This window comes from Porphyromonas sp. oral taxon 279 str. F0450 (genome assembly GCF_000292995.1).
In the GTDB taxonomy this organism is placed as follows: Bacteria; Bacteroidota; Bacteroidia; order Bacteroidales; family Porphyromonadaceae; genus Porphyromonas; species Porphyromonas pasteri.
In genome coordinates this window covers 115,343-173,013 of the sequence record NZ_ALKJ01000019.1, presented here as the reverse complement: position 1 = coordinate 173,013, position 57,671 = coordinate 115,343, and the positions used below count along the sequence as shown (strand labels likewise).

Annotated in this window: 46 protein-coding genes, 1 tRNA gene and 1 pseudogene (2 of these 48 running past the window's edge); 17 read left to right on the top strand and 31 right to left on the bottom strand. The window is 53.3% G+C overall.

The genetic code is table 11. The features are described from left to right. Positions 1 to 141 carry the end of a GNAT family N-acetyltransferase gene (locus tag HMPREF1323_RS04660; RefSeq protein WP_009433092.1) on the top strand. It extends 153 nt beyond the left edge of the window, so 141 of the gene's 294 nt are visible here — the last part of the coding sequence; its start codon lies beyond the left edge, outside the window; it ends in the stop codon at positions 139 to 141. 336 nt (positions 142 to 477) lie between these two features. Here the strand turns inward: HMPREF1323_RS04660 and HMPREF1323_RS04655 are convergent, their stop codons facing one another. The 12 genes from HMPREF1323_RS04655 to HMPREF1323_RS04600 form a co-directional block, all read right to left on the bottom strand. Further along, positions 478 to 1,149 carry a YceI family protein gene (locus HMPREF1323_RS04655; protein WP_232203986.1) on the bottom strand — a complete coding sequence of 224 codons (672 nt, stop codon included), beginning with the start codon at positions 1,147 to 1,149 and terminating at the stop codon, positions 478 to 480. A gap of 207 nt (positions 1,150 to 1,356) precedes the next feature. After that, a complete protein-coding gene (locus tag HMPREF1323_RS04650) occupies positions 1,357 to 2,511 on the bottom strand; it encodes a sodium ion-translocating decarboxylase subunit beta (RefSeq protein WP_009433027.1) in 1,155 nt (384 codons plus the stop codon). Between the two features lie 4 nt (positions 2,512 to 2,515). Next, positions 2,516 to 3,001, bottom strand: coding sequence for a biotin/lipoyl-containing protein (locus HMPREF1323_RS04645; RefSeq protein ID WP_009433045.1), 486 nt, complete (start codon positions 2,999 to 3,001; stop codon positions 2,516 to 2,518). Between the two features lie 30 nt (positions 3,002 to 3,031). Next, positions 3,032 to 3,214, bottom strand: a complete 183-nt coding sequence (locus HMPREF1323_RS04640; protein WP_009433217.1) for a hypothetical protein — start codon at positions 3,212 to 3,214, stop codon at positions 3,032 to 3,034. A 22-nt stretch (positions 3,215 to 3,236) separates the two neighbouring features. Continuing rightward, positions 3,237 to 3,734 carry an OadG family protein gene (locus HMPREF1323_RS04635; protein ID WP_156429971.1) on the bottom strand — a complete coding sequence of 166 codons (498 nt, stop codon included), beginning with the start codon at positions 3,732 to 3,734 and terminating at the stop codon, positions 3,237 to 3,239. A gap of 43 nt (positions 3,735 to 3,777) precedes the next feature. Continuing rightward, entirely contained in the window at positions 3,778 to 5,331 is a 1,554-nt protein-coding gene (locus tag HMPREF1323_RS04630) for an acyl-CoA carboxylase subunit beta (protein WP_009433026.1), read from the bottom strand. Positions 5,332 to 5,456: 125 nt separating this feature from the next. Further along, a complete protein-coding gene (gene mce / locus HMPREF1323_RS04625) occupies positions 5,457 to 5,870 on the bottom strand; it encodes a methylmalonyl-CoA epimerase (RefSeq protein WP_009433153.1) in 414 nt (137 codons plus the stop codon). A 1,080-nt stretch (positions 5,871 to 6,950) separates the two neighbouring features. Continuing rightward, positions 6,951 to 9,050 (bottom strand): S9 family peptidase, encoded by a 2,100-nt coding sequence (locus HMPREF1323_RS04620; protein WP_156795200.1) that lies wholly within the window; start codon positions 9,048 to 9,050, stop codon positions 6,951 to 6,953. A 45-nt stretch (positions 9,051 to 9,095) separates the two neighbouring features. After that, positions 9,096 to 9,758 carry a WbqC family protein gene (locus tag HMPREF1323_RS04615; protein WP_009432974.1) on the bottom strand — a complete coding sequence of 221 codons (663 nt, stop codon included), beginning with the start codon at positions 9,756 to 9,758 and terminating at the stop codon, positions 9,096 to 9,098. Beyond that, a complete protein-coding gene (gene lepB / locus HMPREF1323_RS04610) occupies positions 9,755 to 10,423 on the bottom strand; it encodes a signal peptidase I (RefSeq protein WP_009433064.1) in 669 nt (222 codons plus the stop codon). The genes HMPREF1323_RS04615 and lepB overlap by 4 nt, the downstream gene beginning before the upstream one ends. Then, positions 10,413 to 11,873, bottom strand: coding sequence for a S26 family signal peptidase (locus HMPREF1323_RS04605; RefSeq protein WP_009432909.1), 1,461 nt, complete (start codon positions 11,871 to 11,873; stop codon positions 10,413 to 10,415). The genes lepB and HMPREF1323_RS04605 overlap by 11 nt, the downstream gene beginning before the upstream one ends. A gap of 53 nt (positions 11,874 to 11,926) precedes the next feature. Beyond that, complete coding sequence (locus tag HMPREF1323_RS04600) at positions 11,927 to 12,646, bottom strand: 4-hydroxy-tetrahydrodipicolinate reductase (RefSeq protein ID WP_044114753.1); 720 nt, start codon at positions 12,644 to 12,646, stop codon at positions 11,927 to 11,929. Positions 12,647 to 12,824: 178 nt separating this feature from the next. Here HMPREF1323_RS04600 and HMPREF1323_RS09095 point away from each other — a divergent pair. Beyond that, positions 12,825 to 13,712: pseudogene (locus tag HMPREF1323_RS09095) on the top strand (ISAs1 family transposase). A 359-nt stretch (positions 13,713 to 14,071) separates the two neighbouring features. Here HMPREF1323_RS09095 and HMPREF1323_RS04590 read toward each other — a convergent pair. The 5 genes from HMPREF1323_RS04590 to HMPREF1323_RS04570 form a co-directional block, all read right to left on the bottom strand. Continuing rightward, positions 14,072 to 14,800: a tRNA1(Val) (adenine(37)-N6)-methyltransferase gene (locus HMPREF1323_RS04590; protein ID WP_009433050.1), complete on the bottom strand. Its 729-nt coding sequence runs from the start codon at positions 14,798 to 14,800 to the stop codon at positions 14,072 to 14,074. Positions 14,801 to 14,815: 15 nt separating this feature from the next. Further along, a complete protein-coding gene (locus tag HMPREF1323_RS04585) occupies positions 14,816 to 16,231 on the bottom strand; it encodes a methyltransferase RsmF C-terminal domain-like protein (RefSeq protein WP_009433073.1) in 1,416 nt (471 codons plus the stop codon). Between the two features lie 11 nt (positions 16,232 to 16,242). Beyond that, entirely contained in the window at positions 16,243 to 16,959 is a 717-nt protein-coding gene (locus tag HMPREF1323_RS04580) for an SAM-dependent methyltransferase (protein WP_009433171.1), read from the bottom strand. Positions 16,960 to 16,966: 7 nt separating this feature from the next. After that, positions 16,967 to 18,115: a hypothetical protein gene (locus HMPREF1323_RS04575; RefSeq protein WP_009432946.1), complete on the bottom strand. Its 1,149-nt coding sequence runs from the start codon at positions 18,113 to 18,115 to the stop codon at positions 16,967 to 16,969. A 143-nt stretch (positions 18,116 to 18,258) separates the two neighbouring features. Further along, positions 18,259 to 18,741 (bottom strand): HU family DNA-binding protein, encoded by a 483-nt coding sequence (locus HMPREF1323_RS04570; RefSeq protein ID WP_009433055.1) that lies wholly within the window; start codon positions 18,739 to 18,741, stop codon positions 18,259 to 18,261. A 420-nt stretch (positions 18,742 to 19,161) separates the two neighbouring features. Between HMPREF1323_RS04570 and HMPREF1323_RS04565 the strand changes: the two genes are divergently transcribed. Then, on the top strand, positions 19,162 to 19,791 hold the full coding sequence (locus HMPREF1323_RS04565; RefSeq protein WP_009432915.1) for a DUF417 family protein: 630 nt from the start codon (positions 19,162 to 19,164) through the stop codon (positions 19,789 to 19,791). A 107-nt stretch (positions 19,792 to 19,898) separates the two neighbouring features. Here HMPREF1323_RS04565 and scpA read toward each other — a convergent pair whose 3' ends face one another. Further along, positions 19,899 to 22,052, bottom strand: a complete 2,154-nt coding sequence (scpA, locus tag HMPREF1323_RS04560; protein ID WP_009433015.1) for a methylmalonyl-CoA mutase — start codon at positions 22,050 to 22,052, stop codon at positions 19,899 to 19,901. A 20-nt stretch (positions 22,053 to 22,072) separates the two neighbouring features. Then, positions 22,073 to 23,932 carry a methylmalonyl-CoA mutase small subunit gene (mutA, locus tag HMPREF1323_RS04555; protein ID WP_044124038.1) on the bottom strand — a complete coding sequence of 620 codons (1,860 nt, stop codon included), beginning with the start codon at positions 23,930 to 23,932 and terminating at the stop codon, positions 22,073 to 22,075. A gap of 949 nt (positions 23,933 to 24,881) precedes the next feature. On the opposite strand from mutA, the gene msrB reads away from it, so the two are divergent. Continuing rightward, on the top strand, positions 24,882 to 25,892 hold the full coding sequence (gene msrB, locus HMPREF1323_RS04550) for a peptide-methionine (R)-S-oxide reductase MsrB (RefSeq protein ID WP_232203985.1): 1,011 nt from the start codon (positions 24,882 to 24,884) through the stop codon (positions 25,890 to 25,892). A 259-nt stretch (positions 25,893 to 26,151) separates the two neighbouring features. Here msrB and HMPREF1323_RS04545 read toward each other — a convergent pair whose 3' ends face one another. From HMPREF1323_RS04545 to HMPREF1323_RS04495, 9 genes are all read right to left on the bottom strand, one after another. Continuing rightward, positions 26,152 to 26,592: an HU family DNA-binding protein gene (locus HMPREF1323_RS04545; protein WP_009751904.1), complete on the bottom strand. Its 441-nt coding sequence runs from the start codon at positions 26,590 to 26,592 to the stop codon at positions 26,152 to 26,154. A 1,187-nt stretch (positions 26,593 to 27,779) separates the two neighbouring features. After that, on the bottom strand, positions 27,780 to 29,216 hold the full coding sequence (mnmE, locus tag HMPREF1323_RS04535) for a tRNA uridine-5-carboxymethylaminomethyl(34) synthesis GTPase MnmE (RefSeq protein WP_009432986.1): 1,437 nt from the start codon (positions 29,214 to 29,216) through the stop codon (positions 27,780 to 27,782). Positions 29,217 to 29,255: 39 nt separating this feature from the next. Further along, on the bottom strand, positions 29,256 to 29,906 hold the full coding sequence (udk, locus tag HMPREF1323_RS04530; protein ID WP_009432959.1) for a uridine kinase: 651 nt from the start codon (positions 29,904 to 29,906) through the stop codon (positions 29,256 to 29,258). Between the two features lie 29 nt (positions 29,907 to 29,935). Beyond that, a complete protein-coding gene (locus HMPREF1323_RS04525) occupies positions 29,936 to 31,339 on the bottom strand; it encodes a serine hydrolase domain-containing protein (RefSeq protein ID WP_009432920.1) in 1,404 nt (467 codons plus the stop codon). 11 nt (positions 31,340 to 31,350) lie between these two features. After that, on the bottom strand, positions 31,351 to 32,682 hold the full coding sequence (locus HMPREF1323_RS04520) for a glycoside hydrolase family 3 protein (RefSeq protein ID WP_009433122.1): 1,332 nt from the start codon (positions 32,680 to 32,682) through the stop codon (positions 31,351 to 31,353). A 21-nt stretch (positions 32,683 to 32,703) separates the two neighbouring features. Beyond that, the gene (locus tag HMPREF1323_RS04515) at positions 32,704 to 33,123 is read right to left on the bottom strand and encodes a GtrA family protein (protein ID WP_009433072.1); all 420 of its coding nucleotides are present in this window, start codon (positions 33,121 to 33,123) and stop codon (positions 32,704 to 32,706) included. A gap of 14 nt (positions 33,124 to 33,137) precedes the next feature. Beyond that, on the bottom strand, positions 33,138 to 33,818 hold the full coding sequence (locus HMPREF1323_RS04510) for a CDP-alcohol phosphatidyltransferase family protein (protein ID WP_009433147.1): 681 nt from the start codon (positions 33,816 to 33,818) through the stop codon (positions 33,138 to 33,140). Positions 33,819 to 34,211: 393 nt separating this feature from the next. Further along, a tRNA-Val gene (locus HMPREF1323_RS04500) sits at positions 34,212 to 34,286 on the bottom strand. A gap of 285 nt (positions 34,287 to 34,571) precedes the next feature. After that, positions 34,572 to 35,291 (bottom strand): IS5/IS1182 family transposase, encoded by a 720-nt coding sequence (locus tag HMPREF1323_RS04495; RefSeq protein WP_009433202.1) that lies wholly within the window; start codon positions 35,289 to 35,291, stop codon positions 34,572 to 34,574. An 889-nt stretch (positions 35,292 to 36,180) separates the two neighbouring features. On the opposite strand from HMPREF1323_RS04495, the gene HMPREF1323_RS04490 reads away from it, so the two are divergent. From HMPREF1323_RS04490 to tpx, 4 genes are all read left to right on the top strand, one after another. Continuing rightward, positions 36,181 to 37,347, top strand: coding sequence for a hypothetical protein (locus HMPREF1323_RS04490; RefSeq protein ID WP_009432892.1), 1,167 nt, complete (start codon positions 36,181 to 36,183; stop codon positions 37,345 to 37,347). Positions 37,348 to 37,505: 158 nt separating this feature from the next. After that, complete coding sequence (locus tag HMPREF1323_RS04485) at positions 37,506 to 39,257, top strand: phospho-sugar mutase (protein WP_009432903.1); 1,752 nt, start codon at positions 37,506 to 37,508, stop codon at positions 39,255 to 39,257. A gap of 80 nt (positions 39,258 to 39,337) precedes the next feature. Continuing rightward, positions 39,338 to 40,051, top strand: a complete 714-nt coding sequence (locus HMPREF1323_RS04480) for a 2-phosphosulfolactate phosphatase (protein ID WP_009433022.1) — start codon at positions 39,338 to 39,340, stop codon at positions 40,049 to 40,051. 105 nt (positions 40,052 to 40,156) lie between these two features. Next, positions 40,157 to 40,660 (top strand): thiol peroxidase, encoded by a 504-nt coding sequence (gene tpx, locus HMPREF1323_RS04475; RefSeq protein WP_044124033.1) that lies wholly within the window; start codon positions 40,157 to 40,159, stop codon positions 40,658 to 40,660. Positions 40,661 to 40,767: 107 nt separating this feature from the next. On the opposite strand, the gene HMPREF1323_RS04470 is transcribed toward tpx, so the two are convergent. The 3 genes from HMPREF1323_RS04470 to HMPREF1323_RS04460 are packed head-to-tail and all read right to left on the bottom strand — an operon-like array spanning position 40,768 to position 44,980. Beyond that, positions 40,768 to 43,050, bottom strand: coding sequence for a translocation and assembly module lipoprotein TamL (locus HMPREF1323_RS04470; RefSeq protein ID WP_083845356.1), 2,283 nt, complete (start codon positions 43,048 to 43,050; stop codon positions 40,768 to 40,770). Then, positions 43,037 to 43,795: a shikimate dehydrogenase family protein gene (locus HMPREF1323_RS04465; RefSeq protein ID WP_009432988.1), complete on the bottom strand. Its 759-nt coding sequence runs from the start codon at positions 43,793 to 43,795 to the stop codon at positions 43,037 to 43,039. The genes HMPREF1323_RS04470 and HMPREF1323_RS04465 overlap by 14 nt, the downstream gene beginning before the upstream one ends. A 15-nt stretch (positions 43,796 to 43,810) precedes the next feature. Continuing rightward, positions 43,811 to 44,980 carry a bifunctional cobalt-precorrin-7 (C(5))-methyltransferase/cobalt-precorrin-6B (C(15))-methyltransferase gene (locus HMPREF1323_RS04460; RefSeq protein WP_044124100.1) on the bottom strand — a complete coding sequence of 390 codons (1,170 nt, stop codon included), beginning with the start codon at positions 44,978 to 44,980 and terminating at the stop codon, positions 43,811 to 43,813. A gap of 567 nt (positions 44,981 to 45,547) precedes the next feature. Here HMPREF1323_RS04460 and HMPREF1323_RS04455 point away from each other — a divergent pair. The 9 genes from HMPREF1323_RS04455 to guaA form a co-directional block, all read left to right on the top strand. Further along, positions 45,548 to 48,613, top strand: a complete 3,066-nt coding sequence (locus HMPREF1323_RS04455) for a SusC/RagA family TonB-linked outer membrane protein (RefSeq protein WP_009432964.1) — start codon at positions 45,548 to 45,550, stop codon at positions 48,611 to 48,613. Between the two features lie 15 nt (positions 48,614 to 48,628). After that, complete coding sequence (locus HMPREF1323_RS04450) at positions 48,629 to 50,344, top strand: RagB/SusD family nutrient uptake outer membrane protein (protein ID WP_044124032.1); 1,716 nt, start codon at positions 48,629 to 48,631, stop codon at positions 50,342 to 50,344. An 834-nt stretch (positions 50,345 to 51,178) separates the two neighbouring features. Next, entirely contained in the window at positions 51,179 to 52,201 is a 1,023-nt protein-coding gene (gene pheS, locus HMPREF1323_RS04445) for a phenylalanine--tRNA ligase subunit alpha (RefSeq protein ID WP_009433117.1), read from the top strand. A gap of 30 nt (positions 52,202 to 52,231) precedes the next feature. Beyond that, on the top strand, positions 52,232 to 52,894 hold the full coding sequence (gene nth, locus HMPREF1323_RS04440; protein WP_009432911.1) for an endonuclease III: 663 nt from the start codon (positions 52,232 to 52,234) through the stop codon (positions 52,892 to 52,894). Positions 52,895 to 52,896: 2 nt separating this feature from the next. Next, positions 52,897 to 53,853, top strand: a complete 957-nt coding sequence (locus HMPREF1323_RS04435; protein ID WP_009432888.1) for an ABC transporter substrate-binding protein — start codon at positions 52,897 to 52,899, stop codon at positions 53,851 to 53,853. Between the two features lie 29 nt (positions 53,854 to 53,882). Next, positions 53,883 to 54,596, top strand: a complete 714-nt coding sequence (locus HMPREF1323_RS04430) for an ABC transporter ATP-binding protein (protein ID WP_009433131.1) — start codon at positions 53,883 to 53,885, stop codon at positions 54,594 to 54,596. After that, positions 54,583 to 55,356 (top strand): ABC transporter permease, encoded by a 774-nt coding sequence (locus HMPREF1323_RS04425; RefSeq protein WP_009751911.1) that lies wholly within the window; start codon positions 54,583 to 54,585, stop codon positions 55,354 to 55,356. Before HMPREF1323_RS04430 ends, HMPREF1323_RS04425 begins: the two co-directional genes overlap by 14 nt. Before the next feature lie 70 nt (positions 55,357 to 55,426). Beyond that, on the top strand, positions 55,427 to 56,314 hold the full coding sequence (locus HMPREF1323_RS08975; RefSeq protein ID WP_009432970.1) for a DUF3828 domain-containing protein: 888 nt from the start codon (positions 55,427 to 55,429) through the stop codon (positions 56,312 to 56,314). 761 nt (positions 56,315 to 57,075) lie between these two features. Beyond that, positions 57,076 to 57,671, top strand: partial view of a glutamine-hydrolyzing GMP synthase gene (guaA, locus tag HMPREF1323_RS04415; protein WP_009433080.1) — the 5' end (the start) only. 925 nt of this gene lie beyond the right edge of the window; the window shows 596 of its 1,521 coding nt (coding positions 1-596); its start codon is at positions 57,076 to 57,078; the stop codon falls past the right edge of the window.

Genomic DNA, 57,671 nt, shown 5'->3' with positions numbered 1-57,671 from the left:
ATCGCCGCAAAATTAGCTGCAAGCTTCTTCGAGCACTGCCAAAGCGAAGGCCTTCTTGTTCGTCCCGTCTGCTCCTATATAGTGGCTTATATGGAGCGTCACCCTGAGCTTGAGGTACTTCGTGCTCCAGAGGAAGCGTAGCCTCCAAGTGTCTGCGATAAGAAGTATCCCTACTTCTCAGCAGAAGTTATATTACTTCTAACTGAATGTTATATTACTTCTGACCGAATGTTATATTACTTTCAGCCGAATGTTATATTACTTTTCATCAGAAGTAATATAACATCTGAACAAAGGGTATATACCCTACGATCGAAAGGTATATACCTTCTTACAGCAAGCTATTGAGCTTCGTCCGTGCGCTACAGAAGGTCGCCTTCAACAGTAGCCGATGCGTCGCCCTAAAAACAGTCCCGGCCCTACGGTAGCATTTACCGCAGGGCCGGGACTTATTCCGTCGAAGAGACGGGAGAATGCTTACTTCGTGCGAAGGAGGAAGCTCAGCTCGATATCATCGTTGATGAAGTTGTCGCCGAGACCCGTGAAGAAGCTCTTCGAGCCGTACTTGACATTCCAGTCAGCACGATTGATGTTGAAGGGCTTGCTCGCGATGACGTAGGTGCCGTGCTCCTGATCATAGACGACGGAGGCGACGGGGATGGTAATGTTCTTAGTGACATCCTTCAGCGTGAGATTCCCCTTGAGCTCCGTGAGTTCCGTGATGCGGACACCTTCGGCGGGGATATTCGTCAGCTCAAACTTTACTTCGGGGTACTTAGCAGCATCGAAGAAGTCTTCGCTCAGAAGGTGAGCCTTGAGCTTATCACCGCCTTCCTCGGGCTTGAGATCCTCTACAGTGAGGCTGTCAAGGCGAAGAGCGACGTAGCCACCACGAAGGATACCTTCGCGAAGATCAAGCTGCCCCGAGCTAACAGGAAGCTTGCCGTAGTGCGAACCCGTTGGCTTGAAGCCCTTCCACTGAACTTCAGAGGCGGCGAAATCAATCTGTACACGCTGTGTGCTATCAATAGCAGAGGCAGCCACAGAGTCAGAAGCCACTACACTGCTCTGCCCATTCGAGCCCGAGCAGGAGGCAATAAAGGAGCCCGCAGCGAGAAGTCCCGCCAGAGCCCAAGTCATTTTCTTCATATATAATCGGATCAATAATTAGGGATTATTATCAAGTAAACTAAGAAGTAATAAAAATTGTTCATGCTACCTATTTGGAAAGCTCTGCGAAGTCCAAGCAGCTCCCAAGCGAAGAGCCTTCACATAAAAGAGCTTCGCGCCCCACATCCCCCGAAGGAGATCTAGAGCGCGAAGGCCTATAGCAGTGTGTAGTATGTCGGTGATCCCTTAGCCAAGGAAGCTCAGGAGGATACCAGCTGCGACAGCTGACCCGATAACCCCGGCAACGTTAGGCCCCATGGCGTGCATGAGGAGGTAGTTCGTGGGGTCGTATTCCAGACCAAGCGTCTGAGAGATACGTGCAGAGTCAGGCACAGCAGAGACACCAGCATTCCCGATGAGAGGATTGATCTTGTTCTCCTTCTTGAGGAAGAGGTTGAAGAACTTGACGAAGAGGACACCGCTCACCGTAGCTACGACGAAGGAGAATGCCCCGAGTCCAAAGATCAATACCGAGCTACCCGTGAGGAATTCTGTGGCCTGGGTCGAAGCACCTACCGTGACACCGAGGAGGATCGTGATCGTATCGATCAGCGGTCCCTTAGCTGTGTCAGCAAGACGCTTCGTGACTCCACTCTCGCGAAGGAGATTACCAAAGAAGAGCATCCCTAAGAGGGGCAGTGCGGGCGGTACGAGCATCGTCGTCAAGAGAAGCCCAGCGATAGGGAAGATGATCTTCTCCGTCTGAGAGACCTGACGAGGACGCTTCATGCGCATTACACGCTCCTTCTTCGTCGTCAGAAGACGCATGAAGGGAGGCTGGATCACGGGTACCAGAGCCATGTAGGAGTAAGCCGACACAGCGATAGCACCGAGGAGATGAGGAGCTAAGCGGTTCGAGAGGAAGATAGCCGTCGGGCCATCTGCTCCACCGATGATACCAATAGCCCCTGCTTCAGTTGGCGTAAAGCCCAGCTGCAGAGCCGTCATGTAAGCTGCAAAGATACCGAACTGTGCAGCCGCTCCGACGAGCATGAGCTTGGGGTTAGAGATAAGAGCCGTGAAGTCTGTCATCGCACCGATACCAAGGAAGATCAAGGGCGGATACCACCCCTGTAGCACCCCTTGGTGAAGGATGTTCAGTACAGAGCCTTTCTCGTAGATACCGACCTGCAGCCCGTTGAGCATAGGTATGTTCCCGATGAGCATACCGAAGCCAATAGGGATGAGCAGCATTGGCTCAAACTCATATCTGATAGCTAAGAAGATGAAGAGCAGACCGACCAGGATCATGATCAGGTGCCCAGGAGTGGCATTAGCTACCCCCGTGAAGGAGTAGAAGGTCTCCAGATTCTCAGCTAAGAAGCCCCAGAAGGAGGACATAAGACTATCCGATGATTACGATATCAGAGCCTTCGAGGATGTTATCCCCCTTAGAGACCTTGATGGCAGTGATGACACCATCGCACTCAGCGTTGATGTTGTTCTCCATCTTCATAGCCTCGAGGATAGCCACCGTCTGACCAGCCTTTACCTGATCGCCTACAGCGACCTTGATGTCGAGGATGACACCGGGCAGAGGAGACTGGACAGCCGTACCTTTACCTGCGGGAGCTGCGGGTTCGGCAGCAGGAGCAGCGGGTGCGATAGGCTGAGGAGCGGGTGCAGGAGCGGCGGGTGCTGCGGCAGGAGCAGGTGCGGGAGCCGCAGCAGGCTTAGCTGCTGGACGTGGAGCAGGTGCGGTGTAGCCTTCGGTAAGGATATCTACCTGGTAGGAGACACCATTTACTTCTACGGCAGCCTTGTCGCCTTCGAGATCGATGATAGCGACACTGTACTCGTTGCCATTGATCTTATACTTGTACTCTTTCATTGTGGATAGGGAGTTGAATGTGATTGCTTATTATAGTTGCGTGAGGATAGGAAGCTGGCGCATCGTCAGAGCCTTGGAGGCCCAGGGAGATGGAGCCGTACGCTTGTAGGTGAGCACCAGAGACTCTTGGTCGTGGAGGTGCTTACCCAGCTCTTCGTGCAGCGCATAGGAGATGGCGACGAAGACTTCCTTGAGATTGGGTTCCTGCGACATATTTCTTGTGAGGATAGCTTGTTTATCGTTTGAGGGCCGGAGTCTGTTGGACATGCGCGTTCCACATCGTGGGACGGTGGCGTATCGTCAGGACGTAGCTTTCGTGATCGTGCTGCGTCTCGAGCTCAGAGCGAAGAGCCATCGCGATAACGGCGGCGACTTCATCAGGCTTCCCCGCGGCACTCTGGAGAGCCAGTGAGATGGCTACCAGAGCTTCAGCGGAGGGCTTACCTGTAGAGCTCGCTGCGGGCGCCTTCTGAGTAGCGGGCTTCTCTACTTTCGGAGCATTTCTCCTCTGGAAGAATATCCCGATCCATCGGAAGATAAGCACCAGCATCAGCAGCGCGAGGAAGACGACGAGCACAGCCGTGAAGGTCATGATACCTCCAGCAGGGTCGCGCTCGGCAAGTCTTTGGACTTTCTCGGAGAGCTGAGGATGGTCTTGAGCCCATGCCACCATCGGTACTGCCGCAAGCGACAGCCCGAGGGTTAGCTGGTATAGTTTGCGAGCGAGATTCATAGCGTGTAGCTTGATGGACTATGAATGGCCAAGACAAGCCTGCTTAGAGAGGCAGGTTGTCGTGCTTCTTCGCAGGATTGATCTGCTTCTTGGTGCGGAGCTGCTCAAGAGCGCGGATGATACGGAAGCGCGTGTTGCGAGGCTCGATGACGTCATCCATATAGCCGTAAGAAGCTGCATTGTATGGGTTGGCGAAGGCCTTGCGGTATTCTTCTTCCTTCTCAGCAGCAGCCTGTGCAGGATCTTCTGCAGCAGCTACCTCCTTAGCGAAGATTACTTCGACAGCACCCGTGGGACCCATAACAGCGATTTCTGCTGAAGGCCATGCGAGGTTGATGTCGGAGCGCAGGTGCTTAGAGCTCATCACGATGTAAGCACCACCATAAGCCTTACGCAGCGTGACGGTGATCTTGGGCACCGTAGCTTCACCATAAGCGTAGAGGAGCTTAGCACCATGGACGATAACCCCGTTGTATTCCTGACCCGTACCTGGGAGGAAGCCTGGGACGTCTACGAGGGTGACGAGAGGGATGTTGAAGGCGTCACAGAAGCGGACGAAGCGAGCAGCCTTACGAGAAGCGTTGCTGTCAAGGGCACCTGCCATGACCATAGGCTGGTTAGCGACGATACCGACGCTCTGACCATTGAAGCGAGCGAAGCCGATGATGATGTTCTTAGCCCAGTCACGGTGTACTTCGAGGAACTCACCGTTGTCGACGATCGTACCGATGACATCGTACATGTTGTAGCCCTTGTTAGGCTGGTCGGGGATGATCGTGTTGAGGACATCGTCGACGCGGTCTACTACGTCCGTAGGCTCTACGCAAGGAGCATCCTCCATGTTGTTCTGGGGGATGAAGGAGAGGAGGTGACGGATCAGGCGGATACCTTCCTCTTCATTATCTACAGCGAAGTGAGCGACACCACTCTTGGAGGCATGTACGCTGGCACCACCGAGCTGCTCCTGGGTAACGTCTTCACCAGTGACAGTCTTAACGACCTTGGGACCAGTGAGGAACATGTAGCTCGTACCCTTGCTCATGATGTTGAAGTCAGTAAGAGCAGGCGAATAAACGGCACCACCGGCGCAAGGACCGAAGATAGCAGAGATCTGGGGGATCACACCCGAAGCCAGGATGTTGTTCTGGAAGATGTCACCATAGCCACTGAGAGCGTTGATACCTTCCTGAATACGGGCACCACCCGAGTCGTTAAGGCCGATGACAGGAGCACCCATCTTCATAGCGAGCTCCATGACCTTACAGATCTTCGAAGCCAGCATTTCGGAGAGTGCACCACCAAAGACGGTGAAGTCCTGTGCGAAGACATAGACCAGACGACCGTCGATCGTACCGGAACCAGTGACGACACCGTCACCGAGGAACTTCGTCTTGTCGATACCGAAGTTCGTCGAGCGGTGTAGGACGAAGGTGTCGATTTCGTCGAAGCTACCTTCGTCGAGAAGGAGGGCAATACGCTCGCGAGCGGTGAACTTACCCTTCTGGTGCTGGCTGTCGATACGCTTCTGACCGCCACCGATGTGGGCCTTAGCGCGGAGCTCAATAAGCTCCTTGATTTTCTCTAATTGGACACTCATATTGATTGCTGTTAGTAGATACTGTCGTTATTATAGGAGAGAGATTAATTAGAATGGGATAATAGAGGAGATCACGTAAGCGGACTTCCGCTCTGGACTCTTCTATTATCCCATTCTTCGGTCAATTACTTGACGTCTCTGTGGTCACACAGCTCGGTGAGGACACCGATCGTGCTCTTGGGGTGGAGGAAGCCGATGTTCAGACCTTCAGCCCCCTTACGAGACTGCTTGTCGATCAGCTGGACGCCCTTATCAGCGAGCTCCTGCAGCGCTTCGTCAGCGTTAGGCACAGCGAAAGCGATGTGGTGGATACCTTCCCCACGCTTCTCGATGAACTTTGCGATGGTGCTTTCGGGAGAGGTAGCTTCGAGCAGTTCGATCTTCGTCTGACCGACCTTGAAGAAGGCCGTCTTAACCTTCTGGTCTGCTACTTCTTCGATGTTGTAGCACTTCAGACCGAGGATGCCTTCATAATAAGGCAGAGATGCTTCGATACTCTTTACGGCGATGCCAAGATGCTCGATGTGTGAGAGGTTCATAGCTTTTCTATCTTGCTTTGAGTTGATATGATTAGGGCAGGAGGACGGTCCTCTACCCCGTAACTTCTGTACTGCAAATGTAACAATAATCGCCTTCATACCCTAACTCTACGGCAACCTCTTAAATATTCGCAGATTAGCCCTATTAAATAAGGCAGATCATCCCCCTACAAGGCCCTCCTTTAGTTCCATACCTGCTCACCCAATTTCCATCCAAACCACCGAGCACCAAGCTACTCTTGCGACGCACTATCAATCAACTGATTAGTCACCCCATCAACGAAGTAGTACTGGTCGATATTACCCCCTCAAGACCATTGCACAAGTCCATCTCTTCACAGCTTATACTTTCCTCCTTCGAACTTCTCAGCCTAAAGCCTCCGATTTCCGAGGGAAGAAGGTACGAGTAATGAAGAGGTGGGCTTGCGCAATGGTCTCAATAGGGATATGGATGCGTGGGGTAGAGCTATATAGGATGGCGAAGAATGCTATATAGCTTTGGGCTGATTCCTATATAGCTTTCGGTGCGAAGCTATATAGCTTTGTGAAGTGACCTCCATTAGGTTATTGCTCTGCGTAGGGATAAAAGTTGCGGACGAGTGGCAGATAAGTTTAGACTACGTACGTGGCTCTAATATCTACGTACGTGGATATTTGGACTGATGTACCTGGTCTTTAAGACTACGTGCAGAGATAGAGAAAAACCACTACGTGAAGGCACTTTTTCTTCGCAAGAACAGCTCTTTTTCCTCCGCTGGATAAGAGGAATACGCGCGATAATGCGAAGGGCTTGCGTACCACTTCGGAGAAGCATATCGGGGAGCTGGGCGTGCGATGCCTTAGCTGAATAAATAGAGGGCAGGACTCTATGCAATAGCCTCCCTTCGCGAAAATCTGGTACATAGGCCTCTTGGCTGGGGAGCTAAAAGCGCCCAGCAGTGAGTCGTAAGAGTATCCGATTAGGGAGGCACATTACGACCCACTGCTGGGAACATTGGGAGGGAGGGAGGCGAGGATAACTATATTGTACATCCCCCACCCTATATATATTACGGTATAGCTCTATCCGAAGATGAAGGATTACTTCATACCGAGCGTCAATAAGAGGAAGGCGTACTCAAAGGCGGTATCTCGGATACCATCATAGCGTCCCGTAGCTCCCCCATGCCCCGAATCCATATTCATCTTCAATAGGAGGAGATGGTCATCCATCTTGAGACGGCGGAGCTTCGCTACGTACTTCGTGGGCTCATGGAAGAGTACCTGCGAGTCATTGAGTCCTCCAGTAACCAAGAGATGCGGATAGCTCTGTGCCGAGATGTTGTCATAGGGCGAATAGCTGAGCATGTAGTCGAAGTACTCAGGGTCATTAGGATTCCCCCACTCTTCGTACTCTCCGGTAGTGAGCGGGAGGGACTCATCAAGCATCGTCGTCGCGACATCAACGAATGGAACAGCTGCGATCATCGCATGGAAGAGATCGGGACGACTATTCGCCACTGCACCTATCAGCAGACCGCCGGCACTCCCCCCTTCGGCCATCAAGCGCTCAGGAGAGGTATAGCCCTCAGAGATGAGGGTCTCTGCACAAGCGATGAAGTCGGTGAAGGTGTTCTTCTTCTTGAGGAACTTCCCGTCTTCATACCACTGCTCCCCGAGGTCACTTCCCCCACGGACCTGAGCCTGTGCGTAGACGAATCCTCGGTCAACAAGGCTCAAGACCGAGACGCTGAAGTGTGCATCGAGTGTCACTCCATAGCTCCCATAGCCATAGAGCAAGGCGGGGGCCGAGCCATCACGCTGCAGTTCCTTGCGATAGAGTAGCGTCATCGGCACACGCACACCATCGGGCGCTGTAGCCCAAAGACGCTCTACGGTATAGTCTTCGGGGCTAAAGCCACCGCCGACCTCCTGCTGCTTGAGGAGGCGACTCTCCCGCTGCTCCATATCATATTCATAGAGCGAAGCGGGGCGATTTGGGGATGAGTAGCTATAGCGTATCGTCGTAGCTTCATAGGTAGAATTTCCCTTGAGGCTGATGGTATAGACTGGTTCGGGGAAGTGAATCGATCCGCACGGCTCCCCTTCGATAGAGAGGATACGAATCTGAGTGAGACCATCTTGACGCTCCTCCAGTGCTACATAGGAGGCGTAGACACCGATACTATCGAGGCGTACCTCCGTGCGGTGAGGGACGAAGAGCTTCCAAGCGCTACGGTCCTGTACCTTATCCTTATCGATGACGTAGACCATACCATTGAGAGAAGCCTTATCCTTGTAGTAGATGAAGAACTTCTCACGGTGACTGAGTATGGAGTAGCGCACATCTTGCTCACGGGGAAGGAAGAGCTTCGGCTCACGATCCGATCCGTCCGAGGAGAGATAGTATTCCTCAGTCGTCGCACTGCTCCCTGCCGTCAGGAAGATATACTCGCGGGTCTTCGTCTCACTCACACTGCAGGAGAAGCGGACGTCCTGCTCTTCGTAGATGAGCGTAGGCTCGGCATCCGTAAGGCGCTGGGCAAAAGCCTTCGTCGAGCGAAGGGTCTCATCAATCAAGGTATAGTAGATCGTCTCGCTATCCTCCGCCCAAGCCAGCGACGAGACGCCCGAAAGCGTAAAGGCAAGGTCTTCGCCGCGCTCGAGGTCACGTATATGAAGGTCGAACTCTGCATACGAACCCGTCGTATTGGCGAAGTAAGCTGCAAGCTTGTTATTGGGACTCACCGCATAGCCCGCGAAGATGTATGCATCATATCCTCCGGCAAGGGCATTAACATCGAAGAGTAGTTCCCCACCCTCGATCGCCGTAGGACACTGCCCATAGCGCTCTACAAAGTCAGCCTCAGAGACACGGTAATACGAAGGGTATTGCTTCCCCTTCTCAGTGCGGGCATAGTAATAGTAGCCACGGCGCAGCGTAGGATAACTCTGGTCATCCTCCTTGATTCGCCCTACGATCTCCTTAAATATCTGCTCCTCTGTCTCATGCATCGAGGCCATGACCTCAGCGGTATAGGCATTCTCTGCACGGAGGTACTCAAGCACACGAGGATCTTCTTTATCCCGCATGTAGTAGAAGGGGTCAATACGTTCGCGCCCCAAATGAGTCAAGCATTCGTCTTGGACTTCAGCACGTGGAGGGGTAAGTGTAGGCAAGGATGATTGAGTAAAATCCATCTGTTGGATAGCAATAAGTGATAGGAAATTGGGTAAATAAAAGAGCTAAGCCTGCAGGCTATCCCGCAGGACAAGTAGAGCTTCGGGACCCATCTCAAAGAGAAGATCCAAGATACTTAGGTCTTCTATAAAGCCCATGCGCTCCAGATGAAGCTGATAATATGGGCGTAGCTGAACTCCAGGCAATGGAGCAGCCTGCTTCGGACTCAGCGTATAGCGAAGATCGCAACACTCGGACGTAGCCTCAGGCGACTGAGGGGGCAGGAAGTCCATAGTCGTACTCCAGTCAAGGTCAAGCTGTAGCTGAGCGAGGAGCATCTGCAGTAGCTCCGCGTTGAAGTCCCACAGATAAGTATAGCGCCGCTCATAGAAGGGCATCAGCTCATCTGCATAGAACTCGAAGAACGGACTTGCCCCATAAGCCGTGCGCAGTGCCTGCGCATGCAGGTGCCGCCACTCCCCATGATCCGAGATACGCACCTCGCGTATCGGAGTCTTCGTCCCGGCGGGAAGCTCGACTGGTATCGTGAGGGACTGCACGCCATTCGGCCCCAGGATACGGCAACGATTACGATAGCTCTGCTTGATGTAGTGCTCGCACCCCTCGAGTGCAATAGTACCAGCTGCGTGCTCATAGAGCTTCACAAAATAGCTAACAGGTGGCGCGTAGGCCGTAGCGAGGAGTAGCGTGGGTAGGCTCTCCATCATAGGGCAAAGAGGATAACGCCCTCGATAGCATCCGCAGGGAGGATACCCAGATGGCGGGAGTCAGGCGCAACGCTCGTATCGTCGGTGAGTACCCAGTAGTAATCCCGACGGAAGGTGTGATAAGGGTTGGAGGCGAGTGCAGTGAGCCAATCCTTAGGAGCCAGTCCGTGTAGAGCGATCTCGCCACGCGCAGCAGCAAAGAGTCGCTGCTCCTCGACGAGGGCGGCACGATAGGCAACAAGATTGGTGGAGGTCAGGGGGTAGACGCCACCCTCACGGGGTAAGCGTAGTGCATACTGCTCCCGAGCATCTCGTGGATGACGGTAGTCAGACACCGCAACACCATTCACAAAGAGCTGACCAGAGCGCACCTCAAGGCTATCTCCTGGCAGGGCGACTACACGGGCCACCATCAGACTCTGAGCTGAGGTAGAGGTGTCCGCTCTCTCCGTATGAAAGAGGATGAGTGAGCCTCGATCGGGGCTCTGCGTGCGACGAGCCAATGCCCATGCTCCAAGGCGTAAGGCGGGCGCCTGGGCGGTCGTCATCACACGAAAGGGGGTAAAGAAGAATATACGGAGCACTACCACCAGGGCAATAAGCCCCAGCGGTAGTGCTCCGTAGCGTACGAAGGATGAGCTGACGATCTGATCCTTACTTATCATGAATCAGACGCATCATCCGCGACCAGCGGATACCACCATTCGTCAGCGGACGCTCGCTATTGATCGAGAGCCAGAGGAAGGCTGGCTTACCTACGATATGGTCTTCGGGAACGAAGCCCCAGTAGCGGCTGTCGGCCGACATATCGCGGTTGTCTCCGAGCATAAAGTAGTAGTCCTGCTGGAAGGTATAGGTCGTACTGGGCTTCCCGTCAATGAGTACCGTCCCGTCGGGCTGCACCTCGAGGCGATGCCCTTCGTAGTTGCGGATACAGCGATGGTAGAGCGCTACAGCTGTGGGGTTAAGGACGATCTTCAGCCCACGACGAGGAATGAGGAGCGGGCCATAGTTATCCTTCGTCCAAGGCGTCTTGAAGTCCACAGGATATACACCCGTCGAGTTCTGAGGCTGGGCTACGTCAACAGCGATAGCGCGGACATAAGGCTCAGCCTTGAGACGAGTCTTCATCTCCTCCGTTAGGGGGAGGTAGTAGATAGCACCATAATGCCCCTCCGCATCGGTGGGCTGGAAGGAAAGCCCCGCATAGCGCAGGTAGCCTTCAATAGTCCCCGTTTCGGAAGTGGGCTGATAGGTACGCTGGTCGTAGATCAGCTGCACATCGCGGTCGTTGATCTCAAGATCATCGAAGATCTCCTGAGGCAGCGCTCTCCCATCCGTCTGGAGGAAGTAGTTGTACTGCATCTTCTCGGGGTTGGTAATAGCCTTACCATCAATATAGACCTGCTTATTACGAATCTCGAAGCGCTCCCCTGGGAGACCGATACAGCGCTTGACATAGTGGTCACGACGATCCACGGGGCGGTAGACGATCTCACCGAACTGAGCTCGATCACTCCACACGGCATCGCGACCATAAGTAGCACACAGCGTGTAGTAATCAGGGTTAGGCATATTGAGCGCCACCGTATCCCCTGCGGGGAAGTTAAAGACGACGAGGTCATTACGCTCAACCTTCCCGAAGCCCTTGAGGCGACGATAAGGGAGCGAAGGCTCATCGAGATAGGACTTATGCCCGAGAATGGTATTGTGCGCTAAGGGGAAGGCCACGGGCGTCATCGGCACACGAGGGCCATAGCTCAGCTTATTGACGAAGAGATAATCACCGATGAGGAGCGTCTTCTCCAGTGAAGAGGAGGGGATGGCAAAGTTCTGGAAGAAGTAGGTGAAGATGATCGACACGGTGAAGACCACGAAGATGATATCCTCGACCAGACCGCCAAGGAGGCGCACAGTGGGATTGGGGTGCTCACGCAGATAACGCCAATTGATCCATCGCGTAAAGTAGAAGTCGATGAGGAGAGGCAGGAGAATCAGCCACCACCAGCTTGCCCAGCAGGCAAAGGCGATGAGAAAAAGGATCAGAATCCCGCCCTTGATATGGCGCCATATGCGCTGTCCTGGAGTCAGGCCAGCTATCGGATGCGATTTCATTCGGTGCTCTTATATATAATTATGGTGTATAAGTATCAGGTAAGAGTGGGTGCTTAGCGAAGCTGAAGGAGGTCATCCATCGTCAGCCAACCGCGATGCGTGTAGGCGTATTCAGCTGCCAACACCGCTCCAAGAGCAAAGCCCTGACGCCCAAATGCCTCATGAGTCAGGACGATGCGATCAACCTCTGAGGTATAGGTCACCGTATGTATCCCTGGGACTTCGCCCTCACGATGTGCGATGATAGGTAGGATACCTGGCTCGGGCTTATCCGTCAGCTCCCATCCATGGAGCTCGGGACGTCCTGCGAGGATGGTCTCAGCCAGCGTGATCGCCGTGCCACTGGGGGCATCAAGCTTATGGATATGGTGCGTCTCATCGAGACTTAGGCGATAGCCAGGAGCAGCCTGCATGAGCTCAGCTACACGGCGATTGATCTGAAGGAAGAGCTGGACGCCGATGCTGTAGTTGGAGGACCAAAAGAGCGTCCCCTCACCCGCCTCACAGCGCTCACGCAGCTCGGGCAGCTTATCCGCCCACCCCGTCGTACCAGAGACTACGGGTACTCCGCGGTCGATAGCTCGGCGACAGTTGTCATAAGCCATCGCAGGAGCTGTGAACTCGATAGCGACATCAGCCGCAGCGAAGCGGGGATCATCGAAGAGGTGCTCCTCGTCGCGGTCAATAGTCAGCACGATCTCATGCCCTCGTGCACGGGCTATTTCTTCTATGACGTGACCCATCTTGCCGTAGCCGATGAGTACGATCTTCAGTGCTTGCATTTGTTAGTCTCCTTTATTAAAAGCGCGCTGTAGCGACTCTCACTACCACGCAATGCTTCACACAAAGGTAAAGAAAAGGGGCATTAGGTCAGATGCTACTGCTTTCTCCAGGGCTGACGCATCAAAATCGGCTTCAGCAGTATTCTCTTCACACAAATACTCACATCCGATGGAAACCACCCCTTACTTCTCATCCGTCTATGACCCTCGCGTCGTCGGACGTTGCAAGCACAGACTCAGCGACATCCTTATGGTCGCACTCATCACCTACCTTTGTGGAGGAGAGGATTATAGCGATATGTATCAGCTATGCCGCTTCCGTGGCAAAGAGTTCAAACCGCTACCTGAGCTACCCAATGGTTGCCCGAGCGAAGATATACCTTTGAGCGCGTTATGCAAGCCGTGCATCCCGATGAGATCGCCGCTTATCTCGAGGTCTATACCTCGCAGATCATCAAGGATTTATCGGGTATGCACATTGCTATAGACGGCAAAAATATGCGCGGGACGAATCCTCGGGGACACGGCGAGAGTAGCTATATCCTCTCGGCTTGGGTCAACGAACACTCTTTAAGCATTGCTCAAGAGGCTGTGGGGGAGAAGACGAACGAGATTACGTGCGTGCCGAAACTCCTTGATAAGCTTGCTCTTGAAGGAGCCATCGTCACGATGGATGCTATGGGTACGCAGGTAGAAATAGCCGAACAGGTGGTCAAGAAGAAGGCTGATTTTGTCCTCGCGCTCAAGGGAAATCAACGCCATCTCTTCGAGGACACGACCGATGCTTTCTCCACGCGACAGCCACACAAGCGATACCCTGAGCAGGAGAATAAGGGAACATTGGGGAATTGAGAACCACCTGCATTGGCAGTTGGATGTGACCTTTCGGGAAGATGCATGCCGTGCCCGAAAGAACTTTTCGGCGCGCAATCTAAATCTCATCCGCAAGTTCTCTTTAGCTATTCTCTGCCAACAGTATGACAATCTCTCGCTCAAGGCGAGACGCTGGAAATGCAGCCTGCGCATCGACTACCTCAAACAAGGACTCGGATTTTGATGCGGGAGCCCTAATTCTCCAGCAGTATATATTTTTGATTCCTGCTTGAGGGAGCCACCTTTCAAGTCAAGCACGATACATCAGCTATCTCTATCGAACAAAGCCCAGACATATAGCTGACCATACCAAGCCGCCAAAGAAGTACTCCAAACGAGCAGTAAAGAGGGGAAATATGAACCAGTACTGGTCAACGAGTGAAGCAGTACTGGTCCAATTTGCGACCAGTACTGGTAACATATAGTGACCAGTACTACTTCAACTGCTGACCAGTACTGGTCACCACCACATACCTATATACAGAGATAGTGAAGCCTATTCAGCTCCACTACCAAGGATACTCTATGAAAAGATGAGGAGAATCAGAGAAGGAAGTCCCCAAGCCAGGCTTTATATTCGGCTGAGGATGCTCCCGTAGCATCTTGAAGCGTGAGATCAAGACTGTAGGTCGGTGTGTATTCCGCAGTATCGGTGAGGCGACACCAAAGCGTAAGCGTACGCTTGACCTCTCCAGGCTTCGAATAGATCGTAACCAACTCACTAAGTCGCCAGCCCGACTCGACGGCTATTCGGCGAAGAGAAGGAAGCGAGCCAGCAGGCGAGATGAAGGCTAAGGCACCACGAGGAGCTAAGAGTCGCGCTGCCGTGCGAAGGAGATTCTCAGGCGATAGGCCTTCGGCTACGTGCCGCGCTAAGCGCAGACGCGCATCATCGGGCAGAATACCCTCGGTATAATAGGGAGGATTGGAGATAATTAGATCAAAGGGATGCCAGTCCTCCAGCTTGGCATGCAGGTAGTCTTGTGAATGAATACGAAGACGATCAGCGAAGGGAGAGGAGGCGAAGTTCGTCGCAGCGTCCTTGAGAGCACCGTCTTCCACTTCCCACGCTGCGACCACTGCGTCCGAGAAGCGCTGTGCCATCATCAGCGAGACAATGCCTGTCCCAGCTCCAACATCGAGGATATGCGCCTTCTCGGGCAATGTGTGGACGAAGGGCCATGCTCCTAAGAGCAGGGCATCTGTCCCCACACGCTGCACCGTATTCTCCTGATGGAGGTCGAATTGCTTTAGATAAAAGGGCTTATCCATAGATGAGCGAAGGGCTTATTCCTTCGCGTCCAATCCTGAGATCAGGAGCTCTGGATGACGAATACGCCATGCCTGCGGATAGAGATTGTTTGTTCGGTTACCCAAGTGCTTCGCGAAGCCTAAGGGGTAGCCTTCGTAGGTGACGAGGACAAGGCTACGAGGCGTATCAGCTGAAAGCGTGATGGCCTCACGAGCCAAGTAACGGATGGCCTCTTCTTGCGTCAGTTCGGCTCGGGGGAAGGCTTCATCGTCCAGCCCCACGCTTAGAGCGAGAGCTGGAAGCGGTAAGAAGTCACGTCCCTTAACTTCAGCCAAAGGAATACCCGAAGTAAGAATGGGAATCTTTGCTCCTTGGAGGGCTTCGACGATGGGATACAATGCCGAGGGAATAGCCGTGAGTGTACCGTCAGGCAAGGACTGTAGCGTGACATCTTGACGAAGATCTGCACAAAGCCAGCGGAGCACCTCCTGAGGGAGTTTCGGATTGGGCTTGATTTTTGAGCGAGCAGACTTGGTACGAGCGCTACCTAACTCGACATCTGGCTTACGGACAACGGCCATAAATAGACCTTCGCCACGCAAGCGATGCGGCATCATGCGGTAGCAGGGGTAAGAGCTGAGGGGCGATGGAGTGATTGGCTCGGGAAGCTCTGGCAAGGCCACGGGCTCGGCACCTAATTCCTCGACAAGATAGGCGAGCATATCCTCGTCCTCCTGACGATTGAAGGTGCAAGTACTATAGACCATTAGCCCACCAGGTGCAAGTGCTGGCCAGATATCGTCAAGGATCTCCCGCTGCTGACGAGCACAACTTTCGACTAAGCCTGGGGTCCATTGGCGGCGGGCTTCCTCTTCTTTGCGGAACATACCTTCGCCCGAGCAAGGTGCATCGACTAAGATGAAGTCAAATTGCTCTCTGAGACGCCCCAGACGTTGCGGTTCGGTCGAGGTCACTACAGAGTGTACCCCACCCCACTTCTGAATGTTCTCCGAGAGAATCTGTGCACGCGAGCGAATGAGTTCATTGCTCACCAGCGTACTACCTTCGGGGAGAAGGTCCACGAGGAGCGTACTCTTCCCGCCTGGAGCAGCGCAGAGGTCAAGCGCACGCAAGGGTTCTTCGCCCAAGAGTGGAGCTACAAGGCGTAGAAGCATCGATGAAGCCTCCTGTACATAGTAGACACCTGCGTGCCAAAGTGGGTCAGCGGCGAAGGCAGGACGCCCATCCAGGTAGAAGCCCACAGGCTTAGCCCAAGGGACAGCTTCTCCAATAGGTAGGGAAGCAGGAGGCGTCTCCGTCTTACGACGATTGAGGCGCACCGAGACAGATGCTTCTTCGTCTAAGGAAGTAAGCAGAGCTTCGGCCTCGGTGGGAAGTAACTCCCGAAGCTGATCGGAGAATAAAGCGGGGATAGGTGTCTGAAGTGCCATCGCAAAGGAGCTTACTGACCGATGAGGAATATCGTGGGGACCTTGTGGATCTGGGGGATGTTGCCACGCCAAGCAGAGAGCTTCCGCGTACGAAGTATCGCACCTTCGGAGCTAATACCCGATGCGATGCAGAGCTTAAGATCTGGAGAGCAGTGGCGAATGAGTTGCTCGACGAGCTGCACATTGCGGTAGGGCGTCTCGATAAAGATCTGTGTCTCGCCCTTGGTACGCACACGATGCTCCAGCTCCTTGAGTGTCTGCACGCGGCGAGCATCTTCGATAGGCAGGTAACCTACAAAGGCAAAGCCCTGACCATTGAAGCCAGAGCCCATCAGAGCCATCAGGATCGAGCTGGGACCTACAAGCGGGATGACCTCGATACCGAGACGCTGTGCCAGCGCTACGACATCAGCTCCTGGGTCAGCTACAGCAGGACAGCCCGCCTCCGAGATGACGCCCACGGACTCACCAGCTTGTGCGGGGCGGAGATATTCCCCGATAGCACCTTCGGGCGTGTGCTTATTCAGCTCGTAGAAGGTGATACTATCTATGTCAATATTCCGATCAGCGGCCTTGAGGAAGCGTCGTGCCGAGCGGATATTCTCTACGATGTAGTGGCGGATCGTAGGCAGTAGCTCCCGATTATATTCGGGTAGGCAAGTGCGATGATCTACTTCGGCGATAGGGACTGGGATGAGATAGAGCTTGCCAAGATTGGAGTGAGCCATGGAAGTCTTAGGAATGGGAAGATGAAGAGCGAAGACGATGCGCCAAGAGTAGCGTCTGCTCTAAGTAAGGGTATTCGGAGCGCAGGTAGCTAGTGAAGTCACCCGTCTCGATCTCTGGAGCCAGATGGTCGATGGGCCACCATCTGCCACGCGTCGGAAGACAGTCGATGAGCAGCTGACCAGGCTCTGCGATGTCCACTGCGAAAAGATAGACGCTGAGCGCCTGACCATTGATCTCTTCGTGATAATGCAGCAGAAAGCGGGGACGTGCACGACGGATACCGCAGAAGCGCAGGTCGATGAGGCGCTGAGCTACTTGGTCGGGGCGGCTTCCCTCAGTGAGCCACGAGATGAATGGCGTGTCGTAGCCAGAGGCAGCGGGGAGTGATGGCGCCTCAGACTGCTCCAGATAGATCATATCTCGCGATAAGGCGATGAGGCGAACTACTGGCAGGCGGCCACCTTCATACTCGGGAGTCGTCTTAGACACCCGACCGATGGGGCGCTGGTCATCGCTGAGCACGGGGATCCATTCTTCATTCTCGAGGCGACGTTGCACCCAGACGAGGTGAATGCACTCGATCGTGTAGACCGCCCACGTGAAGAGGACGATGAAGGTAGAGGCAATATGCAGGAGATCACGATGCTCTACGGGGCAAAGCTGAGCACAAAGCCCCTGGAAGAGCAGTCCCGCCAGAGACGAAAGGACTAAGATGCGCTCGAAGCGTAGTCGCTCGACACGCAGGATTCGCACACGGATGCAGAGCTCTTGACCCTTCATTCGGTGCTCTTTTGCCCAGCGATAGGCCGCGACGACAATACTACTGATGAGATAGCTGATGAGAAGGAGCGCCTGAGCACCTAAGGGATGCTCCATGATGTCCTCGGGAGAGAGCAGGAAAAGCCCACCCCACAGGAGGAGCACAAAGAGCGAACGGCCAACAACAGAGCGATTGATCCGCAGCGCCCCCATACACCACAGGAGGAGCATAGAGAGTGTGAGCAAGGCGGCTACTGCTATCCACGCCACAGCCGGCGGGAAGAGCAGGACCAGTGTCAAGCCCAAAGGAAAAGTAAATAGCTCCGTCGGCAGTGGAGGCGTATTGGCGATGAGGCGCCGTGTCTTATGATAAATCGTGCGAATAATCTTCATCATGCACACTTAGAACACCCTACGCCCTGCAGTAGTTCATCGACTCCCGCTCCCCGATGGAGCTGCTTCCTCCCGCCACCAAAGGCATTCGCCCCGCCTTCATCGCGTGAAGGCGGGGCGAAGCGTCTTGGCTTAGCCGTCGCAGATTAGATACCTACGTGCCCGTTACCCTCAGAAGGCGTGCCGCCCTCGGGCGTGTTCTTCTTGGGCTTTGACTTCGCAGCCTTGGTCTTGGGCTCTGTCTGCTCATAGCTGACATCGGTAAGTGTGAAGTACTTGCGCGAAGGCTTCAAGAGTACCACAGGCTTCTCGATGTGGATGTTCGCATTGAACTTCTGCCCTTTCTCTACAGCCTTGCTCTTGAATGAAGGCATCAGCGAACCAAGATCCCCGAAGTCCACGGTATCACCATTGGCTACGATATCCTTAGCTATCTCAGTAGCGTAGTTGAGGACAGCTTCGACCTCTTGGCGATTGAAGGTGGTGGACTTGGCGACGCGCTCGCAGAAGCTACGGAAGTCAATACGATGACGCCCGGTAGGTATAGCGACTTGCATTACCTTACCAGCATGTTTGCCGACTGAGATCTTGCGATCAACGACGATAAATTGTAATGGTTTATTTGCCATAACATGAATTAGATTTTCCCCCGAACACATTACCTCAAGGAAGGAGGAGGGGCTTAACGGTGAGGTATTGATTAGATTACAAACAAAGGTAGTAATCTTTTGGACAAAAGGTATATACCTAACGATCGAAAGGTATATTCCTAATGACAGCGAGGAATATTCCTCACGAGCAAAAGGTATATTCCTAACGACAGCGAGGAATATTCCTCACGAGCAAAAGGTATATTCCTAACGACAGCGAGGAATATTCCTCACGAACAAAAGGTATATTCCTTCCCTCCGAAGCAGAAGTTCCTTTCGCCCCAAAACCAAGCCTTCTCAGCAGCCACGAACTTGCACTGCGTGAACTTTCCCAAGAAGCATTAGGTTTGTAAGTCAGATAATTCTTTTAATAACAACCTAACTAACAACTCTAACAAAATGCAAAAGGCATTCATCTCCTTCTTGGAGTGCGCGAGCAACCTCGGGGGCCTCGGACGCAAACTGATCCGTGTGGCCATCCTCATCATCTTCGTATGGATCGGTGGCCTGAAGTTCGCTAACTACGAAGCCAATGGGATCATCCCCTTCGTGGCAAATAGCCCGCTGATGAGCTTCTTCCTCAAGGACGCCAATAACAAGGTGACCAACGACGAAGGCAAGACCGTAAAGGAATACACCCTCAATAAGGTGCCTGAGGGTAAGTATGATCAGGCTAAGCACGATTGGCATGTAGAGAACCGTACCTACCTCTTCTCTCACGGCCTCGGTATCCTGATCATGACGATCGGTATCCTCGTCTTCCTCGGGCTCTTCTCTCCCTATCTCGGCATCATCGGTGAGGTCCTCTGCATCATCATGACCCTTGGGACGCTGAGCTTCCTCATCACCACACCCGAAACATGGGTACACGCTTCGCCCGAAGCCTTAGCTGCTGGCGAATGGGCCAATGGCTTCCCCTTCCTTTCTGGTGCTGGTCGCCTCGTCATCAAGGATACTGCGATCCTCGCTGGTGCTGTGGTCCTGCTCTCTGAATCTGCAAGCAAGATCCTCGCACGACTGAAGAAGTAAGCGATCCTCCTTCGATAAAGGCTAAAAAGAGAGCCCCATCCACTTCGGTGGATGGGGCTCTCTGCCGTTTAGTAGTGTAGCCTCGGGGGCTACCTTATTAGAGTTGCTTAGGCTTCTTCACCGAGGAGGATCTCGAGGACCTTAGCAGCGGAGTAAGCTACTGGGGTACCAGGACCGAAGATAGCGGCAACACCTGCGTTGTAGAGGAACTCATAGTCCTGAGCAGGGATGACACCACCAGCCGTGACGAGGATGTCGGGACGGCCAAGCTTCTTCAGCTCTTCGATGACCTGAGGGATCAGCGTCTTGTGACCTGCAGCCAGTGAAGAGACACCCATCACGTGGACGTCGTTTTCGACAGCCTGACGAGCGGACTCTTCTGGAGTCTGGAAGAGAGGTCCCATGTCTACGTCGAAGCCACAGTCTGCATAGCCCGTAGCGACAACCTTTGCACCGCGGTCGTGACCGTCCTGACCCATCTTAGCGATCATGATACGGGGCTGACGACCTTCCTTTTCAGCGAACTTCTTAGCAAGAGCCTTAGCCTTGATGAAGTCCTGATCTTCGCCGGATTCTGAAGAATACACGCCTGAGATAGTACGAATGATAGCCTTATAGCGACCTACGATCTTTTCGCAGGCGTCAGAGATTTCACCGAGAGAAGCACGGAGAGCAGCGGCCTTGACAGCGAGGTCAAGGAGGTTACCTTCCTTCGTCTCTACGCAGCGGGTGATAGCTTCGAGAGCAGCCTTGACAGCAGCTTCGTCACGACCCTTACGCAGATCATTCAGACGAGCGATCTGCTGCTCACGTACAGCAGTGTTGTCGATCTCGAGGATATCAATAGGATCTTCCTTCTCGAGGCGATACTTGTTGATACCGACGATGACCTGCTGGCGAGAGTCGATACGAGCCTGCGTACGAGCCGCAGCTTCTTCGATACGCATCTTTGGCAGACCCGTTTCGATAGCCTTAGCCATACCACCCATGCTTTCGACTTCCTTGATATGCTCCCATGCCTTGTGCATGAGTTCGTTCGTAAGGCTTTCGACGTAGTACGAACCTGCCCATGGGTCGATCTCCTTACAGATAAGGGTCTCTTCCTGGATATAGATCTGCGTATTACGAGCGATACGAGCGGAGAAGTCCGTAGGCAGTGCGATAGCTTCGTCAAGAGCGTTGGTGTGGAGCGACTGCGTGTGACCGAGTGCTGCACCCATAGCTTCGATACAGGTACGACCTACGTTGTTGAAGGGATCCTGCTCGGTTAGCGACCAACCAGACGTCTGGCTGTGCGTACGAAGCGCAAGGCTCTTGGGGTTCTCAGGGTTGAACTGCTGGACGATCTTAGCCCACAGACAGCGTGCAGCACGCATCTTGGCGATCTCCATGAAGTGGTTCATACCGATAGCCCAGAAGAAGGACAGACGAGGAGCGAACTTATCTACGGGGATACCAGCAGCGATACCAGCCTTGAGGTATTCGAGACCGTCAGCAAGCGTGTAAGCCATCTCGATGTCTGCCGTAGCACCAGCTTCCTGCATGTGGTAGCCGGAGATAGAGATCGAGTTGAACTTAGGCATGTTCTGCGACGTGTACTCGAAGATGTCAGCGATGATACGCATCGAGAATTCGGGTGGGTAGATGTAGGTGTTACGCACCATGAACTCCTTGAGGATATCATTCTGAATCGTACCAGCCATCTCATCAAGCTTAGCACCCTGCTCGAGACCTGCGTTGATGTAGAATGCCATGACAGGAAGTACGGCACCGTTCATCGTCATCGAGACGGACATCTTGTTGAGGGGGATACCATCGAAGAGCACCTTCATATCCTCCAGCGAACAGATCGATACCCCAGCCTTACCGACGTCACCGACTACACGAGGGTGGTCAGCGTCGTACCCACGGTGGGTAGCAAGGTCGAAGGCTACGGAAAGCCCCTTCTGACCAGAGGCGAGGTTACGGCGATAGAAGGCGTTAGACTCTTCAGCCGTAGAGAAGCCTGCATACTGACGGATCGTCCAAGGACGCATAGCGTACATACCGCTATAAGGACCGCGCAGGTAAGGAGGAATACCGGAAGCATAGTCGAGGTGTTCCATCCCTTCGAGGTCGTGCGCCGTGTAGACGGGCTTGACGAGGATCTGCTCGGCGGTACGCCATACGGAGCTGTTATCCTGCTTCGAAGCCCATTCGACGGGGCAAGTCTGGGCAAAGCCTGCAGACTTAATATCTATGTTCTTGAATTGTGGTTTCATTTCTTCTGTCTCCTTACCGATTAGTTAATACCAAGCTTCTGGTTGAACTGGCGGAGCGTTTCGAGGACGTTGCTCTTCACATTGATGAAGTTCTCGATGCCGACAGCCTTGAGGTCATCTGCACAAGCAGGAGCACCTGCTACGACGAACTCAGCGCGACCTGCGAGATACTTGTACGCCTCAGGAGCGAACTCTGCATACTCATCATCGCTCGAGCAGAGGACGATGATCGAGGCACCAGCTGCGAGACCAGCGTCAACACCTTCCTGCACCGTAGCGAAGCCAAGGTTGTCGAGGACCTTGTAGCCAGCGCAAGCGAAGAAGTTACTGGAGAACTGAGAGCGAGCCAGACGCATCGCGAGGTTACCGATGGTGAGCATGAAGACCTTAACCTCCTTGCCCGAGCGTTCGGTAGCGAGACGAAGAGCTTCAAATTCGGAAGCACCACGGTCGAAGTTCAGAGCTTCGATCGAAGGAGTACCGCAGCCGCAGCTGTGACCACCTGCTTCTACCTGAGCGACCTTCTGTGCAGCTGTTTCGGTGAAGTTGGGGAACTGGTTCGTACCGAGGAAGATTTCCTTACGAGCAGCGACAGCAGCGTGACGCTTAGCGTTGCTGGCGTTGACCTCCTTCTGTACGCTACCAGCTTCGACAGCAGCAGCGAAGCCACCCTCTTCTTCTACAGCGAGGAAGAGCTTCCAAGCCTGCTCTGCGAGGGCGTTCGTCAGATGCTCGATATAGTAGGAGCCAGCAGCGGGGTCAATGACCTTGTCGAAGTGAGACTCTTCCTTGAGGAGGAGCTGCTGGTTTCGTGCGATACGTTCGGAGAAGTTGTCTGATTCCTGGTAGGTAACATCGAAGGGCTGTACCGTCAGAGAGTCTACACCGCCCAGGGTCGCTGACATCGCTTCGGTCTGTGTACGAAGGAGGTTAACGTGAGCATCGTAGATCGTCTTATTCCAGGTAGAGGTGACAGCATGCATGTGGATCTTAGCTGCGTCACCCTTATACTGATCACCGTAGGCACCGATGATCTCAGCCCAGAGCCAGCGTGCAGCACGGAACTTAGCCAGCTCCATGAAGTAGTTGGACCCTACGCCGAAGACGAACTTGATACGGCTCGTCAGTTCTTCGATGGAGTAGCCTGCTTCCGTGAGCTTGTCGATGAGCTCAGCACCCCAAGAGAGTGCATAGCCCAGCTCCTGATAGATGTAGGCACCGGCGTTATTGATGTTGAGGGCATTGACCGTGAGGACGCGGTACTGAGGCAGGGGGCGGACAGCGTCGAGGAGCTGTGCGCACATAGTCACCCACTGGGGGTTAGAGATACCCTTGACGAGCTGCTTCTTGAAGGGATCGAAGTTGATCGAGCCCTTGCACTGTGCTACATCGGCTCCTACTTCGGTGAGATAAGCGGCCAGTTCGCCTGCGAGCTGAGCTGCTACAGAGATGCAGCAAGAGAAGTTCAGCTCGATAGCCTCGGGCATAATGCCCTTGAGCAGGATGGCCAGAGTTTCCTTATTGACCTGATCGCGACGAAGCTTGAAGCCCAGCGAGGTAATCCCCTTATTGAGGATATCCAGTGCCTTTTCATTGGCTTCCTTGGGGTCATTTACATTGATGTCCTGACGGATGAGCCACTCATTGTCCATGCGCGTGGAGCGGACATAGGGATACTCTGCAGGCATCACTTTGGGGGTAGAGAGACCTTCGAGGTCTTCGCGACGATAGAAGGGGTTGACGTTGAATCCTTCGTTGGTACGCCAGATGAGCTTACGCTCGAAGTCAGCTCCCTTCAGGTCGGTCACGATCTTGTCCTTCCATTCCTGTGTGCTAATGGCAGGGAATTCGCTCAGTAACCGTTCTTTGTCAGTTGCCATAATAGTTCAATTTAGTGAATTGATTACTTATATCCGCAAAGGTAACGTAAATCAGTGAAACGACCTAGGCTCGCCAAAGGTTTTCCCGAGACGTGCAAAAGGCTGGCAGAATGCGATATTACCCTATGGAGACACATCGTATCATCCACGACTCCTCACCCTCTTCCCTACGGAGCGACTTGCGCCACCCTCAGGCAGGTAATCTTTCGTCTAAGAGGTGCTTAGTAGTAGAGACTTATAGGCTTCATATTCATCACTCTAAAGAGGGGCTAAACAAACCTGTACTGATTGCCAATCGGACCAGTACTGGTCACCGTGCGAAGTAGTACTGGTCAATATATGCAACTAGTACTGGTCAACTCAGAGACTAGTACTGGTCGCAAAACCAGCCCCACATAACATAGCCCTGCCACTTCATCAATCACCTGGGAATAAACCTCCTAAATCGGCCTTACACCGAAGGGGAAAAACCCACCAATGTCCCTCCCAGAAAAACCACCAATCATAAGAGGCATCTCGACTAACTCCAAGACCAAGGCAAATTAACCGCAACTCCCCACTCGCTACTCCTTCATATATATTGGAGACCATTGCAATGATCTCACATAGCGAAACGAGAGTGAACCAATAGTGGTAGATGGTATGAACCTATATTGGTCACTGAGCGAACCTATATTGGTCGACGCGCGAACCTATATTGGTCTGCACGCGAACCTATATTGGTCGGAGCACGAACCAATATAGGTTCGCACCCCTACCCGATATTGACTCAAACTATACCTCGATATGGGATGGCTTATAACTATCGTCAGGTCTACGCTGTTAATAAGTCAGTAAACTACCATCAACCTCTACACAGTCTAAAAGAACAGGCATTATGAAACGGAACAGTCTCCGGACACTGACCCTTCTGCTACTACTGGCAGCTGGAGCCTTAGGACTTCGAGCTATGCGCATGCAGACACACCCTTCACCCAACACTCCATCCACTTCACCTATGAAAGAGATCTATTTGGCCGGCGGTTGCTTCTGGGGCACCGAGCACTTCTTCAAGCAAGTACGTGGCGTCATCTCCACGGAGGTCGGCTACGCCAATGGCCATACCTCCCGTCCCAGCTATGAGGAAGTGTGTAGCCACACGACGGGCTTTGCCGAAGCCGTACACATCACCTACGCTCCCGATCAGGTAAGCCTCAGCAAGCTCCTTGAGCTCTACTTCCTGACGATTGATCCGACGTCGCTCAATAAGCAAGGTGGCGACGTGGGCGATCAGTACCGCACGGGCATCTATTACACCGACACCGCAGACCTACCGACGATCAAGAAGGCGATCGAGACGCTACAGCGTGAGCACACACAGCCCATCGTCATCGAGGTAGAGCCCCTCCGCAACTTCTATGATGCAGAGACTTACCACCAGGACTATTTGGACAAGAACCCATCGGGCTACTGCCATATCCGCCCCGAGCTCTTCCAGATCGCTCGCGAGGCCAATGCCTATGCCAAGCCTTCGGACGAAGAGCTGCGCCGTCGGCTCACCCCCACTCAGTACGCTGTCACGCAGCATGCCGCCACAGAGCATCCCTTTGACAACGACTATTGGGACGAGAAGCGTGAAGGCATCTATGTCGATATCACGACGGGCGAACCGCTCTTCATCTCCACGGATAAGTTCGACTCGGGCTGCGGATGGCCCAGCTTCTCCCGCCCCATTGACTCGACCCTCATCAGCGAGCATCAGGACGACTCCCACGGCATGAAGCGTATCGAGGTGCGTAGTAAGACGGGTAAGGCGCATCTTGGCCATGTCTTCGAAGACGGCCCGCAGGAGCTGGGTGGCCTACGCTACTGCATCAATAGCGCGGCCCTGCGCTTCATCCCCCGCGAAGAGATGAAGCAAGCCGGCTACGCCAAGTACCTCCCCCTCCTCGAGAAGAAGCAGAGCAAGAAGGGGAAGTAAGGTAAGCGCCTACAACTCTACACACAACAATCCCATCGGAGAAGGCTCATTCATCTCCGATGGGATCGCTGTATCTACGGTCATCTATCTCTAAGCACAGCAAGCACTACATATCCCATCGGGGGAAAGGTGCTTGCACAGCGCCGCACAAAAAAAATATCAAGTGAAGGAGAGCACATGGCCTCCTTCACTTGATAGATCACGGAGATGTGGGATCGGGTACTAAGGGGATAAGATGACTCCTATCACTTCGCAGGCATCAGATCCCTACATGCCCGTCTCCAGAATGATTGTCCGACGAACCACCACCTGTTTTAGGAGTGGCTTTCTTCGCCTTCTTCACGCGGGGAGTGACCCGCTCGAAGCTGACATCATCCAGACGGAAGTACTCGGAATTGGGGCGCAGGAGCACGCGAGCCTCGGTGATATGCAGGCTCGCATTGAATTCCTGCCCCTTGGGCACGACCTTACTCTTGAAGCTGGGCTTCAGTTTGCCCAGACGCCCGAACTCGACCATATCGCCGTTAGCGACGAGTTTTCTCGCCATATCGGCGGCCAGATTGAGCACGGAAGCGACCTCCATGTAGTTGAAAGTGGTTTGATCGGCGACCATTTCGCAGAAGTGGTCGAAGGAAACGCTACGTCGGTCTGTGGGCGACGCTACTTGTACGATCTGCCCTTTGAGCTTGCCGATACTCATTTTTTCTTTCGCGTAGCACATAGGCTAAAGGCTTGTTCTTTCCCATGGGATTCAAATGGTATTAAGCTGTTAGTAATAATGTGTTTATGTGTCTCACTTGGTACACATTGCGAAGTTAAGCATTTCTCTTCAAAATATTCCTATATATCACACGTTACAAAGCTATATAGTAATCGAGCCAATACTATATAGTAATCACCCAAAAGCTATATAGTAATCACATCAATACTATATAGTAATCAGGTGAAAGCTATATAGGAATACAACAAAAGCTATATAGCAATCGGGGTGATCCTATATAGGAATCAGCCCAAAGCTATATAGCTTTTGTCTGTCTCACCACTAGCTTGCATATGGGGAGAACACTGTAGATATAGGTTTTATCCTATAGGCCAAGTATAGCTAGTCTTTTCTCTGTGACCTAAGTCAATGAATCTAATCATACAAGAAACGCACATGCTGTGTGATATATGCGCTTAGACCCGAACCTCTCTTAGCCAAGAGTTTCATTGTCTCTACATTCTTTTCCCCTGCCTTACCGTAGCTATAAGAATAAGGTTTTCCTCCCTTGAAGTAGACAATAATACTCGTTGGGTAAATCTCGTATCCCACGATTGGTGAGTTTCCTCTCAGATTGGCATAATACTCCATAGTTTACTTACTTTTGAGATAGCTGCTATTCCTCACTGAAATCGAAGGTGACATGCCCTGGATTTTCAGATGCTATACTTTTGCAGTCGGATGCGCTAAGGTTACGAACTCTTTTGATCATAAGGGTTCCTTTCCCCTCACGGCTAGCAGCTGCAACTGACCTTAGGTCAAAACTTGAGTAGCTTACTTGATTAATGATGAGGTTCCCACCTGCTGAGGCAATCATTTTCAAATCAAATACTGTCATAGATTTCTGTTTAAATTCGACATGTTAAGTGAGGCTTTATTTGCTTGCACTTACTAATGACGATTACGAAGACCATGCCATGTTGGTGGAAAAAGGATGTGATAGACAAATTGACAGTTAGGGGAGGCGTTTCAAGTTGACATACTGTCCGACATGAGAATTAGCATGCACTGATGGCAGGAGATTCCGATAGATAAATAGTATATGAGGTTCCTATTCACTTGAGACGCAAAGATACTTGGATGACGAGTGCTGTACTTTAAGCAGCAGTATCCTTAAAGATCGAGTCTTACTTACCGATGCAGAAGTGAGCGAAGATATTGTGAAGGACAGAGTCACTTGTGATATCGGCTCCGGTGACTTCGCCTATGGCCGTGATAGCACCACGAAGGTCGGGTGTCAGCAGGTCTGTGGGAAGGCCATCCGTTAGCCCCGTACGCACGGTCCTTAGGCTATGGAGAGCCGTCGTGAGAAGCTCATGATGGCGGGCATTGCTCACGACAAGGTCGGTAGACTTGAGCTCGGGAAGCGCCAAGGCCTTGATCAGTGCCGCACGAAGTTCATCCAATCCATCCCCTCGTTGGGCCGATATGGGTAGGATCAAAGGCGCTTCATCCGAAGGCAAATACTCGGTAAGTAGCGATGAAAGATCCGTTAGTACAGCTTGCGTGGTCTGAGGATCGATGGCATCGACCTTGTTGAGCAAGACGAGGAAGGGCTTATTCTCCAGGCGAGGAAGGAGCTGGAGGAGCGCCGCACGATAGTTTTCTTCAGCTATGCGCAGGGCATCTACGAGGAGTAGGACAAGGCTCGCCTTGTCGATCTTATCGTAGCTGCGATCAATACCCAGCGCCTCGATCGTGTCATCCGTCGAGCGCAAGCCTGCCGTATCGATGAAGCGGAAAAGGACACCATCGATATTCAGCACATCCTCGATGGTATCACGAGTCGTACCATGGATATCACTGACGATAGCGCGCTCTTCGCCTAAAAGAGTATTGAGCAGGGTGCTCTTCCCCACGTTCGTTGCGCCAGCGATAGCCACTGGGATACCACGCTTGATCGCATTGCCAAGGCGGAAGCTCTCGGTCAGACGCTCGATCTTCGCCGTCAGTTCGTCAAGAAGCTGCAGAAGCTGCGTACGGTCAGCGAAGGTCACATCCTCCTCGCTGAAGTCCAGCTCCAGCTCCATGAGGCTGGTCAGCTGTAGAAGCCGCTCGCGTAGCTGGGCGAACTCCGCGCTATAGCCCCCACGCATCTGAGTGAGCGCCATACGGTGCTGCGCTTCCGATTCGGATGCGATGAGGTCTGCTACGGCTTCGGCACGACTTAGATCCATCTTGCCATGGAGGTAAGCACGACGCGTGAACTCGCCTGGGGCTGCCATACGACAGCCTTGATCAGTGAGGGCTTCGAGGAGTGCCTGCTGGATGAAGACCGAGCCGTGGCACGAGATCTCTACGACATCTTCACCCGTATAGGAGCGTGGGGCACGGAAGCAAGTGACCAGACCTTCGTCGATCGTCTTGCCCTCGTGAGAGAAGCGACCAAAGTAAGCCATTCGATCCTTAGCACGCTCGAGCGTACGGACTTCACGACAGGAGAAGATCTGATCGACGATGCCGACGGCTTCGGAGCCCGACACACGGATAATAGCGATACCCCCCATGCCAGGCGCAGTAGCCACAGCACAGATCGTATCACTGCCGATAAGCGATGATATCATGGGATAGTAGGAAGGTAAAGGGAGTTCAGAGAGAAGCGCTTATTCCTCAAGCTGACCACGCTTCAGGATCGAATGGATATTCTCCACGAGCAGCGAGAGTGCGACGGAGTTCATCCCCCCTTCGGGAATGATGATATCAGCGTAGCGCTTGGAGGGCTCGACGAAGTCACGATGCATGGGCTTCACCGTAGAGAAGTACTGCTTGAGCACCGAGTTCATATCACGTCCGCGCTCCTGGACATCACGCACGAGGCGGCGAGCTAAGCGCACGTCATCATCGGTATCAACGAAGACCTTGACGTCCATCAGTTCGCGTAGCTCCTTGTTCTCAAGGATCAAGATACCATCAAGGATCAGGACCTTCGCGGGCTGGACACATACCGTCTGGGGCAGGCGGTTGTGGTCGGTGAAGGAGTAGACGGGGCGCTGGATACTCTGCCCCTGCTTGAGCTGGCGGATATGCTCGATCATCATATCCGTGTCGAAGGAGTGCGGGTGGTCGTAGTTGAGCTTGGAGCGCTCCTCGAGACTGAGATCATCGTGCGCCTTATAGTAGAAGTCGTGGCAGAGCGTCGTGACGTGCTCATCGGCAAAGGCCTCCTGGAGCTTGCGCACGAGGGTTGACTTACCTGAGGCAGAGCCACCAGCGACACCGATGATCGTGGTGGATGTAGTATTTGCTTGGCTCATAGCTGTAGCGAGATGATAAGGGATCAAGTTTATCTGGGCGTGGTGGCTCCGACAGCCTCGTAGACCAAGTCCTGGAGACGCTGACGGAGACGCTCACGTATGAGGGTCGTATTCTGACGTGTCGGGTAGGTGCGGTTGGAGAGGAAGATAAAGATGAGGTCATACTTGGGGTCTACCCAGAAGCATGTCCCCGTGAAGCCCTGGTGTCCGTAGGTCGCTGATGAGGCATAGATCCCCGTAGGACCACCCGAAGAGCGGGGCTTATCAAAGCCAAGAGCTCTGATGCCCGATGCACTCGTCGTCTCAGTGAAGAGACGAACGGCAGAGCTGGGAATGACCTGCTTCTTGCCCCATGCTCCATGCTGGAGGAGGAGTTGGCAGACCTTCGCGAGTTCTTCAGCCGCCCCGAAGAGTCCTGCATTACCCGATACGCCACCAAGACAGGCAGCAGCTTCATCATCGACCGTACCACGCAGGATCTCCCCACGCAGGAAGGTATCATGCTGGGCGGGTGCGATCTGCTGGATCTTTACGCCACGCTCCAAGGGATTGAAGTACAGACGTGCTTGGATAGGGCGATAGATATGCTTCGTGACGAACTCATCTAAGGGCTCACCAGAGGCTCGCTCGATGACTTGCTGGAGGAGGATGAAGTTCAGATCACTATAGCGGTAGCTCTTATCCGATGAGACGCGAGCCGAGAGAAGACGCTCCATCATACGTGTCTTGAAGGACGGCGATAGATACTTCTTTGAACCAAAGCGCAGAGGATGCTCTTCGGTCGCCTTATCGGAGATGTACTTATCGAGGAAGCGGAAGTTCGGGTTACCCCAAGCCTTCCCTACGAGAGGCACACCACCGGCAAAGGACTTATAGCGTATGAGCGAGCCCTCATAGCTCGTATCATCAATAAGATCGGTGTAGAAGTTGATCCCTGCTGGTAGCCCAGACTGATGGAGGAGGAGCTGGCGGATAGTGACCATCCCGAGCAGGGTCTCCTTGGTCTCCGGGAGGTAGCTCAGCAGTGGAGAATTGAGATTGATCTTCTTCTCCCCGACGAGGAGCATCAGAGCAGGTGTCGTAGCTGCGGCCTTCGTGACAGAAGCAAGGTCATAGATGCTTTGGGGCGTAGCAGGCTCACCCTGTCTTCCCTTGAGGCCCGTAAGCGAACCATAGGCTTTGTTCACAAGTACCTCACCTTGGTAGAAAGCAAAGATCTGACACCCTGGATAAGCTCCTATACGAAGGCCAGCCTCAGCTAAGCTATCGATACGAGCCAAGGCTTTGGAGGATATAGATTCGGGAGCAAGGATATGCTCTGTAGTGACTGGTAGGCTATCTACCTGCAGACTATCAGGCAGCTGAGGCGTCTGCCCATAGAGAGCACTCAGCGGAAGAAGCGAGAGGAGGGCAAGGAGAGGACGGGAGCGCATAGACGTATGGTTTAGCGACGAGTCTTCGAGGTAGACTGAATAGCCGTGGTCTTTGCCGTGGGGTCTTCTCCCTCACCTGCAGATACATTAGCTTGCCAGAGGCGGCTGCGAAGCGCAGCTTCTTCGGGAGTCCATATCTGCTTCTTGACCTCAGCCGCAGAAGCTTCTGGCGACTTCTTCTTGATGATCAGAGCATACTTAAAGGCCAAGATACGACGGCACTTCTCTTCTACTTCGGATTCGCTCACCTCACCCGATCGGAGTGCTTGGATGATTGCATTACGAGCCTCCAAAGGCTGTGAAGGGCCAAGGAGGATATCATTACCGGCTTTCAGGGCTTCGACTGCTACTGAGTTCACGCCATTAGCCTGAGCACCGCGCATCTCCAGAGCATCCGTGATGACAAGTCCCTTGAAGCCCATGTCGCGGCGTAGGAGATCTGTCGTGATCTTACGGCTAAGCGAGGCAGCGCGTCCTGTGGCATCATAGGCCGGTACACGCAGGTGAGCCGTCATGACGCCACCAAGTCCCGCATCACGATAGGCACGGAAGGGATAGAGCTCAACACGCTGCATACGCTCACGTGAGGCCGATACCGTGGGAAGTGTCTTGTGGGAGTCTTCGGAGGTGTCACCATGCCCAGGGAAGTGCTTTGCGACAGAGAGGACACCACCCTCTTCGAGCCCCTGCCCATAGGCAACAGCACAGCGAGCGACGAGCTCAGGGCTATCGCCAAAGCTACGCGTACCGATGACGGGGTTCTTCGGATTGATATTCACATCTACCACGGGAGCGAAGTTGATGTGAATCCCCATCAGCTGACACTGACGAGCCACCTCGGCACCATAGGCTTTGATGAGCTCCATATCTCCCTTAATTCCAAGTCCCTTACTACGAGGATAGCGTGGGGCATCCTTGAGACGCATATAGAGTCCCCACTCACCATCGAGAGCGATGAGCATGGGCACAGCACTTGCCTCTTGCAGGCTCTGTGTCAGGTCTCGCTGATCAGCAAGGAAGCCCTTTTGGAAGAGTATCCCGCCCCACTTCTCCTGCTTCATGCGCTTCAGCAAAGCAGACTTGTCCTCTGGACGTGGGTAGATAATCGGCATGATCAGCTGCCCCACACGCCCCTCCAAGTCGAGGCTCTTATAGACGCTATCGACCCAGCGCTGCTGTGCTGTAGGATCGATACCTCGGAAGACGAGGAGGGCTTCTTGTCGTGGCTCTGTCTTCTTGGGAGTCTTGCTCTCCTGCGGTGCCGAGAAGGCATCAAAGCTAAGAGTACAGCACAGAGCAAGTCCCAGTAAATATTTGGAGGGTTGGAATGTTATTGCAGCCATTGAGGGATATAAATAAAGCGCTTAGGGCTTCTGCTTACGGAAGACCCAAAAGCGCTGTAGCGTATAATTGAAGAGTACGGAGACAAAGAGGTCGCTGATGAGCTTCCCTATCTTATAGTCGATCCCAGCATAGTGCTCAAGGGCATACGTGCCGAGATACTTTAGGAGGATACTACCCGCTACGGTCGTAGCGAACTTAAGGATTTGCCCCCCAAGACCACTATCATAAGCTACGCCCTTATCTCGGAAGGTCCAATAGCGATTGAGCGAGAAGTTAACGACCGCCCCTACTACCCCACCACAAGCGAGTGCCCAGAAGAGTTCCCATCCGAAGACCTCGACGCCAAGGATCATCAGACCATAGTCCACGACAGAGCCAGCTCCAGCGGATATCTGGGCTTGAGTGAAGTTCAGGACAAGACGTCGAAGGCGTTGGAGCAAGGGGAAGAATGACCTTAGTTGGAAGCCTGCTGCTCACGACGAAGAGCGATATCGCGCTCATCTGCTGCAGCGAGGAGCTTACGGAAGTCTAAAATAAAGGAGAAGAGGAGGATAATCGAGATCACGAGACCGAACCACTGCATGCTCCCAGGAAAGAAGAATTCGGAGCAGAAGAGCAAAGCTAAGATGATACGGACCTCCGTCGGGCCTAGGATACCCGAGTCAATCGAATACTTATCTGTGACCTTATAGCGGAGCTGTGAGATGATCATCTCTGCACCGTAGAGAACGACAAAGATGAACCCAACGACCTTCCATGCAGGCTGTACATAGGCATAATAACCCAAGCCGATAGCTACGATACCGATCCAGTCAACTACGATATCCAGACAGAAGCCAAACCACTTACGGGGCTTCTTACGATAGTAAGCAAGACGCCCATCAAGGGAGTCTCCAAACCAGTTGATGAAGAATGCGATGGGTGTGAATAGCAGGAGCCAAGAGCCCCAAACCGTGGCTAAGCACATGAGCACCGCTACGAGTAGATTGCCACAAAGGCCTAGCGAAGTAAGCATATTAGACGTCACCCAGCGAGGCATACGCTCTACGAAATAGGCGATAAGAGCAAGCTCCTGATCATGAAGGATATTCGTTCGCTTACGATCTTGGCTTATCGCCTTTTTAGTTTCAGACATAACTCTGTATTATTCTATTGACTGGGTCCTCTGGGCTCAGCCTATCTACCGTTGTCAAATGATGGACGGGACTTCCATCCTAATGTTTGGAGGTCATACCACCCGAGTACCGAGGGCAAGTCGGTGTCTCTACCACAAAGTTAACCTATATTTTCATATAGTACTCCGGCTTGGCATATGGTCTTGCTTATCATTTTACACACCAAGTCGAAAGCACAGCTCAAGCACATTCTGCCCACCTCTGAATCGAGGTGGAGAATAAGCTTATCCCCCAGGCATATACAAAAAAAGAGGAGCTATTGCTCCTCTCTCTGTTGTCTCATAAGGACTCGAACCTTAACAAACAGGACCAGAATCTGTTGTGCTACCATTACACCATGAGACAATACTCGGTGAACCTTGGCGGACTCGAACCGCCGACCCCTACCCTGTCAAGGTAGTGCTCTAAACCAACTGAGCTAAAGATTCATATCGTTTTTGACACTGCAAAGGTAGGCAAATATTCCGAACTACCAAACACTCCGCGAAAAAAATCTCTCTACACCATCTCTTTTTATCGTGCTATTATGAGACCATTGCGCAAGCCCACCTCTTTATAGCTTCCACCTTCTTGCCCCGAAAATCGGGATCTTTAGGCTGAGAAGTGAGATGCCTGTATCTCCCCCTTGCCCCCCTCTCGGGAGGGTTATCCTCCCGAGAGGGGGGCAAGGGGCTATTTGCTGCTCTGGAGCACAAGAAGCCCAGGCATACACGTCAGATTGTATGCCATAGCTTCCAAGATGTTCTGTGTATGCGTTCGATCAAGCCCTCGGTCAGCACGTACTTTTTGTATCCGTAGCGATAGTGCCTGCCTTTGCGCACCCAACGAGCTTCCGTATCAACCCCTGGTTTGTGACTTTTTAGCTCATACTGATAAGCCTGCTCTTGGGCTTGCGCTTCTTCGGTGCGCAAGTCCTCTCGGTCGTCTGCCACTTCGATGAGGATACTTCCATCGGGAGCGTGCGGGCTATCCACAATGCTCGCATCCACGATAGCCCCTTGGTCAATACGGCTAATCCCGTGCTTCTTGAACTGCTTATTCAGCTCGCGAAGGAACTTGTCCATAATCCCCAAGCGGGTCAGTTCAGCGCGAAAGCGACAGATGGTGCTGTGGTCTGGAGCTGGAAGACCCATATCCAAGAGGAGGAATTCGCTGAAGAGGAGGGAGTCGTTGATCCGTTCTTCGACTTCGTAATCACTCAGGCCGTACCAGGTCTGAAGCAGTAGGATCTTGAACATCATCAAGGCATCATAGGCTGGATTGCCTGTGGCATTCTGGGTCTTTGTATACTTCTTGTTGAGTAGTGTGCGAATACCTCGCCAGTCAACGCAAGCGCTGATCTGTCGAAGGAACGAGTGCTTCATACGGTCGCGGCGCACCTGCGTATAAACTTGCAGGAAGCTCGGAGCGGATTCGGTAGGTTTGGTAGGCATAGCGATACGACTATCTTATCTATGAAGATGCTAAATATCAGTGACATATGAAGCAACCACAACCCTGTGCACCTTTGAAATACCGTACAATGGTCTCACTAAAGGTTTTCCCGAGATGGGCAAAAGGCTGACTGAATGCGATATTCCCAATGAAGAGACATCGTATCATCCACGACTCCCCCACCCTCTTCCCTACGGAGCGATTCGCACCGCACTCCGACAGATGATCCTCCGTATAAGAGGTGCGCAGTAGTAAGGACTTATATGCTGCATCTTCATCACTCTAAAGAGACTGCCCCCTATAGTACTGCCCTCTATTTAGTGTGCTAAGGCATCGCACGTCCAGCTCCCCGACATATCTCTCCGAAGTGCGACACAAGCCCTTCGCCTTATCGCGAGTATTCCTCTTATCCATCGAAGGGGAAAGAGCCATTCTCGTGAAGAAAAAAGCGCCTTCACATAGTGGTTTTCCTCTGTCTATGTACATAGTCTTAAAGACCAGGCACGCAAATCCAAATATCCACGCACGAAGATATTAGATCCACGTACGTAGCCCAAACTTATCTGCCACTCGTCCACAACTTTTATTCCTAGGCGAAGTAACAACCTAAATACAGGTCACTTCTCAAAGCTATACGGAATCGATCCAAAGCTATATAGCTTTCTTCGTCATCCGACTTATAGCTCTACACAAGTACTCACATAATTTATATAGGTATAGGTAGGAGCTTACACAAGTCGAAGTCGGCGCTTCATTGAGCCCCCCAGGGGCTATAGAGCGGTACATTTGCGATAACGCTATTGCGAAGTCAGTATTTTATTTATCTTTGCGTTTGATAAAAGATAACATCAAGCGCATAGCGCTTTACAAACGTAAACATTAACAGAAATGAAGAAATCCCTTGTACTTCTGGCACTTGCCAGCCTCTTCATCGGGACGACATCCTGCCGCAAGAAGGATGAACCCAAGCCCGTAGTACCCGTTCTGCCTAACACGACTGATAATACTGCGGATGCCACTACCATCAAGAACTCTCAGGCTGTCTTCACAGTACCAGCAGGTTCAATCGTTTACATTTCGCCTAAGAAAGGACTCAACATCCTCGGTGCTACTATGGATAAATCCGATAGTACGAAGTTCACGGTTGGTTCTAATGGCCTTCTCGGCATCAACGGAAATGTAGACATACTCACCGTCCAAAGTGATGATGCCACCGAGATTGCCCTCACAAAATCATCCCCTATGCTGAAGCGCCTCCGTATTCTATCTAAATCAAGAAGCGCATCTGCAACTAAGACGACATTCAACCTCTCCGGTGCTACCGAACTTGAAGGCCTCTTGATCTCAGGCTACACCACAGATATTCTGGATCTTACGAAGCAAACAAAACTTAGATACCTCGCACTTGGTGGTTTTAACTGGAAGAACTACAATTTCGTTGAGATGACCAAGTTCCTCGGCTCGCCCAATGAAATGAGTACCGATATCGAGGAGGTGAAGCTACCTGCAAACAACGTCATCGAATACGTTGCCGGTCGTACCCCTTTCCAGAATGGCAAGTTTGATATCGACAACCTACCCAGGCTGAAGAAGTTCTTCTGGCAGTCTCCTGCCTTTGCAAACCTCACGTTTGCTAAGAGCCAAAACCTTGAAATTCTCTTTGCAAACGCACCTTCAGGAGGAGTAAAGCTCAACGTTGACTTGGGGAACAAGCCCAAGCTCCAGGATATCACGCTCTATAATGCAACCCTATCCAAGCTTGCTGTAAGCAACACAACAGCAGCAAATCTACTGAAAGACTCAAGCGCTCCAGCTGAAGTCGTAGAGCTTGATAACATTGATCCAGCGCAGGCTATATCTTACATCAAGCGTACGGCTGGTACGACCACCAAAAGCATCACGCTGAAGAATATGTCGCTCACGGAAGCTCAGATCCTTGACCTCATCTCCGGCCTCGGTGCAACGAATGGCACCCTCAAGGTCAAGGCTGATCTGCTTACCACAGCTGTCAAGGCAGCTCTCACAGCTAAGGGCTGGACGGGTTCCTCTCTCTAAGCCATAGCCCAAGAGGCTAACACTATACCACTACGCCCCCACCTACGGATGACTATCCGCCAGGTGGGGGCGTAGTGTTTCCCTTAGAAATGTCTTATCTTTGTTAGTAGTTATTCACAATTAGAGAATACAACTCTCATCATACATCCAACGGACACATGGAACAAGACACCTTCTTAGCCCAGGTACGTGCCAAGGCCCAAGGCTGGCTGACACCTGGATACGATGAACAGACGCGCGCCGAAGTGCAGCGCCTCCTCGATGCAGAAGATACCACAGAGCTCATCGAAGCCTTTTACAAGGACTTAGAATTCGGTACGGGTGGTCTGCGCGGGATCATGGGCGTAGGCTCCAACCGTATGAACCGCTACACCGTCGGGGCTGCTACTCAGGGCCTGGCGAACTACCTCAAGCAGGCTTTCGCTTCCCTCCCCGAGATCTCGGTAGCTATCGGCCACGACTGCCGTAATAATAGTGACGTCTTCGCACGTATCACCGCTGAGGTCTTCTCTGCTAACGGCATCAAGGTCTATCTCTTCGAGAGCCTTCGTCCTACGCCCGAGGTATCCTTTGCTATTCGTGAACTTGGCTGCCAGAGCGGCGTAATGATCACCGCCTCGCACAACCCAAAGGAATACAACGGCTATAAGGCTTATTGGTCTGACGGGGCACAGATGCTCGCTCCCCATGACCGCAACACGATCATCGAGGTCAATAAGATCACGCGCGCTGAAGATATCCGCTTCGAAGCTCGCCCCGAGCTCATCCACTTCCTCGGCGAAGAGTTTGACAAGCGCTTCATTGAGCGTGTCGCTTCACTCTCTGCTCCCCAGAAGGAGTCTATCGCACGCCACCACGACCTGAAGATCGTCTACACCCCTATCCACGGTACCGGCGTACGCATCATCCCCGAAGCACTGCGTGCTATTGGCTTCACGAACATCATCAACGTCCCTGAGCAGGATGTCGTCAGCGGGAACTTCCCCACCGTCCACTCTCCCAACCCCGAGGAGCCCGCAGCCCTCGAGCTGGCTATCCGTCGTGCCGAAGAGACTGGTGCTGACATCGTCTTAGCCTCTGACCCTGACGCAGACCGCATCGGTGTAGCAGTACGCAACGAGGAGGGTAAGATCGTCCTCATCAATGGGAACGAGATTTGCTCCCTCCTGATCTACTATGCCATTGCCAATCGTCGCGACGCTGGCCTCCTCCAGCCTACCGACTACGTCGTCAAAACCATCGTAACCACCGAGCTCATCCGTGCTATCGCAGAGAAGTCGAACGTCACGCTCTTCGACTGCTACACGGGCTTCAAGTGGATCGCCGACGTCATCCGCAAGAATGAAGGCAAGCTGAACTACATCGGTGGTGGTGAAGAGAGCTACGGCTTCCTCCGTGAAGATTTCATCCGCGACAAGAGTTCAGTATCGGCCTGCTGCATGTTTGCCGAGCTCGCTGCATGGGCAGCCGACCGTGGTATGTCTATCTACCAGCTCCTCCAGCAGATCTTCGTAGAGTATGGCCTCTACAAGGAACAGGGCGTCAGCGTCGTCCGCAAGGGTAAGAGCGGTGCTGAGGAGATCGAAGCGATGATGAAGAACTTCCGTGAGAATCCTCTCAAGACTCTGGCAGGAAGCCCCGTCGTTGAGGTCCTTGACTACGCCAAGCTCCAGGGTCTCTGGCTCGACAAGGGTGAGGTCTTCACGCTCGATATGCCTACGACCAGCAATGTACTCCAGTACAAGACAGCTGACGGGACGAAGGTATCTATCCGTCCCTCTGGCACGGAGCCCAAGATCAAGTTCTACATCGGTGTACGTGGCAAGGTGACTTCTAAGGAAGACCTCCCCGCAGCTGAAGCTGCCTGCCTCGAGAAGATCCAGGTCATCCGTCAGGAGCTCGGTATCTAACCCCTCTCCTCCTTCGATACACATCGCTACCTCCCGTGGGTAAACCATCTGCGGGAGGTAGCTTCATTTTATCATCCTCTATGCACGTCTATCTCTGTCCCTCCCCTGAGCTCTATCCGCTCTACCATCGTCCTAATAGTATCGTCATCATCGTGGACATCTTCCGAGCCTCGACCACGATGGTCGCAGCCTTTGCCCATGGAGCTAAGGGAATACTCCCTGTAGCTTCGACCGAAGAGGCCGAGGAGACGGGTAAGCGTCTGGGTGCACTCATCGCGGCCGAGCGCAATGTCGTACGTTGTGACTTCGCCCAGCTCGGCAATGATCCCGCAGAGTACACGACGGACTTGGTCAGCGGGCGTGAGATCGTCTTCACGACGACCAATGGTACGCGAGCCCTCACGATAGCCCGAGAGTATGGTGCAGAGGAGATCCTCGTCGGGGCACTAACTAACCTGCGTGCGACCATCGACTACTGCCAGCGCTCCGACCGTAATGTCGTCGTACTCGCTGCAGGCTGGAAGGGACAGGCCTCTATGGAGGATATGCTCTATGCAGGCGCCTTCACCGTAGAAGCGGGAGCAATCGCAGGTGACGATACCACCCGTATGGTACGCGACCTGTGGAAGGACCATGCAGCGACTCTCGATGCTCGCACGGAGTACATCAAGAGTAGCGACCACTACGTACGACTAGAGCAAGCTGGCTTCGCAGACTGTGTGACCTACTGCATGAGCCTAAGCCTCTTCGACCTCGTCCTACGTCTGGAAGATGGCTGGCTTCGTGCGCTGTAGTCGCATGCTCAAGTGAACATAGCCGGCAGCCTTATAGTTATAAGAGCGAATAAGCTAACCCCCTCCTACCTTTCTGGCAAGGAGACAAAAACAATACAACAAGCAATGGCAACAGTCACTTTCAAAAAAGACCTCACCGTACACCTTTCTGGTGAAATGCCTACCGTAGGCACTACTGCTCCTAACTTCGGGGCTACAAAGACGAACCTCAGCGAGATCCACCTCGAGGATCTGCGTGGTCAGCGTGTCGTACTCAATATCTTCCCCAGCGTCGACACAGGCGTCTGCGCTACCAGCGTACGCCGCTTCAATGCCGAAGCTTCTAAGCTTGACAACACCGTCGTCCTCTGTGTATCTAAGGACCTGCCTTTCGCTCAGTCACGCTTCTGCGGTGCTGAAGGCCTCGACAAGGTAGTACCCGTATCTGTCTTCCGCCACAACTGCTTCACAGAGCACTATGGCCTCGAGCAGCAGGATGGTCCTCTGGCTGGTCTCTTGGCACGTGCCGTCATCGTCATCGATGAGGCTGGCAAGATCCTCTACACCGAGCTCGTCCCCGAGATCACGCAGGAGCCCAACTACGAAGCTGCACTCGCTGCGCTGAAGTAGCTCAAGGGAACTTACTCCACACAAAAAAGAGAGCGTCGCATAGTCCACTGTGGTGGAGCTATGCGACGCTCTGCTTTTATCCCATACGTAGCGCAAGGTGCTACGAATTAGAAGGGGTAGCCAATGGCAATATTAAAGGCAAGTAGCTGCTTTGGCTCTTGGTAGGTGATGACCCAAGGACGCCCATTCTCCACCTGCGGGTCATGGAGCTTAGTCCCCACATCAAAGCGAAGGACGAAGTAGTCAAAGTCCCAGCGCAGCCCCAGCCCACTCGACAGGGCGATCTCCTTGTAGAAGCGGTTCCACTGGAAGTTTCCCTGCGGCTGATTCTGATAGGCGCGTATCGTCCAGATATTCCCTGCGTCAGCGAAGAGGGCGAGCTGGAGAGGGCCAAGGATCTTCATACGGTACTCGGCATTCATCTCAAGCTTGATATCCCCGACCTGATCGAAGATGGATTGGCTTGCTGAGCGAGGCATACTACCAGGGCCGAGGCTACGCGCAGACCAGCCACGCAGGCTATTAGCGCCACCAGCGAAGTAGCGAAGGTCAACAGGCACGTACTGACTATTGCCATAGGGATAAGCGACGGCCAGCCCCAAATGATAGGCAAAGGCATTCCCTTCGCTCAGCTTACGAAGCCCACTATAGTCAATCTCCCCCTTGACGAACTGCGCAAAGTTCGTCTCGAAGAAGCGATACGACCCGTAGGCATCACGCTCCCTATTCAGCAGTGCCGATACCCCATAGAGCAGACTCCCCGATGACTGGACAAAGAGACGCAGGTTATGTACCCAAGGCGAAGTCGAGAGGCGGTAGTCATTGAGCGAGTTGTAGCGGAAGAGGTACGAAGCCCCGAGGACAAACTGATCTCGGTAGTTCAGGATCTGCGTGATGAGTGGCATCGAGCGGCGGAATTCCTCATTGATATAGCCAAAGTGAAGGAAGTCCAAGTCGATGACCTTCAGCTGATGGCGATAGGCGGGTGTGTAGTGGCTGTGCCAGCTATAGCCCCACTTGAAGGAGAAGATATCACGGCTGAACTCTGGACGACGGTGGTGGTCATAGCTTACCTGCAAGCTCGTCGAGGACAGGATCGTTGATGGCCCCTTCGAATGGCGGAAGGGCACGAGCAGACGAGGGAAGGTAAGTGAAGCCTCTGCCCCATAGTTCAAGTGGTCATTGCGACGCTCACCAAGGCTCTCATAGCCACCACGCAGCTGGAGGTGAAGCTGCTCCCCACCATGGAAGAGGTTGCTATTTTGGAAGTTCAGCGAAGAGCTCACCCCGAAGTTCCCCGAGGAGTTCGTCCCGACGATATCCCCACCGATACTCTTCGTCTGGGTGGAGGCAGCGGTAATGTCGCAGTCCAAGACAGCAGAGTCCGTAGCGAGAGTATCTGGATGGTACTGGATCGAGACGCTCTGCAAGGTTGGCAGTTCGCTCAGCGCAGTATAGGTAGATGAGGTATGCTGCATCGAGTAGAGTGCACCTGGACGAATCCAGATACGTCGTGCAAGCTCCGAGGGGCGGATATAGTGCTTCGGATCAAGGTCGAAGCTAATACCATCACGCGCCTGCTTCAGAGACTCCCCCGTCTCATATCGAGCGATCTGACGCATCCGCACGCGTCCGATGCGATAGGTCTTCTCGGGCGAGTGAACTACGCTACGTACCCATACATCGGAGGCAACCAGCGTATCGACCTCGAAGCGGACACTATCACCAGAGAAGGTATAGTAGCCTCTATTACGAAGAATCTGAGTGATACGCTCCTGCTCGGCCTGCATATTCTGAGGAGAGAGGATAGCACCTGAATGGAGATAAGAGCGATAGCGCTCACCACGGAAGCGACGCTTCTCTATGAGTGTATCTTGAGGGTAAAGATGCTGGGCAATACTGCTATCTTGGATAGACTCCGAGAAGCGACCTACACGTAGACGGCGACCAGGTATGATGGTGTATGCCAGGCGAGCTCGCTTAGCCTTGGTCGTATCCACACGGAGAGTCGTCTGAGCCTTGAGGTAGCCCATATTGTACATCGCTGCGGTGAGGTTGGCTCGACCAAACTCAGCTTCTTCCGCGCTATAGAGCACAGGGGGATCTCCCCACTTACGCAGCTGACGGTTGAGGAAGCTATTACTCTTCGGATTACTCAAGCTATAGAGCCCAAGTGTCCAGTCAAAGAGCCCCAAGAGCTTTGTATTGGGGCGTTGTGGAAGGAAGGACTCAAGGTCACCGAGCTGCTCCCGCTCTGTCTGGTCGAGGGAGTCCACTTGGATAGTGACCTTCGTAAGTAGGTAGCTCCCATCCCCGACGTACTTCGTCGTTGAGCAGGAGGCCAAGGCTAACCCCAGCGCAAGGGCCAAGGCAGATCTATTCTTCTTCATTCGCTGTCCATAGCTGCCAAGCCTTATCGGCCTGGAGGTGTAGCATCTCAAGACCATCCTTCGCTCTTGCTCCGCTCTGCAGGGCTCGACGGAGGAAGGTCGTCGGTGAGGGATTATAGATGAGATCATAGCAAAGGTGAGACTCCCCAAGAGCCTCGTAGGGCAAGGGGAGGCACTCTCCTTCGCGAAGACCTATGGGCGTGGCATTGATCCACAGAGGGGTCTCTTTCCCCTCTTCTTTTGTCAAGCTTTCGTAAGAGCGCTGTCCGCTCTGAGGAGTACGACTCACCTGCCCATAGCTGATACCAAGTTGCTCGAGCGCATAGAGCACGGCAGAGGCTGCACCTCCCGTACCGAAGACCCATGCATGAGGTCGCTCCTCACCAAGAAGAGGGAGCAGTGAGTGGTAGAAGCCCCAGACATCCGTATTATGTGCGGTGATATGGCGCTTTCCTGAAGGAGTATGCTCAATATGCAGTACGTTGGCGGCCTGCAGACGCTCCACTTCGGGAGAGCAAGCATCCACATAGTGAAGCACCTCTCGCTTATAAGGGAGCGTGACGTTCAGCCCTCGGAGCGAAGGATGAGTAGCCAATAGTTCGGGCAACTCCTCTATTCTCTGAAGCTCGTAGCTATCATACGAAGCATCTACCCCGAGACGATCAAAGAGCTCCGAGAAATATCGAGGAGAGAAGGAGTGCCCCAAGGGACGACCTATAAGCCCATAGCTACAACGTGTCGGCATCTACTCTGCTGATATCTATTTTCCCTTAGCCTGGAGGATAGTGATAGGATTGTGGGTATCGACCGTAAGCAGCGTCTCATAGGAAATATGCCAGCCGACTCGCTTGATGGCCTCGCGGAAGAGCGCCAGTGTCTCCTCTGAGACCGAGTTGAAGACGAGCACGCCATCAGCTCCCATAAGCGCAGTGAGGCGCTCAACAAACTCAATGAGCTTCCCCCCATGACCACCGATGAAGGCGGCCTCGGGGCGGGGAAGCGACTCAAGATCTTGGCTAAGGAAGTCTCCAATATGATAGTCAATACCTGGAGCATGGAAGCGACGGCTATTGACCTCCATGAGCTCCTTCCCCTCGGGACGCACCTCGAAGGAGGTCACCAAGAGATGAGGATAGCGGAGCTTGGCCTCGATAGACACCGAGCCTGTGCAGAAGCCTACATCCCAAAAGCTACGGCGTCGCTCAAGCTCGAGCAGACTCAGACTCACCAGACGCACTGGCATCTTCGTGATCATATTCACACGACCATTGAGGGGGAAGAAATCCAGCTCTTGCAGGCCAATCGGGGCATCGTATGCCGTGGGCTGTGGATCTTCAATGATCAGGCAGTTGGGGTGACCGAACTCTCGTCCGACGACTTCATGTAGCGGGAGGCTATAGACTTCCTCTCGGCTCCCTCCGAGTCGCACACCGATATGCATCTGATAGCCCGTATAGTCATAGTCGATCATCCGCTGAGCGATGAGCGCTGGGGTATTCTTCTTATCCGTCAAGACCCCCACCTTAGCGGCACGCTCGATGAGAGCACGATCCAGCTCCAGCCAAGGACGTCCCGTCAGTGATACGACACGCATATCATGGTAGGGCAAGCGCAAGCTATGTGCGAGCATCTGCAGAGAGCTAAAGGAGGGGAAGGTCTGTGCGACTTGACCAGGAAACTCGCGCATGAGCGTCGTTGTGAAGCCAAAGAAGAGCGGATCACCTGAAGCAAAGACCAACACGGGCTCGTCTAAGGCACGATACTCCTGATAGACCGCACTGAGGGGAACAATAATATCGATCCATACGGCACCTGCGGGAAGTATATCAGCGACGAGTTCACGGTGGCGACGCCCCCCCGAGAAGACTCGATGCTGGGCGATGAGTTGCTGTACTTCGGGGGAGAAGAGGGGGCACTGCTCATCGTTCATTCCTACGACGGTGAAGCGAAGCCCTTGGGTTGTAAGATTCTTTTCGTCCAAGAGTAGTATCAAGCTTATCTATTATAGGTCGCAAAGGTACTAATAATAAGGTGGGCTTCTCCCCTATTCCCAAGCGGTCTTTCCGAGTGATGCTTTTTGAAGCAGTACTGGTCGATGATCGAACCAGTACTGGTCACCCTAAGCAACCAGTACTGCTCAGCGTCGCGACCAGTAGTAGTCAACTCAGTGACCAGTACTGGTCAATATTCCCCTTCTACAATAGTGCCCTGCTCCTCCGAAGAAAAAGCCTCCGACCACTCAGTGGTAGTCAGCTCTCCCTAATACAATATTATACCACCATCTTGCCGGCTCAAGAAGAGAGGAGGGTTCATTTATGGATAAAATCTACCCCTGCATATGGCTTCATCGAAACAAGGTAAAAAGCTGGAAGATAGGCGAATGATTTCCTTCATTATTTTATTAATTCAAATCACCTTAGCGACCTCGTCTATCCTATAGAAATGACCTATATTTACCCTCCGGAAAGCATTACACCAACCATAAAAACGCTGAAGAATGAAGAACGAAAGACCACTTTCTCGTCAGGCTCGGCTACGGAGTACACTCGTTGTCTCCCTGCTCACCCTCTGCTCCATGCCCCTTGCGGCAAATACAGCCATAGAGCAAGAGCCGTCGTCAAGTCCTGTCACACTCGCCCATGTAGCAGGTAAGATACGCGGGCACATCGTGGATGCTACGACTGGAGAGCCCATCGTCGGGGCAAGTATCCGCGTCAAAGGCAACAAACGTATCGGGAGCATCTCCGACAAGCAAGGTGGATACGCCTTGTCTGCTTCCCCAGGGGTGACACTGATCATCTCCTGCGTCGGGTACGAAACCTTAGAGATCCAGGCCACAGAGAAGGATCAAGTCATCCAGCTAAAAGAGAACTCCAAGACCCTCGGCGAGCTCGTCGTCGTCGGCTATACGACACAGCGCAAGGAGAGCCTCACAGGGTCTATGATCAACCTCAAGGCCAGCAAGCTCAAGGACATCACTACCCCCTCCGTCTCCAACCTCCTCAATGGCAAGGCTCCTGGTGTATATGTCGCACCTGGATCAGGGCGCCCCGGATCGAGCGCAGCCGTGGTGATCCGCGGACAAGCCACCCTCAACGGAAACACGCGCCCCCTCTGGGTGATTGACGGTGTGATCGTAGGTGACGACCCTGGTCAGCTCAGCCCTCAGGACATTGAGAGCCTCACGATCCTCAAGGACGCAGCCTCCACCGCGATCTATGGCTCTGCTGGAGCAAACGGTGTCGTCGTAGTCACGACCAAGAGTAGCCGCTCAGGCAAGCTCCGCACCTCAGTCTCTATGCGCACTGGTATCAGTCAGCTAACCAATGGTAACCTGCACATGATGAATGGTGCCGAACTCTACGACTATTTCGCCTCCACGGGCAATGCCAGCACCATCCCCTTCCCTCGATGGAAACCAGCCCTACGCAATGACAACTTCGACTGGTGGAAGCTGGCTACCCGCACTGGCGTATCCCAAGACTACAACCTCACCCTACAAGGGGGGAGCGAAACGATGAACTCCCTCTTCTCCTTAGGCTACTACGATGAGAAGGGAGCCGTCAAGGGCTTTGACTACAAGCGCTACAACTTCCGTCTGAAGACCAGCTATAAGCCTCTCAACTGGCTCACGATTCGTCCTATGATCAGCGGAGCAATGCAGAACTCTGAGGATAGACAATACTCTATCTCTGCAATGTACTCGATGCTCCCTTGGGATAGCCCATACGACGCTGAGGGGAAGCTCGTCCCCCACAAATACTCAGAATGGGTAAATAGCAACAGCACGAATTACCTCCGTGACCTGCAGTGGAACCACTATGATGGGAGCTACTACGAATTCATGGGTAACCTTGACTTCGACGTTCGTATCGCACCTTGGCTCACCTTCTCCTCGGTCAATAACTACAAGTACGTCCACAGCACGGGTCACGGCTACGAAGACCCTCGCTCCAATGGTGGAGAGAGCGTCCAAGGTCGTATCACCGAGTATCACGGACAAGTAGCTCGTCGCTACTCAAACCAGAAGTTCCTAACGAATAATAGCTGGGGCCTGCATAACCTCAATGGGTTGCTTGCTTATGAGTTCAACGACTATTGGGGTAAGTCAACCAGCGCCAATGGGACGGGCTTTGTCCCAGGCTTTGAGGTACTGGACATCACTGCTAAGCCAGAGAAGGCTAAGGGTGGGATAGCTGAATGGGCGGTACAGTCCGTCTTCGCTAATGCTCGCTATAGCTATGACAACCGCTATCTCCTCGAAGGGTCTATCCGCCGTGACGGTGCCTCCAACCTCGGTTCAAGAGCCAAGTATGGTACCCTCTTCTCTATCAGTGGCGGGTGGAGCATCCACCGCGAATCATGGTTTGGGATCAAGGCATTCGACCAGCTGAAGCTCCGCGCCTCCTATGGCTCGGCTGGTAACCGTCCATCCGCCCTCTACCCCCAGTATGACCTCTATTCGATAGCATCCAGCTACAACGCTCAGCCTGGTATGCTCATCTCTCAGATCGGGAACAATGACCTTACCTGGGAGCGTACCTATACTGCAGGTATCGGGCTTGACGCTTCGCTCTGGTCAAACCGCCTGCACTTCACCCTTGATCTCTACTCCAAGAAGACCGACAACATCCTCTATAATGTACCCGTCACCAGCCTCACAGGTGTGACTCACATCTACCGTAACATCGGTAAGATGGCCAATAAGGGTATCGAGGTAGCTATCGGTGGTGATATCATCCGCAGCAAGGACCTCACCTGGAGCCTTGACCTCAACGTCGGACACAACACCAATAAGCTCACCGACATCTTCCGTCAGTATGATCCCTCAGGACAGTACATCGCTAAGCCCGTTATCATCGGTGACGGTAGCGGTATAGCAGGCTCTGCCTCCCGCATCCTCGAAATCGGCTCTCCTATCGACACCTACTACATGCCTGAGTGGGCTGGAGTAAATCCTGATGACGGGCGCCCCATGTGGTATAAGGAAGGGACTAACGGAGAGCGCGTCACGACCAGCAACTACGCCGAAGCCAAGTACTACAAGCTGGGCTCTGCTGCACCTAAGGTCTTCGGGGGGATCACGACGAACCTCCGCTGGAAGGAGTTCGACCTCTCGGCTACGTTCGGCTATGCTCTCGGTGGACAGATCTACAACTACTCTCGCCAAGAGCTCGACTCTGACCTCACCTACACCGACCGCAATCAGATGTCACTGCAGAAGGGCTGGTCACGCTGGCAGAAGAAGGGCGACGTCGCCACTCACCCACGCGCCCTGTACAACAACAAGGACAACGGTAACAAGGCCTCTTCTCGCTACCTCGAGGACAACTCCTTCTTCAAGCTACGTACTCTCAGCCTTGGCTACAACCTCTCTCTACCTCAGCTGAAGGTACAGAACCTCCGCATCTATCTCAATGCAGAGAACCTCTTTACCCTGACGAAGTACTCAGGTGTAGACCCCGAGCTTCCCGCCTCTGATGGCTCTGTCATGGGGACGACGGGTATCAGCGTCTATCCCCCTGTCCGTCGCTTTGTCCTCGGGCTCAACCTCTCACTATAGCTACACGATACAGATATGAATAAGATACTAATGCTACTGGTGTCCTCCTGCCTACTGGTAGCCTGCAATATTGACAGAGAGCCCAAGGGGAGCATGTCCAGCCAGCGTATCCTCGAGCATCCAGAAGAGGCTATCGATGGGATGACCCACGGGATGTATGCTCAGCTCAAGACCTGGAGCGACGTCATGCACCGCTGCGGCGAGTATGCGGGGGACAACATTATGATACGTGGCGCCTCGACAGATGCCTTCTTCGAGTTCATCTCCTTCAACCGCACCCCACAGAACTACCGCCTACAGGACTTCTGGGATAATAGCTACAAGGCTATCATCCAGGCCTCGAACATTATCGAGCTCTATGGCACCTCCACCGATGAGGAGGTCAAGGCGCATGTGGGAGAAGCCTACTTCATTCGTGGCTTCCTCTACTTCTACCTCGTGAGAGCCTATGGCCGCCCCTACTATCAGGACCCAGAGAAGAACCTGGGTGTACCTATCATCAAGAGTGCTCCAAAGGATGTCTTCGATAAGTTCACGCTCCCCGACCGTGCTACCGTAGCAGAGACCTATGCACAGGCTATTGAAGACTTGAAGCAAGCAGAGACGCTCCTCCCCGAACGCTCAGGTACGCCCTTCTATGCGTCCAAGGGAGCAGCTCAGGCTTTGCTATCCCGCCTCTACCTCTATATGAGTGGCACCTATGAGCAGCCCAATACGCAGTATGCTCAGCTAGCCTCCGAGTATGCCACAAAGGTCATCTCGAGTGGGAAGTATTCGCTCCTCAATCGAGAAGACTTCATGAAGTACAATCAGCTTCTGCCAGAGAGCAACAAGGAGTCTATCTTCGTCGTCCGCCGTCTGGCCTCTGAATACTCTGGTTACGACCACTACTATGGAGTCGGTGGTATGTATGCCAATATCGGAGGTATGGGCTGGGGTGAGATGTACGCCAGCGCCAAATACCTGGCCCTACTTGATGAGACGGGACGAAATGACTTCCGCCCTACCAGCACCCGTATCGTAGATGCTCGTGCCGCCTTCATTGAGCCCGTGTATGCACCTGAGAAGACGGAGGTATTCCGCTTCATCAAGAGCGAAGAGTCAGGAGACCTCAACTACCTACAGCTCCCCATCACTCGCTCCAATGGTCAGATCATAGCCAAGGAAGCTAAGGATTCGGGGCAGGCGGAGTCTTACACCTTGACTGCGATAGATGCAAATCAAGAGATCTACAGCATCACCTATAAGGGGAAGACTTACCGAGGTGTAATCGACCTATACATCAAGCTCAACAGAGCCTATCCGATGTTCTACATCACGAAGTGCTCCCGTGAGGGTGAGAATAGCCACCTGCACTCTCCTGTCATCTCTCGTCTCGGCGAAGTGTACCTCAACCGAGCTGAAGCAGAAGCTAAGCTCGGGAACTATAGCGCAGCACTCACCGACCTCAATATCATACGCACACGATCCATCCCTGGTGCTGCCTATGCCAGCCTCGATGCTACGAACGCATCCGAGCGCATCGACAAGGAGCGCCAGTTGGAACTCGCCTTCCAGGCTGAGCGCAGCTATGATGTATTCCGCAACGGAGGCTCACTCGTACGTCGCTACCCTGGAGCTCATCACCAGCGTGAGGACATTGCCCCCACAGACTATCGTGTGGTGTACTTCATCCCACAGAATGCTATCGATGCCTACCCAGGTAAGCTGACCCAGAACCCCACCCATTAAGAGAGGTACTCGATATCACTTCTTCAGCTCGCCAGCATCACCATAGTCTACTGGAGAGCTACCAATAAAGCCAACGGGGCAGAGAGGATGGATCCTCCCTGCCCCGTTAATTTTATCCCCAAATCTTAGACAAACATCTACTCGAGACCATTGCGCAAGGCTATCTCTTCACAGCTTACACTTTTCTCCTTCGAAGCTCTCAGCCTAAAACCTTCGATTTCCGAGGGAAGAAGGCACGAGTAATGAAGAGGTGGGCTTGCACAATGGTCTCATATATTGGTATAGGTACGTGGGTAGAGCTATATAGGATGGCGAAGAAAGCTATATAGCTTTGTGAAGTGACCTATAGTTAGGTTGTTGCTCCGCGTAGGGATAAAAGTTGCGGACGAGTGGCAGATAAGTTGGGGCTACGTACGTGGCTCTAATATCTATGTACGTGGATATTTGGACTGACGTGCCTGGTCTTTAAGACTACGTGCTTAGATAGAGAAAAACGACTACGGGAGGGCGCTTTTTTCTTCACGAGAAGGATACTTTTCCCTCCGCTGGATAGGAGGATATCACCTACGCTATGGCAAGAAGAGCTACCAGAGAGCATGTGCGAAACGGTAGAGGGGGCAAAGCTACAGCCATAGCCGTTTACCCTCGGATCAGTAGTCGTTTGCCGCCCAAACCAAATAGTTGTTCGCCTGCAGAGCAATAGTGCTTGCAAATCAACTCCGCCTCAATACGGCCTTGCAGACGAGGAGGAGATTTTGATGCGGGAGCCCTGGCCCACAAGCCACCTCCGTGGAATTCACTACCTTTACACCTCAAAATAAAGGGTATTAGTTCATGCAAGAAAGAATACAACAACTCACTGCCGAGCTACAAGCACTGACGGCACACTCTGAGCAGGAAGTCGAAGACCTTCGCATCAAATATATCAGTAAGAAGGGGCTCGTCTCTCAGCTCTTCGACGAATTCAAGACCGTCCCTAACGAAGAAAAGCGACAGGTCGGACAACTCCTCAACGCCCTCAAGACGCTGGCGACGGACAAGATCAACCAGCTACGCGCCTCACTGAGCGCTGGGGGTGACGACGAAGGGCTGGGCATCGACTGGTCACGTACAGCCTACCCCACTCCATTAGGCTCACGCCACCCGCTGACGATCGTCCAGCAGGAGATCTGCGCCATCTTCGCCCGCCTCGGCTTCTCTATTGCCGAAGGACCTGAGATCGAAGATGACTGGCATGTATTCTCTGCCCTCAACTTCGCCGAAGACCATCCTGCACGTGATATGCAGGACACCTTCTTCGTGCGCAATGTCCCCGGTACGCTCCTACGTACCCATACCTCCTCGGTACAGACTCGCACGATGCTGGAGTCAGAGCCTCCCATCCGTGTCATCTGCCCAGGTCGCGTGTATCGCAATGAGGCTATCTCCTACCGCGCACACTGCTTCTTCCATCAGCTGGAGGCTCTCTATGTAGACCAGAACGTATCGTTCGCTGACCTCAAGCAGGTACTGCTGTACTTCGCTCAGGAAATGTTCGGTACCGACACGAAGATTCGCCTCCGCCCCTCTTACTTCCCCTTCACGGAGCCATCGGCAGAGATGGATATCTCCTGCAACATCTGTGGCGGTAAGGGCTGTAACTTCTGTAAGCACACAGGCTGGGTTGAGATCCTAGGATGCGGTATGGTCGACCCTAACGTACTGGAGAACTGTGGCATCGACAGCCGTAAGTACAGTGGCTATGCCCTCGGTATGGGGGTAGAGCGTATCACGAACCTCAAGTATCGAGTCAGCGACCTGCGTCTCTTCTCAGAGAATGACGTGCGCTTCCTCGAGCAGTTCAAGGCTGCTCATTAATACGAGCTACACAAAGGGTAACTGCGAGCTGTGACGCGTAAAGAGCGATACGAAGCCGTCATCGGATGGTTTGAAGAGCATATGCCTGTGGCTGAGACTGAGCTACACTACACCACTCCCTTTGAGCTGCTGGTGGCCGTGATTCTCTCAGCCCAGTGCACGGACAAGCGAGTGAACATGATCACTCCACGCCTCTTCCGACAGTATCCGACAGCCGAAATTATGGCACGAGCTGAGGTGGACGACATCTTTGAGCTCGTGCGGAGCGTTAGCTATCCCCGCGCTAAGGCTGGTTACCTTGTAGCTATGGCTCAGCGGCTCGTCGCAGACTATCAGGGCGAAGTCCCTGAGGAGCGTGAGGAGCTGATGAAGCTCCCAGGTGTCGGGCGCAAGACGGCCAACGTGATCGCTTCGGTCATCTATAACCGCCCTACGATGGCAGTCGATACACACGTCTTCCGTGTATCTAACCGCATCGGACTGACGACCAATTCCAAGACACCTCTCGAGACAGAGCTCACCCTCATCAAGTATATCCCTGAGCACCTCATCCCCAAGGCGCACCACTGGCTTATCTTGCATGGACGCTATGTATGCACCGCCCGCAAGCCTCAGTGTATGACCTGTGGATTAGCTCCCTACTGCCGCTACTTCGCAGCACTGGAGCGTAAGAAACTCAATTCGAAGGAATAGATATGAAACGATCACTGCGCACGGGGCTTTTCCTCGCGCTCGGTATGGCGCTTATCACAGGGGCTATGTTCCTCTCTGGCGCCTGTTCACAAAAGGGGAAGAGCAACCCCACAGATAGCACTCACCTATGTATCGGGGTGATGCCCTCTATCGACTACCTACCGATAGCAGTAGCTGAGCAGCAGGGCTTCTTCACTCATCCCATAGAGATCGTGCGCTTTGCCTCCCCTATGGAGCGCGATGCAGCGCTGCAAACAGGCTCCGTAGATGCCTCAGTCACGGACTATATGGGAGCCATGCTCCTTCACTCTAAGGGGCTGAAGATATCTCTTCCCATCGCTTGTCAAGGGAGCTTCCGTCTGGTCTTCGGCCGCAATAAGGAGCTCGACGAGATCGCCGACCTGCGTGACAAGCACATCGGTCTATCCTCCAATACCCTCATCGATTATGCCACCGAGCGTGCCCTCGTGGATACCAAGGGGAAGCCACTTCCCTACACCCGTGTAGAGGTGCAGAAGATCCCCATCCGCTTGGAAATGCTTCGCTCGGGTGAGCTGGATGCCGCTATTCTCCCGGAGCCCTTCGCTACGATCGGAGCATCCAAGGGGCTGGTAGCTATTGACGTACCTAACGGACTCACGGTGGGCATCACGGGGCTTCTCTTCCAAGACGAAGCACTCACGAAGAAGTCAGCCGCAGTGAAGGCTTTCATCGAGGGATACAACAAGGCCGTCGCCTACATGGCCGAGCATCCCCGAAAGGACTGGTCTGCCGCCGTAGAGCAGCTCCTCGGTGTATCCAAGGACCTTGCCTCGCAGATTCCCCTCCCCACCTATGCTGAGGTCACTGCGCCTAAGGCTGAAGATCTCCAGCCCATCCTTAGCTGGATGAAGGCTAAGAAGCTCGTACCTGAGAGCTACACGGCAGAGGGGCTGATCCGCCCAATCATCGCGGAGTAGCTTACCACTCCTCTATCACATCCCCCCCTATGTCCGAGCCTCTACTATACGTCTCCGACCTAAGCGTACGCTATAGCAAGCGCCAGGAAGAGACGACTGCGCTCAGGGATGTGAGCTTCAGTTTGGGGAAAGAGATCGTGACGATCATCGGGCCATCGGGTAGCGGGAAATCCAGCCTCTTACACACCTTAGCGGGGATTATCCGCCCGAGCAAGGGAACGCTGCAACTCTCGGGCGTACCACTTAGCCCCCGTACCCATCAGATCGCACTTGTCCCCCAGCAATACGGGCTCTTCCCCTGGAAGACAGTAAGAGAGAGCATCCACCTGCCTGCCGCACTCGGCAAGCGTATCGTCTCATCCGACCTGCAGGAGGAGATTCTCACGACTCTATCGCTCACCGATCTCTTAGACCGCTATCCCAGCGAACTAAGTGGAGGTCAGTGCCAGCGTGTAGCCCTTGCTCGTGCCTTCATCATGAAGCCGGACCTGCTTCTTCTCGACGAAGCATTCTCAGCCCTCGATGTAGCGACAGCAAGTCGCTCTCGTCAGCTCTTCCTCGAGCTGTGGCAGCGCTATCCTACACCCACCCTTTGCGTCACCCATAGCCCCGTAGAGGCAACGACTCTATCGGAGCGCACCCTACTCATCGGAGGAAAGCCAGGAACCCTCCTCGCCGACCACCGAGGAGCTACCGCAAGCATGCTGGAGGAAGAACTACGCTACTTAGATGAAGTCCTTTAGCCGTCACCTCCTGCAGCTCCTACTTGGGGCCATCATCTTGCACGCGCTCTGGCTGGCAGGCTACCTACTTATCCGTAGCGAAGTCTTACCTGCTCCATGGGCAGTCTATGCCCATATGGCTCATCTCAATGGATCAGACCTTCTTGCTCACACCTTGACGAGCCTGCAGCGCATCGGCTGGGGCATCCTCATCGCGACCGTACTCTCTGCCATCCTCTCCCTCTCGATGATCCTCTATCCTCGAGTGGGGCGCACCCTATCGACCTTCATCTACTTCACCTACCCCATACCTAAGCTGGCTCTCCTCCCCGTAGTCATGCTCCTCGGTGGCCTTGGCGAAGCAACGAAGGTGGTGATGATCGTACTGATCATACTCTTCCAGCTTGCGGTATCAATGCGAGATGCCCTGCTTGCAATTCCCGAGGAACACTTCGCCGTAACCCGCTCGCTCGGCGCGAGCACTTGGGGGCTCCTTCGTCATCTCCTCCTCCCCGCTGCACTCCCCGCAGCACTATCAGCACTACGCATAGCTATCGGCACAGCTATCTCCGTACTCTTCGTCACCGAGACGTATGGCACGACAGAGGGACTTGGCTACTATATATCCGATGCCTGGATGCGCATTGACTACCTCGACATGTACGCTGGGATAGCGCTACTGAGTCTCATGGGTGTCGGGCTCTTCATTCTGATTGACCTCCTCGAGGCCATACTTTGTCCCTGGCAATCCATAGGCAAGGACAAAGCATACCGCGCGTAGCAGCCTATACGTTGTCACTATGAGAGGAGCTTTGTTTCTCCCCTCCATCTAACCATATCACCACATCACTATGTCTAAGTCATTACTCACATGGAGCCTGCTCATCTTTTTAGGGCTCGCTACTCCCACCACAAGCCGCGCACAAAAGCGCACCAAACAAAAGCAAACCACCACAGCCCAGAAGCAGCGTACCGAGAGCCCCGAAGCTATGCTCAAGCGCTTCTACACCGAGTACATTCGCTCCTTTGACCGCATGTATGAGCCTGCTCAGATGGATTCGCTCATCTTGGCTAATGCCACACCAGAGGCTAAGGCTAAGCTGGAGCGCGTAAGAGCACTCACCGACTCGGATCCATTTATCCGCGCTCAAGACCTTGCTTCTGGTAGCGAAGGGAGCCTGCAAGTAAGCGCTCTCGGGCAAGACTGGTATCAGGTAAGCTTCGGCAGCGGAGAGGACTATCGCGCTATTCCTCTCCATCTACTGAAGTCTGGAGATAAGTATCTCATTGACTTCATCACCCCCGAGTGGCATCACGCCGAGTACGGGGATAAGCTCCGCAGCAATCCCTTTGCAGCGACTAAAAGCGTAGATATGACGAGCCCGATCAACTTCATTCGCTCCTTCTACGAGTGCTACATCTCTCAGTATCTTGCGATGAAGCCCGAGCTCGAAGCAGAACTCAAGGCTCTGCGTGACCGCTACTGCACTAAGGCCACCATACAGCAATATTATGAGGGCTTGGCTTCGGTGGGCGAGGTCGAGAGTGGATTCTTCGACACTCTCATTGATAATGTAGACTTTGACCCCAGCTGGTGTAGTAGCCTAAGCGTACGCCCCAGCTCCGCCTCTGGTGTCTTCGAGGTCAGCTACTCCGATGGTGGAGGTGAGCGACACAATTGGCTCGTCCGCGCTGTACCTCAGGCTGATGGTAGCTATCGCTTGGATAGACAGCCTTAGTCCTATCCTTCACACAAGACATTCCCATAGAATTCCGACTTCGGCATCCTATGGGAATGTCTCTTTTCAGTGCTAAGGCATCGCACGACCAGCTCCCTGATATGTCTCTCCGAAAAGATACACAAGCCCTTCGCCTTGTCGTGCGCATTCCTCTTATTCAGCGGAAGGAAAAGCGTCATTCTCGTGAAGAAAAAAGCGCCTTCACGTAGTGATATTCTTCTATCTACGCACGTAGTCTTAAAGACCAAGCACGTAAATCCAAATATCCACGTACGTAGATATTAGAGCCACGTACGTAGATCAAGCTTATCAGCCGCTCGTCCACAACTTTTATCCCTACGCGAAGCAACAACCTAAATACAGGTCACTTCTCAAAGCTATATAGCTTCGCACCGAAAGCTATATAGGAATCCAAGCAAAGCTATATAGAAATCAGCCCAAAGCTATATAGGAATCGATCCAAAGCTATATAGCTTTCTTCACCATCCTATATAGCTCCACCCACGCACCCATATACCTGCTATGAAACCATTGTGCAAGACCACCTCTTCATTACTCGTACCTTCTTCCCCCGAAGATCGGAGGCTTTAGGCTGAGAGCTTCGAAGGAGAAAAGTGCAAGCTGTGAAGAGATGGCCTTGCGCAATGGTCTCATAAGATGAAACAATGAGTATACGAGCACTATCAGCTGAGTCTCCTACAATTCGTATCTTTGTCTCGAATTGGTCTTACCACTTATAAATAAGAAAGCCATCAGTAACTATGCAGGAGAAGATACTCATCCTCGACTTTGGCTCGCAGACAACACAGCTCATCGGCCGTAGACTCCGCGAACTGAACACCTATTGCGAGATCGTACCCTACAACAAGGTACCCGAAGATCTTACGGGCATCGCAGGGATCATCCTCTCAGGAAGTCCCTACTCGGTCTACGACGAAGCAGCCTTCCGCACCGACCTATCCGCCCTGCGTGGGCGTCTCCCCATACTCGGTATTTGCTATGGAGCACAGAGCCTCGTTCACCAAGCTGGTGGTAAGGTAGAGCCCTGCGATAGCCGTGAGTATGGTCGTGCGCACCTCACGCTACGTCACGAGAATGATAAGCTCCTCGAGGGTATCACACCTGGCGGTATCGTCTGGATGTCCCACGGTGACACCATCACCACGCTCCCTAAGGGCTTCCGTATCATCGCCAGTACCGAGGACGTAGAGGCAGCAGCCTTCCGTATTGATGGCGAGCGTACGTGGGGGGTTCAGTTCCATCCCGAAGCATTCCACTCTGAAGAAGGTCTCAAGATCCTTGATAACTTCCTCAAGGTAACGGGTATCCGTGGCAACTGGTCTCCAGCCTCTTTCGT

Excerpts from the sequence above, each read along its gene's own strand:
- HMPREF1323_RS04655 (WP_232203986.1), bottom strand. The coding sequence starts at position 1,149 with ATGAAGAAAATGACTTGGGCTCTGGCGGGACTTCTCGCTGCGGGCTCC.
- HMPREF1323_RS04650 (WP_009433027.1), bottom strand. The coding sequence starts at position 2,511 with ATGTCCTCCTTCTGGGGCTTCTTAGCTGAGAATCTGGAGACCTTCTAC.
- HMPREF1323_RS04645 (WP_009433045.1), bottom strand. The coding sequence starts at position 3,001 with ATGAAAGAGTACAAGTATAAGATCAATGGCAACGAGTACAGTGTCGCT.
- HMPREF1323_RS04640 (WP_009433217.1), bottom strand. The coding sequence starts at position 3,214 with ATGTCGCAGGAACCCAATCTCAAGGAAGTCTTCGTCGCCATCTCCTAT.
- HMPREF1323_RS04635 (WP_156429971.1), bottom strand. The coding sequence starts at position 3,734 with ATGAATCTCGCTCGCAAACTATACCAGCTAACCCTCGGGCTGTCGCTT.
- HMPREF1323_RS04630 (WP_009433026.1), bottom strand. The coding sequence starts at position 5,331 with ATGAGTGTCCAATTAGAGAAAATCAAGGAGCTTATTGAGCTCCGCGCT.
- mce (WP_009433153.1), bottom strand. The coding sequence starts at position 5,870 with ATGAACCTCTCACACATCGAGCATCTTGGCATCGCCGTAAAGAGTATC.
- HMPREF1323_RS04620 (WP_156795200.1), bottom strand. The coding sequence starts at position 9,050 with ATGGATTTTACTCAATCATCCTTGCCTACACTTACCCCTCCACGTGCT.
- HMPREF1323_RS04615 (WP_009432974.1), bottom strand. The coding sequence starts at position 9,758 with ATGATGGAGAGCCTACCCACGCTACTCCTCGCTACGGCCTACGCGCCA.
- lepB (WP_009433064.1), bottom strand. The coding sequence starts at position 10,423 with ATGATAAGTAAGGATCAGATCGTCAGCTCATCCTTCGTACGCTACGGA.
- HMPREF1323_RS04605 (WP_009432909.1), bottom strand. The coding sequence starts at position 11,873 with ATGAAATCGCATCCGATAGCTGGCCTGACTCCAGGACAGCGCATATGG.
- HMPREF1323_RS04590 (WP_009433050.1), bottom strand. The coding sequence starts at position 14,800 with ATGGATAAGCCCTTTTATCTAAAGCAATTCGACCTCCATCAGGAGAAT.
- HMPREF1323_RS04585 (WP_009433073.1), bottom strand. The coding sequence starts at position 16,231 with ATGGCACTTCAGACACCTATCCCCGCTTTATTCTCCGATCAGCTTCGG.
- HMPREF1323_RS04580 (WP_009433171.1), bottom strand. The coding sequence starts at position 16,959 with ATGGCTCACTCCAATCTTGGCAAGCTCTATCTCATCCCAGTCCCTATC.
- HMPREF1323_RS04575 (WP_009432946.1), bottom strand. The coding sequence starts at position 18,115 with ATGATGAAGATTATTCGCACGATTTATCATAAGACACGGCGCCTCATC.
- HMPREF1323_RS04570 (WP_009433055.1), bottom strand. The coding sequence starts at position 18,741 with ATGGCAAATAAACCATTACAATTTATCGTCGTTGATCGCAAGATCTCA.
- HMPREF1323_RS04565 (WP_009432915.1), top strand. The coding sequence starts at position 19,162 with ATGCAAAAGGCATTCATCTCCTTCTTGGAGTGCGCGAGCAACCTCGGG.
- scpA (WP_009433015.1), bottom strand. The coding sequence starts at position 22,052 with ATGAAACCACAATTCAAGAACATAGATATTAAGTCTGCAGGCTTTGCC.
- mutA (WP_044124038.1), bottom strand. The coding sequence starts at position 23,932 with ATGGCAACTGACAAAGAACGGTTACTGAGCGAATTCCCTGCCATTAGC.
- msrB (WP_232203985.1), top strand. The coding sequence starts at position 24,882 with ATGCGCATGCAGACACACCCTTCACCCAACACTCCATCCACTTCACCT.
- HMPREF1323_RS04545 (WP_009751904.1), bottom strand. The coding sequence starts at position 26,592 with ATGAGTATCGGCAAGCTCAAAGGGCAGATCGTACAAGTAGCGTCGCCC.
- mnmE (WP_009432986.1), bottom strand. The coding sequence starts at position 29,216 with ATGATATCATCGCTTATCGGCAGTGATACGATCTGTGCTGTGGCTACT.
- udk (WP_009432959.1), bottom strand. The coding sequence starts at position 29,906 with ATGAGCCAAGCAAATACTACATCCACCACGATCATCGGTGTCGCTGGT.
- HMPREF1323_RS04525 (WP_009432920.1), bottom strand. The coding sequence starts at position 31,339 with ATGCGCTCCCGTCCTCTCCTTGCCCTCCTCTCGCTTCTTCCGCTGAGT.
- HMPREF1323_RS04520 (WP_009433122.1), bottom strand. The coding sequence starts at position 32,682 with ATGGCTGCAATAACATTCCAACCCTCCAAATATTTACTGGGACTTGCT.
- HMPREF1323_RS04510 (WP_009433147.1), bottom strand. The coding sequence starts at position 33,818 with ATGTCTGAAACTAAAAAGGCGATAAGCCAAGATCGTAAGCGAACGAAT.
- HMPREF1323_RS04495 (WP_009433202.1), bottom strand. The coding sequence starts at position 35,291 with ATGCCTACCAAACCTACCGAATCCGCTCCGAGCTTCCTGCAAGTTTAT.
- HMPREF1323_RS04490 (WP_009432892.1), top strand. The coding sequence starts at position 36,181 with ATGAAGAAATCCCTTGTACTTCTGGCACTTGCCAGCCTCTTCATCGGG.
- HMPREF1323_RS04485 (WP_009432903.1), top strand. The coding sequence starts at position 37,506 with ATGGAACAAGACACCTTCTTAGCCCAGGTACGTGCCAAGGCCCAAGGC.
- HMPREF1323_RS04480 (WP_009433022.1), top strand. The coding sequence starts at position 39,338 with ATGCACGTCTATCTCTGTCCCTCCCCTGAGCTCTATCCGCTCTACCAT.
- tpx (WP_044124033.1), top strand. The coding sequence starts at position 40,157 with ATGGCAACAGTCACTTTCAAAAAAGACCTCACCGTACACCTTTCTGGT.
- HMPREF1323_RS04470 (WP_083845356.1), bottom strand. The coding sequence starts at position 43,050 with ATGAAGAAGAATAGATCTGCCTTGGCCCTTGCGCTGGGGTTAGCCTTG.
- HMPREF1323_RS04465 (WP_009432988.1), bottom strand. The coding sequence starts at position 43,795 with ATGCCGACACGTTGTAGCTATGGGCTTATAGGTCGTCCCTTGGGGCAC.
- HMPREF1323_RS04460 (WP_044124100.1), bottom strand. The coding sequence starts at position 44,980 with ATGAACGATGAGCAGTGCCCCCTCTTCTCCCCCGAAGTACAGCAACTC.
- HMPREF1323_RS04455 (WP_009432964.1), top strand. The coding sequence starts at position 45,548 with ATGAAGAACGAAAGACCACTTTCTCGTCAGGCTCGGCTACGGAGTACA.
- HMPREF1323_RS04450 (WP_044124032.1), top strand. The coding sequence starts at position 48,629 with ATGAATAAGATACTAATGCTACTGGTGTCCTCCTGCCTACTGGTAGCC.
- pheS (WP_009433117.1), top strand. The coding sequence starts at position 51,179 with ATGCAAGAAAGAATACAACAACTCACTGCCGAGCTACAAGCACTGACG.
- HMPREF1323_RS04435 (WP_009432888.1), top strand. The coding sequence starts at position 52,897 with ATGAAACGATCACTGCGCACGGGGCTTTTCCTCGCGCTCGGTATGGCG.
- HMPREF1323_RS04430 (WP_009433131.1), top strand. The coding sequence starts at position 53,883 with ATGTCCGAGCCTCTACTATACGTCTCCGACCTAAGCGTACGCTATAGC.
- HMPREF1323_RS04425 (WP_009751911.1), top strand. The coding sequence starts at position 54,583 with ATGAAGTCCTTTAGCCGTCACCTCCTGCAGCTCCTACTTGGGGCCATC.
- HMPREF1323_RS08975 (WP_009432970.1), top strand. The coding sequence starts at position 55,427 with ATGTCTAAGTCATTACTCACATGGAGCCTGCTCATCTTTTTAGGGCTC.